At 59.0% G+C, this 56316-nt stretch carries 54 protein-coding genes and 2 pseudogenes (1 of these 56 only partly in view); 37 read left to right on the plus strand and 19 right to left on the minus strand.

The annotated features are described in order from the left end of the window. Positions 1-175: 175 nt before the first annotated feature. Positions 176-1222 (minus strand): pseudouridine synthase, encoded by a 1047-nt coding sequence (locus ABRP93_RS05790; RefSeq protein WP_349887292.1) that lies wholly within the window; start codon positions 1220-1222, stop codon positions 176-178. 120 nt (positions 1223-1342) lie between these two features. Between ABRP93_RS05790 and ABRP93_RS05795 the strand changes: the two genes are divergently transcribed. The 3 genes from ABRP93_RS05795 (at position 1343) to ABRP93_RS05805 (ending at position 3360) form a co-directional block, all read left to right on the plus strand. Further along, positions 1343-2242 (plus strand): universal stress protein, encoded by a 900-nt coding sequence (locus ABRP93_RS05795; protein ID WP_284772298.1) that lies wholly within the window; start codon positions 1343-1345, stop codon positions 2240-2242. 179 nt (positions 2243-2421) lie between these two features. Further along, positions 2422-2673, plus strand: a complete 252-nt coding sequence (locus ABRP93_RS05800; protein ID WP_005285357.1) for a GlsB/YeaQ/YmgE family stress response membrane protein — start codon at positions 2422-2424, stop codon at positions 2671-2673. Between the two features lie 78 nt (positions 2674-2751). Further along, a complete protein-coding gene (locus ABRP93_RS05805; protein ID WP_349887247.1) occupies positions 2752-3360 on the plus strand; it encodes a TetR/AcrR family transcriptional regulator in 609 nt (202 codons plus the stop codon). Here the strand turns inward: ABRP93_RS05805 and yidC are convergent. Beyond that, positions 3317-4261 (minus strand): membrane protein insertase YidC, encoded by a 945-nt coding sequence (yidC, locus tag ABRP93_RS05810; protein WP_349887249.1) that lies wholly within the window; start codon positions 4259-4261, stop codon positions 3317-3319. The genes ABRP93_RS05805 and yidC overlap by 44 nt on opposite strands. A 35-nt stretch (positions 4262-4296) precedes the next feature. Here yidC and ABRP93_RS05815 point away from each other — a divergent pair, with 35 nt between their 5' ends. Both ABRP93_RS05815 and ABRP93_RS05820 read left to right on the plus strand, forming a co-directional pair. Next, positions 4297-4959: a class E sortase gene (locus tag ABRP93_RS05815; RefSeq protein ID WP_349887250.1), complete on the plus strand. Its 663-nt coding sequence runs from the start codon at positions 4297-4299 to the stop codon at positions 4957-4959. Continuing rightward, positions 4959-5111, plus strand: coding sequence for a hypothetical protein (locus ABRP93_RS05820; RefSeq protein ID WP_005285347.1), 153 nt, complete (start codon positions 4959-4961; stop codon positions 5109-5111). The genes ABRP93_RS05815 and ABRP93_RS05820 overlap by 1 nt, the downstream gene beginning before the upstream one ends. Here ABRP93_RS05820 and ABRP93_RS05825 read toward each other — a convergent pair. Next, positions 5108-5638: a DUF2020 domain-containing protein gene (locus tag ABRP93_RS05825; protein WP_349887252.1), complete on the minus strand. Its 531-nt coding sequence runs from the start codon at positions 5636-5638 to the stop codon at positions 5108-5110. The genes ABRP93_RS05820 and ABRP93_RS05825 overlap by 4 nt on opposite strands. Here ABRP93_RS05825 and ABRP93_RS05830 point away from each other — a divergent pair. Both ABRP93_RS05830 and ABRP93_RS05835 read left to right on the plus strand, forming a co-directional pair. Then, positions 5637-6800: a sensor histidine kinase gene (locus ABRP93_RS05830; protein WP_023024386.1), complete on the plus strand. Its 1164-nt coding sequence runs from the start codon at positions 5637-5639 to the stop codon at positions 6798-6800. The genes ABRP93_RS05825 and ABRP93_RS05830 overlap by 2 nt on opposite strands. Positions 6801-6837: 37 nt before the next feature. Continuing rightward, on the plus strand, positions 6838-7476 hold the full coding sequence (locus ABRP93_RS05835) for a response regulator (protein WP_023018163.1): 639 nt from the start codon (positions 6838-6840) through the stop codon (positions 7474-7476). 4 nt (positions 7477-7480) lie between these two features. Here ABRP93_RS05835 and ABRP93_RS05840 read toward each other — a convergent pair whose 3' ends face one another. Further along, complete coding sequence (locus tag ABRP93_RS05840) at positions 7481-7792, minus strand: histone-like nucleoid-structuring protein Lsr2 (protein WP_023024383.1); 312 nt, start codon at positions 7790-7792, stop codon at positions 7481-7483. Positions 7793-7985: 193 nt separating this feature from the next. Beyond that, on the minus strand, positions 7986-8618 hold the full coding sequence (locus tag ABRP93_RS05845) for a DUF6474 family protein (RefSeq protein WP_023024381.1): 633 nt from the start codon (positions 8616-8618) through the stop codon (positions 7986-7988). 68 nt (positions 8619-8686) lie between these two features. Between ABRP93_RS05845 and ABRP93_RS05850 the strand changes: the two genes are divergently transcribed. Then, positions 8687-10120 carry a TM0106 family RecB-like putative nuclease gene (locus tag ABRP93_RS05850; protein WP_349887254.1) on the plus strand — a complete coding sequence of 478 codons (1434 nt, stop codon included), beginning with the start codon at positions 8687-8689 and terminating at the stop codon, positions 10118-10120. Here the strand turns inward: ABRP93_RS05850 and ABRP93_RS05855 are convergent. The 3 genes from ABRP93_RS05855 to ABRP93_RS05865 all read right to left on the minus strand — a co-directional run bounded on the left by ABRP93_RS05855 (position 10117) and on the right by ABRP93_RS05865 (position 13305). Next, positions 10117-11415, minus strand: coding sequence for a copper oxidase (locus tag ABRP93_RS05855; protein WP_349887255.1), 1299 nt, complete (start codon positions 11413-11415; stop codon positions 10117-10119). The two genes, ABRP93_RS05850 and ABRP93_RS05855, sit on opposite strands and share 4 nt — an antisense overlap. A 10-nt stretch (positions 11416-11425) precedes the next feature. Then, positions 11426-12577, minus strand: a complete 1152-nt coding sequence (locus ABRP93_RS05860; protein ID WP_349887257.1) for an MFS transporter — start codon at positions 12575-12577, stop codon at positions 11426-11428. 125 nt (positions 12578-12702) lie between these two features. Then, entirely contained in the window at positions 12703-13305 is a 603-nt protein-coding gene (locus ABRP93_RS05865; RefSeq protein WP_023024372.1) for a superoxide dismutase, read from the minus strand. A gap of 163 nt (positions 13306-13468) precedes the next feature. Between ABRP93_RS05865 and msrA the strand changes: the two genes are divergently transcribed. Then, the gene (msrA, locus tag ABRP93_RS05870) at positions 13469-14116 is read left to right on the plus strand and encodes a peptide-methionine (S)-S-oxide reductase MsrA (protein WP_349864009.1); all 648 of its coding nucleotides are present in this window, start codon (positions 13469-13471) and stop codon (positions 14114-14116) included. Here the strand turns inward: msrA and ABRP93_RS05875 are convergent. Next, positions 14113-15855: an alpha/beta-hydrolase family protein gene (locus ABRP93_RS05875; protein WP_023024368.1), complete on the minus strand. Its 1743-nt coding sequence runs from the start codon at positions 15853-15855 to the stop codon at positions 14113-14115. The genes msrA and ABRP93_RS05875 overlap by 4 nt on opposite strands. Positions 15856-15942: 87 nt before the next feature. Here ABRP93_RS05875 and ABRP93_RS05880 point away from each other — a divergent pair, with 87 nt between their 5' ends. The 4 genes and pseudogenes from ABRP93_RS05880 to ABRP93_RS11700 form a co-directional block, all read left to right on the plus strand. Then, complete coding sequence (locus ABRP93_RS05880) at positions 15943-16890, plus strand: L-lactate dehydrogenase (RefSeq protein ID WP_349853572.1); 948 nt, start codon at positions 15943-15945, stop codon at positions 16888-16890. Then, complete coding sequence (locus tag ABRP93_RS05885; RefSeq protein WP_349864004.1) at positions 16890-17594, plus strand: glycerophosphodiester phosphodiesterase family protein; 705 nt, start codon at positions 16890-16892, stop codon at positions 17592-17594. The genes ABRP93_RS05880 and ABRP93_RS05885 overlap by 1 nt, the downstream gene beginning before the upstream one ends. A 20-nt stretch (positions 17595-17614) precedes the next feature. Next, positions 17615-18544: a DUF5926 family protein gene (locus tag ABRP93_RS05890; protein WP_349887259.1), complete on the plus strand. Its 930-nt coding sequence runs from the start codon at positions 17615-17617 to the stop codon at positions 18542-18544. 314 nt (positions 18545-18858) lie between these two features. Continuing rightward, a pseudogene (locus tag ABRP93_RS11700) lies at positions 18859-18990 on the plus strand (IS1249 family transposase); the annotation flags it as partial. A 364-nt stretch (positions 18991-19354) separates the two neighbouring features. On the opposite strand, the gene ABRP93_RS05895 reads toward ABRP93_RS11700, so the two are convergent. Genes ABRP93_RS05895 through ABRP93_RS05905 form a run of 3 tightly spaced genes read right to left on the minus strand, consistent with a single transcriptional unit; the run spans position 19355 to position 22529 of the window. Further along, complete coding sequence (locus ABRP93_RS05895) at positions 19355-20626, minus strand: LCP family protein (RefSeq protein WP_349887261.1); 1272 nt, start codon at positions 20624-20626, stop codon at positions 19355-19357. 59 nt (positions 20627-20685) lie between these two features. Continuing rightward, positions 20686-21396 (minus strand): CPBP family intramembrane glutamic endopeptidase, encoded by a 711-nt coding sequence (locus tag ABRP93_RS05900; protein WP_349887262.1) that lies wholly within the window; start codon positions 21394-21396, stop codon positions 20686-20688. Beyond that, the gene (locus ABRP93_RS05905) at positions 21393-22529 is read right to left on the minus strand and encodes an amidase (protein WP_349887263.1); all 1137 of its coding nucleotides are present in this window, start codon (positions 22527-22529) and stop codon (positions 21393-21395) included. Before ABRP93_RS05905 ends, ABRP93_RS05900 begins: the two co-directional genes overlap by 4 nt. 33 nt (positions 22530-22562) lie before the next feature. Between ABRP93_RS05905 and pheA the strand changes: the two genes are divergently transcribed. Together pheA and ABRP93_RS05915 are read left to right on the plus strand one after the other, a co-directional pair. Continuing rightward, positions 22563-23471: a prephenate dehydratase gene (gene pheA, locus ABRP93_RS05910; protein WP_349887264.1), complete on the plus strand. Its 909-nt coding sequence runs from the start codon at positions 22563-22565 to the stop codon at positions 23469-23471. 9 nt (positions 23472-23480) lie between these two features. Then, the gene (locus ABRP93_RS05915) at positions 23481-24134 is read left to right on the plus strand and encodes a histidine phosphatase family protein (RefSeq protein WP_349887265.1); all 654 of its coding nucleotides are present in this window, start codon (positions 23481-23483) and stop codon (positions 24132-24134) included. On the opposite strand, the gene ABRP93_RS05920 is transcribed toward ABRP93_RS05915, so the two are convergent. The 3 genes from ABRP93_RS05920 to ABRP93_RS05930 are packed head-to-tail and all read right to left on the minus strand — an operon-like array spanning position 24131 to position 26305. Next, positions 24131-24478, minus strand: coding sequence for a metallopeptidase family protein (locus ABRP93_RS05920; protein ID WP_349868028.1), 348 nt, complete (start codon positions 24476-24478; stop codon positions 24131-24133). The two genes, ABRP93_RS05915 and ABRP93_RS05920, sit on opposite strands and share 4 nt — an antisense overlap. Then, entirely contained in the window at positions 24479-25528 is a 1050-nt protein-coding gene (locus tag ABRP93_RS05925) for a septum formation family protein (RefSeq protein ID WP_349868027.1), read from the minus strand. 27 nt (positions 25529-25555) lie between these two features. Next, on the minus strand, positions 25556-26305 hold the full coding sequence (locus ABRP93_RS05930) for a GntR family transcriptional regulator (protein WP_349887266.1): 750 nt from the start codon (positions 26303-26305) through the stop codon (positions 25556-25558). Positions 26306-26370: 65 nt separating this feature from the next. Between ABRP93_RS05930 and serS the strand changes: the two genes are divergently transcribed. The 6 genes from serS to ABRP93_RS05960 all read left to right on the plus strand — a co-directional run bounded on the left by serS (position 26371) and on the right by ABRP93_RS05960 (position 34491). Then, positions 26371-27627 (plus strand): serine--tRNA ligase, encoded by a 1257-nt coding sequence (gene serS, locus ABRP93_RS05935; protein WP_349887267.1) that lies wholly within the window; start codon positions 26371-26373, stop codon positions 27625-27627. 27 nt (positions 27628-27654) lie between these two features. After that, entirely contained in the window at positions 27655-29286 is a 1632-nt protein-coding gene (locus ABRP93_RS05940) for a lysophospholipid acyltransferase family protein (RefSeq protein ID WP_349887268.1), read from the plus strand. 300 nt (positions 29287-29586) lie between these two features. Beyond that, the gene (locus tag ABRP93_RS05945) at positions 29587-31311 is read left to right on the plus strand and encodes a glycerol-3-phosphate dehydrogenase/oxidase (protein WP_349853557.1); all 1725 of its coding nucleotides are present in this window, start codon (positions 29587-29589) and stop codon (positions 31309-31311) included. A 12-nt stretch (positions 31312-31323) separates the two neighbouring features. After that, positions 31324-32061 carry an MIP/aquaporin family protein gene (locus tag ABRP93_RS05950; RefSeq protein WP_349853555.1) on the plus strand — a complete coding sequence of 246 codons (738 nt, stop codon included), beginning with the start codon at positions 31324-31326 and terminating at the stop codon, positions 32059-32061. Between the two features lie 29 nt (positions 32062-32090). Then, the gene (gene glpK / locus ABRP93_RS05955; RefSeq protein WP_023024332.1) at positions 32091-33638 is read left to right on the plus strand and encodes a glycerol kinase GlpK; all 1548 of its coding nucleotides are present in this window, start codon (positions 32091-32093) and stop codon (positions 33636-33638) included. A gap of 22 nt (positions 33639-33660) precedes the next feature. Then, positions 33661-34491 carry a Cof-type HAD-IIB family hydrolase gene (locus ABRP93_RS05960; RefSeq protein ID WP_023024330.1) on the plus strand — a complete coding sequence of 277 codons (831 nt, stop codon included), beginning with the start codon at positions 33661-33663 and terminating at the stop codon, positions 34489-34491. Between the two features lie 19 nt (positions 34492-34510). Here the strand turns inward: ABRP93_RS05960 and ABRP93_RS05965 are convergent, their stop codons facing one another. Then, entirely contained in the window at positions 34511-36412 is a 1902-nt protein-coding gene (locus ABRP93_RS05965; RefSeq protein ID WP_023024327.1) for an N-acetylmuramoyl-L-alanine amidase, read from the minus strand. Between the two features lie 157 nt (positions 36413-36569). Here ABRP93_RS05965 and glf point away from each other — a divergent pair, with 157 nt between their 5' ends. The 3 genes from glf (at position 36570) to ABRP93_RS05980 (ending at position 38997) form a co-directional block, all read left to right on the plus strand. Continuing rightward, positions 36570-37766 carry a UDP-galactopyranose mutase gene (glf, locus tag ABRP93_RS05970; protein ID WP_349887270.1) on the plus strand — a complete coding sequence of 399 codons (1197 nt, stop codon included), beginning with the start codon at positions 36570-36572 and terminating at the stop codon, positions 37764-37766. Between the two features lie 62 nt (positions 37767-37828). Next, the gene (locus ABRP93_RS05975; protein ID WP_349887271.1) at positions 37829-38044 is read left to right on the plus strand and encodes a hypothetical protein; all 216 of its coding nucleotides are present in this window, start codon (positions 37829-37831) and stop codon (positions 38042-38044) included. 23 nt (positions 38045-38067) lie between these two features. Beyond that, a complete protein-coding gene (locus tag ABRP93_RS05980) occupies positions 38068-38997 on the plus strand; it encodes an alpha/beta hydrolase (RefSeq protein WP_349887273.1) in 930 nt (309 codons plus the stop codon). A 121-nt stretch (positions 38998-39118) separates the two neighbouring features. Here ABRP93_RS05980 and ABRP93_RS05985 read toward each other — a convergent pair whose 3' ends face one another. Both ABRP93_RS05985 and ABRP93_RS05990 read right to left on the minus strand, forming a co-directional pair. Then, on the minus strand, positions 39119-39871 hold the full coding sequence (locus ABRP93_RS05985; RefSeq protein ID WP_349887274.1) for an aminotransferase class IV: 753 nt from the start codon (positions 39869-39871) through the stop codon (positions 39119-39121). Beyond that, positions 39868-41715, minus strand: coding sequence for a chorismate-binding protein (locus ABRP93_RS05990; RefSeq protein WP_349887275.1), 1848 nt, complete (start codon positions 41713-41715; stop codon positions 39868-39870). Before ABRP93_RS05990 ends, ABRP93_RS05985 begins: the two co-directional genes overlap by 4 nt. A 166-nt stretch (positions 41716-41881) precedes the next feature. Here ABRP93_RS05990 and ABRP93_RS05995 point away from each other — a divergent pair, with 166 nt between their 5' ends. The 8 genes and pseudogenes from ABRP93_RS05995 to ABRP93_RS06025 form a co-directional block, all read left to right on the plus strand. Next, the gene (locus ABRP93_RS05995) at positions 41882-42469 is read left to right on the plus strand and encodes a three-helix bundle dimerization domain-containing protein (RefSeq protein ID WP_349887276.1); all 588 of its coding nucleotides are present in this window, start codon (positions 41882-41884) and stop codon (positions 42467-42469) included. A 140-nt stretch (positions 42470-42609) separates the two neighbouring features. After that, positions 42610-44562: a glycosyltransferase gene (locus ABRP93_RS06000; RefSeq protein ID WP_349887277.1), complete on the plus strand. Its 1953-nt coding sequence runs from the start codon at positions 42610-42612 to the stop codon at positions 44560-44562. Further along, positions 44552-45067: a phosphatase PAP2 family protein gene (locus ABRP93_RS06005; protein ID WP_284772111.1), complete on the plus strand. Its 516-nt coding sequence runs from the start codon at positions 44552-44554 to the stop codon at positions 45065-45067. The genes ABRP93_RS06000 and ABRP93_RS06005 overlap by 11 nt, the downstream gene beginning before the upstream one ends. Next, on the plus strand, positions 45060-46040 hold the full coding sequence (locus tag ABRP93_RS06010) for a decaprenyl-phosphate phosphoribosyltransferase (protein ID WP_349887278.1): 981 nt from the start codon (positions 45060-45062) through the stop codon (positions 46038-46040). The genes ABRP93_RS06005 and ABRP93_RS06010 overlap by 8 nt, the downstream gene beginning before the upstream one ends. 62 nt (positions 46041-46102) lie before the next feature. Beyond that, a complete protein-coding gene (locus ABRP93_RS11705) occupies positions 46103-46567 on the plus strand; it encodes a hypothetical protein (RefSeq protein WP_502879649.1) in 465 nt (154 codons plus the stop codon). Positions 46568-46593: 26 nt separating this feature from the next. Then, on the plus strand, positions 46594-47796 hold the full coding sequence (locus tag ABRP93_RS06015) for an arabinofuranosyltransferase AftB family protein (protein ID WP_502879650.1): 1203 nt from the start codon (positions 46594-46596) through the stop codon (positions 47794-47796). Between the two features lie 139 nt (positions 47797-47935). Next, on the plus strand, positions 47936-48970 hold the full coding sequence (locus tag ABRP93_RS06020) for an alpha/beta hydrolase (RefSeq protein ID WP_349887279.1): 1035 nt from the start codon (positions 47936-47938) through the stop codon (positions 48968-48970). Between the two features lie 248 nt (positions 48971-49218). Next, a pseudogene (locus ABRP93_RS06025) lies at positions 49219-49455 on the plus strand (IS3 family transposase); the annotation flags it as partial. A 133-nt stretch (positions 49456-49588) separates the two neighbouring features. Here the strand turns inward: ABRP93_RS06025 and ABRP93_RS06030 are convergent. Continuing rightward, on the minus strand, positions 49589-50413 hold the full coding sequence (locus ABRP93_RS06030; RefSeq protein ID WP_349887280.1) for a GDSL-type esterase/lipase family protein: 825 nt from the start codon (positions 50411-50413) through the stop codon (positions 49589-49591). A gap of 344 nt (positions 50414-50757) precedes the next feature. Here ABRP93_RS06030 and ABRP93_RS06035 point away from each other — a divergent pair, with 344 nt between their 5' ends. The 5 genes from ABRP93_RS06035 to ABRP93_RS06055 all read left to right on the plus strand — a co-directional run. Then, complete coding sequence (locus ABRP93_RS06035) at positions 50758-52713, plus strand: alpha/beta hydrolase-fold protein (RefSeq protein WP_349887282.1); 1956 nt, start codon at positions 50758-50760, stop codon at positions 52711-52713. 2 nt (positions 52714-52715) lie between these two features. Further along, positions 52716-53243, plus strand: a complete 528-nt coding sequence (locus ABRP93_RS06040; protein ID WP_349887283.1) for a hypothetical protein — start codon at positions 52716-52718, stop codon at positions 53241-53243. A gap of 33 nt (positions 53244-53276) precedes the next feature. Then, complete coding sequence (locus ABRP93_RS06045) at positions 53277-54197, plus strand: cutinase family protein (protein WP_349887284.1); 921 nt, start codon at positions 53277-53279, stop codon at positions 54195-54197. A gap of 60 nt (positions 54198-54257) precedes the next feature. Beyond that, positions 54258-56003: a FadD32-like long-chain-fatty-acid--AMP ligase gene (locus ABRP93_RS06050; RefSeq protein WP_349887286.1), complete on the plus strand. Its 1746-nt coding sequence runs from the start codon at positions 54258-54260 to the stop codon at positions 56001-56003. A 90-nt stretch (positions 56004-56093) separates the two neighbouring features. Continuing rightward, positions 56094-56316: the 5' end (the start) of a beta-ketoacyl synthase N-terminal-like domain-containing protein gene (locus tag ABRP93_RS06055; protein ID WP_349887287.1), read on the plus strand. The gene runs 4541 nt beyond the window's last position; the window shows 223 of its 4764 coding nt (coding positions 1-223); its start codon is at positions 56094-56096; its stop codon lies beyond the right edge, outside the window.

Consider the following 56316-nt stretch of genomic DNA (forward strand, 5'->3'; position numbering starts at 1 on the left):
AACTCCCAACTTTGGAGCTACTGCCTGGCACGCAGGGTGCATCGACATATTTTCCGCCACGATGCGGTCTTCCACGAAACGGACCACACGTCCTTCGCATCCTGGTCAAATTTTCTTGGCATGTTCCGGATTTTCCCATCTACTCAAACGGAACAAGACCTGGGAGACTTCAGGCTTAAAGCAATTTGTGCGTGGCCAATGGAAGTCCTGAGATGAAATGGCGCGGCTTTCCGCTGAGTGGATCCGTGAATTCTAAGTCCGTTGCTGTTAAGTGCATGGGTACGGACATGTCTTCAGCTTCCTCAGGAAAAATAGTGGGGTAGACAGGATCGCCGAGGATCGGTAAGCCCGCCTGCCACATGTGTAACCGCAATTGATGGGTCTTCCCAGTCTGTGGTTTTAGGGTGTAGATGCCGAGGTCAGCTAGTGAACCGTGAATTTTTTCATAAGAGGCCTTATCAATGGGTTCTACCGATTCTAGGGTGGTGAAAGCATTTGGTTCACCATCTGCTATTCGTCCTTGGATTTCGCCGGGCGTCTTAGTTAGGTGGGAGGACCATTGGAGGGGCGTCGGCAAGCGGCGGAATTCCGCGACCGCCTGGTAGGTCTTGTGGACTTTCTTTTCTGCAAAGAGGGACTGGTAGGCGCCGCGGACGTCCTTGTGTTTGGTAAAAAGAAGCAGGCCCGAAGTGAGGCGGTCGAGGCGGTGTGCCGGCACTAACTCGTTGTTTCCGGTGGAACGGCGGAGGCGAACGGTGGCGGTTTCGACGATGTGCCGGGCGCGCGGCATGGTGGCCATAAATGGGGGCTTATCGGCTACCAGGATATTGTCATCTTCATAGATTATGGGGATGTCATAGGGCACGGGTGTTTCTGGTGCAGGGATGCGGTAGAAAAAGACATCGACATCTTTGCCGAGCACGGTACCTGGCTTTAGGGGAGTTTGATCGCGCAGGACTACCTCGCCCGCGGTGAATCGGTCATGCAGCGCCTGTGCATCATCATTGGGGTGGCGGTGGCGCTGGGAGGATATGACTTCGCTGAGAAAATCCCAGGTGCTCAGGCCTGCCTCCGGGGTGCGTACGCGCGTAGGATTGAGCCCATTTTTGATGGGCAAAGGGATGAATCCCTTTTTGCGATGTATTAGTGTGTTTGACATGGATATTAATTCTCTCGCGGACCAGGTGATGGCCTTTTTCAATGATGGAATTGGCGCGGTGATAAGGGACGTATTCCGAACGCTCCTCGAAATTTTCTCTCCGTCCAATTCTGATCCTGCAACTGTCAACCATTAAGCCTAATCCGTACTATAATTAAGGTATAACCACCGAAAGGAAAGATCATGGCCAAGGAAGACATTGTAGTCGTCGCCGTCGACGGCTCTGACGCCTCAAAGAACGCCGTCCGTTGGGCAGCAAATACCGCGATGAAGAGGGAAATCCCCCTGCGCATCGCATCGAGCTACACCATACCGCAGTTCCTGTATGCAGAAGGTATGGTTCCGCCGAAGGACCTCTACGATGACTTGCAGGAAGAGACCCTGGAAAAGATCGAGGAAGCCCGTGCAATCGCTCACGAGGTAGCCCCAGAGCTCAAGATCGGGCACACCATCGCAGAGGGCTCCCCCATCGACATGCTCTTGGAGATGTCTCATGACGTCACCATGGTCGTGATGGGTTCGCGCGGTATGGGCGGCCTGTCTGGCATGGTCATGGGCTCTGTCTCCGCCGCAGTTGTCTCCCACGCCGCTTGCCCGGTAGTTGTGGTTCGTGAAGATAATAATGTCACCGACTCCACCAAGTACGGCCCAGTCGTCGTTGGTGTGGACGGTTCCGAGGTTTCTCAGAAGGCCACCTCCTATGCCTTCCGCGAAGCCCAGGCTCGCGGCGCGGCCCTCGTTGCCGTGCACACCTGGATGGATATGCAAATCCAGGCATCCCTCGCCGGCCTTTCTGCAGCTCAATCTGAGTGGGCAGAAATTGAAAAGGAACAGACTGAGGTGCTGGAAGAAAACCTGAAGGAACCGCGCGAAGAGTTCCCCGATGTTGAGGTGAAGAAGCAGATCACCCGTGACCGCCCCGTCCGTGCGTTGACGGAGGCTGCCGAGGGTGCGCAGCTTCTCGTCGTTGGTTCCCACGGCCGTGGTGGATTCAAGGGCATGGTCCTGGGCTCTACTTCCCGCGCATTGCTGCAGTCTGCACCGTGCCCGATGATGGTGGTACGCCCAGACGACGAAGGCTAAATCTTTCGCTAGCCTGACTTCCCGGCGCTCTTCTCCCCGGCTTTTGCAGCTAGGGAGTGGAGCGCTTCTGGTGTTTTAGAGCCACTTTGCTATACAAATGTGTCGTATTTGTTATCCCTACTTGAGTCACAGGGGTTTACACTGGGAAATACTCGATACGTTTATATTAGGAGGAAATCATGGGACTAGGTTTAGGTCTATTCACCTCGATCATCGTTGGTATCATCGCCGGCTGGCTGGCGGAGAAGATTATGAAGCGTGACCACGGGTTGTTTACCAACCTAGTGGTGGGTGTTGTCGGCGGCCTCATCGGTGGCATCATCATCCAGCTGCTGAATATTGAGGCTAGCGGTGGGTGGATCTTCTCCATCGTCGCGGCCACCGCGGGTGCTTGTATTTTGCTGTGGATTGTGGACAAAGTGAAGCAATAATCCGCATTTAATTAGCGTACATACCGGTTTGTCTATAAAGTATAGATGAACCGGTTTTGTCGTTGTAGAGAGGAATCCATGGCAGAGAAGAAGTCGCGCCGCAATCGACCCAGCCCGCGGAGCCGATTGTTGGAATCTGCAACCAAGCTTTTTAAAACTGAGGGCATTCGCGTCATCGGTATTGACCGCATCTTGCGCGAAGCGGATGTGGCCAAGGCATCCCTATATTCGTTGTTTGGTTCCAAGGATGCCTTGGTTATTGCCTACGTAGAGTCCTTGGATGAGCAGTTCCGCCAGGACTGGGAGCAGCGGACGGCTGCCATGCAGGATCCGGACCAAAAGATCCTGGCCTTTTTTGACAAGGTCATTGAGGAAGAGCCGGAAGAAGGATTCCGCGGTTCGCACTTCTTGAATGCAGCGGGCGAGTACCCGCGGCCTGAAACGGATTCGGAGCGTGGCATCGTCGCGGCTTGCATGCAGCATCGCAATTGGGCGCATTCCACCCTGACGGCTCTGTTGACGGAGCGCAACGGCTATCCTTCGGCCTCCCAAGCAAGCCAGCTCTTAATTTTCCTCGATGGCGGTCTCGCCGGAGCCCGCTTGACCAAGGAAGCCGGGCCCCTATATACGGCCCGCGAGCTGGCTACTCAGATGCTTTCGGCTCCTCCTGCTGATTATTCGATTTAAGGTACTTGCGCGCCTCAATGCGCAGCCGGTTGACCCGCTTTTTCTCCTCCTTGGAAAGAGCGGGTTGTTTTTCTTTATTCCGCCAATTTTGCAGGCTCTCGCGACGCATCGCATTCACTTCATCTGTAAGCGGGTAGAACTCGCGCAGCATGATTTCGAAGATGATCGTCTGAATGAGGGTGATCCAATATGCACAGCCCCAATAAATAATGATTGCGACGGGGATGGGGCCATTATGAGCCAAATGCCAGAGGAAGAAGGGCACGATGATGAGCAAGATGCCCATGAAAATGAATATGCGGCGGTTCAGTTTGAGATCGAATTGCGTGGTGCGGAAGCTGCGGATGAGGGCGATGATGGAATTCGCCATGGTAAAGACGATGGCCGCAATAAGGACGGGATTGAGGAGATCGCCGTGTTCGCGGGCGAAATCAGTGATCGGGGCGCCGTAGAAAGTGGTTTCACGAAAGGCGGTGACGTCGTCAGCATTGAGCATGCCGACGGTCTTTGAGTCCTGATCGATCTTCGACATCCGAAGGATCACTTGGTACAAACCAATGAAAACCGGAATCATGATGAGCGGTGGGATGCAGCCAGCAGCAGGTTTGTAGTTATAGCTCTTCATGAGGTCCTGCTGATTTTTAATGAGCGCAGCCATTTCCTCTTTGGTGCTGGCCTGGTTCATTTCCTTGGAGATATCGTTATTCTCCGGCCGCATGAGAACGCCGATGCGTGCGGAGCGCAGCGACATCCAGTTGAGGGGGATGACGATGCCCCTCACGGTGAGCACCAAAAGGAAAATGGAGACAAGCCACGCAGCGGATTCATCAACGAAGCCGCTGATCAGCCAATGCCAGAATTTCATGATTCCGGAAACCGGGTACATGAAGAACTCGAACATGGTTTTCCTTTCGGTGAGGAAGTATGGTTTAGAACATGACAAAAGTTCTGGGCGAACTCATGCTAACCATTGGTTTGGTTTTAGTTCTATTTGCATTCTATGAAGCCTATTGGACGAATGTGGAATCAGGGCGCTTACAAGATGAAGCTAATGCAAAATTAGAAGAGCAGTGGCGCAACCCCCGGGAGAAAATGAACCCAGATTTGGGAGATGCCTTCGCACAGATGTACATCCCGGCCTTTGGCTCGGATTATCACTTTGCCATCATCCAAGGCACGGACGACGATGATCTTTTACGCGGCCCGGGCCACTATGAGGACACACAAATGCCAGGTGAGACGGGAAATTTTGCGGTGGCTGGGCACCGCGTGGGCAAGGGTGCCCCATTTAATGATTTGGGTTCTTTGCACACCTGCGATGACATCATCATCGAAACCCACACGGAAAAGATTACCTACAAGGTGCTGCCCATCGATGGCGAGCATGCGGATTGCTTCGATGAAGTACCAGAAGAATATACCCATGTTGCCGGCAGGCATATCACCACGCCTGGCGATGTCTCAGTGATCGACCCCGTGCCGGGGACTGAAGCAGACCCCACGCGGGGAATGCTGACTCTGACCACCTGTCACCCGCAATTTTCCAACGCCGAGCGCATGATTGTGCACGCGATGGAAGTTGGAAAGGAAGCTAAGTAATGTATCGCGCTTTGTGGAATCTATTGCCAGGGCCGAAGCCAGTGAAGGCGCTGCTTGCCATTGCCATTGCTGTGGGAGTCTTCTTCCTCCTTATGGAGGTCGTCTTCCCCTGGGTTTCGCCGATGATGCCCTATAACGACGTCGCGGTTTAAAGCCCTAAATTGGCAATCGCTTCCTGGGCAATCTGCTCGGACTTGAAGGTCTGTTGCTGATTGCTCCACACCAGCACCGCGTGGGTATCCTTTTGCACGGCGTAGACGGCCTGCTCATTGACGATGCCCCGTCCGCCTTCCCAGCCTGCAAAGGAGGCGGGCTCGGTGGCATCGATTGGCGCGGCCCAATCCACCGCGGCGCGGGCGTCTTCTACGGTGGGCATATCGCGCACGATGACGGTAGCTTGCGGGTGGTCCTGATAAGACCAAAACACGCACGCGGGAGTGGGAAAGCGCGTGTCGATGCCCTGCTTGGTCAGGCGCTCGCCGTTGGTATTTTCCAACCAACCGGGATCGATATAGGGACAATCGCTCCATTCATTGACCTCTGCGGTCTGTTCCACGTTGATGGCGGCGCTTTCCGATGCCACCTCGTCTCCCGGTTCGTCCTGGTCTGCTTGCTCGGTCTGGCATCCCGCGATCCCTATTCCGGTCAGGGTGAGAAGGACAAGTAGGCTTTTGCGCATGAGCTCCACACTAGATCGGGATACCGATGCGCTACGCACCGGCATTCATTTCTTGACGGCGGTCCTGCTGGTGGTGGGTATTTTTACCTCGGTGAAGATGCCGCTATCCCAGTCCCTTATCAACCTATTGCTATTGGTGGGGTTCGCGGCCGTCTACTTTGCGGGATCGATCTATGCGGAGCAGTGGCCGCGGCCCATGCGCTACTTGTGGATCAGCATCCTCACGGTGTTATGGGGTGCGGATTTATTTGTGGCTCCCGCCGCCATCTATCTGGTATTCGTCATGTACTTTTTGTACCTGACTGTGCTGGATATGACCGCAGGAATCCTGTGCGTCATCGGCGCTACCGTGCTCACCGTCGTGGTGCAAATACCGGGAGGCCTGACCTTTGGTGGAGTGATGGGCCCGGCGGTCTCGGCACTGGTAACCGTGGCGATTACGTATGCGTTTCGCACCCTATCGCGCATGAACCGGGAGCTAGTAGAAACTCGTACGCAGTTGGCGGCCACGGAACGAGACGCGGGCATGGTGGCCGAGCGCCAGCGCATCGCCCACGAGATTCATGACACCTTGGCCCAGGGGCTGTCATCGATTCAGATGCTCCTGCACTCCGCCGACCGGGATCTGGATAAAGAAGACATTGCTGCCGCACGCAGGCGCATTGAGCTTGCGCGGCGGGCCGCAGCGGATAACCTGCATGAGGCGCGTGCCATGATTGCGGCGCTGCAGCCGCCCACACTAACGGAGACCTCCCTCGAGGCGGCGCTGACGCGCATGGCGGAAAACTTCGCCGCTACGGCGGGGTTCCAGGTGGAGGTCGAAAGCGAAGGCGCGGAGCAACAGTTGCCGATGAAAATAGAGGCGGCGCTATTGCGGATTGCACAGGGAGCGGTGGGGAACATCGTCAAGCATGCCCATGCCAGCCGCGCCCGGATCACCGTCACCTATGAAACCGACGAGGTGCGCGTGGATGTAGTGGATAATGGGCAGGGTTTTGATCCCGCGACGGTGGAAAGCGCGCCGACGGGCCTGGGGCATATCGGCCTTTCTGCCATGCGGCGCCGCGCGCAGGAGCTGGGCGGCGAGGTGGTCATAGAATCCGCGCCGGGGGAGGGAACGGCTGTGTCAGTTAGTATGCCCTTTGATAAGGCGGTAGATTAAACTTTTGGTTGAGAAAAACATCGATAGGAGGGATGTCGTGATTCGGGTCCTTTTGGCAGATGACCACGAGATCGTGCGGCTGGGGCTGCGTTCGGTGCTCGAAGGCGCAGAAGATATCGACGTCGTGGGCGAGGTAGCGACGGCGGAGGCGGCGGTGTCCGCGGCACAAGCAGGCGGTATCGATGTCATCCTCATGGACCTTCGGTTCGGGGCGGGCCTGGAGGGAACGCGCGTTATGGGTGGCGTTGAAGCTACCGCGCAGATTCGGTCCTCCATGAGCACGCCGCCCAAGGTGCTGGTCATCACCAATTACGACACCGATGCGGATATCCTCGGCGCCATCGAGGCAGGCGCGGTAGGCTACCTTTTGAAAGATGCCCCACCGCAGGAGCTTTTGGATGCCGTCCATTCGACGGCGGAGGGGGATTCGGCGCTCTCGCCCATCGTGGCCGACCGCCTCATGACCCGGGTCCGCACGCCCCGCACGTCGTTGACCCCGCGCGAACTAGAAGTGTTGCAACTGGTGGCTGCGGGGGCCTCGAACCGACAAATTGGCCATGACCTCATGCTTTCTGAGGCAACGGTGAAATCCCACCTCGTGCACATTTATGACAAGTTGGGCGTGCGCTCCCGCACGTCCGCAGTGGCGGCCGCCAGGGAACAGGGCGTGCTGTAAAGGCCTAGTGGGCGGCGTTGTAGGCGTCGATAATGTCCTGGGGGATTTTGCCGCGGCGCGCTACGTCATGGCCCTGCTTTTTCGCCCATTCGCGGACCTTGCGGGGATCGACCTGTGGGGATTCCGCATCGGGGGCGGCATGTGCGGCCTCGACAAAGGGGGCGATTGCCTCGTGGAAACGGCGAGCATTGTCGCGGGATAGATCCATGATGTAGCTGCGCCCGTTGACGCTGAAGCGAACTACTTCTAATTCATCCTCACCAATGAGTTCATTATCAAGGTCATCATAAAATTGCGTGATTTCGCGACGTGCCATAGTACCTCCAAGGTTTATTGCGTCGATATGTTGGACTAATACCGGAATTTGGAATCTGAATTAACTTTAATTCAATTCTACCAGTGCGGAAATTAATAGACAATAAAAATTTACTTATTGGCACTTGCGTATAAAAATATCGCCGCCACCTTAAAGAAAGGTGAACGGCGATTGGTGGGAAGAAAAGGAGAAATTAAGCGCCCAGGCGCTGTTGAATCTCCGCAGTAACGGAATCGATCTCTCCGCTAATGGTCTTATGCGCGCGGCGGCGCTGCTGTTCCGTCATGAATTCGGCGTTATCGATCGCGGCATCAACCTCTTCGAGGCGCTCGCGCACGTCCCGCTTGAAGCCACTGGGCAGATCTACATCCTTGAGGGAATTACGGATGCCGGCGGTGCGTGCCTTGAGCGGGGCGCCGTAACCGGAAAAAGAGGCCATTTCCGCCGAACTTACGCCTGCTTTGTGGGCCTTGCGCTTTTCTTTTTCGGACTTCAGTCCCACAAATGCGCGATAAACGAGGGGAAGCAACAGCGGGGCGGCGGTGCGCAATGCGCCTGCATAGCGCTTGACCTTGCCGGCATTAAAGTGGCCCTCGCGCAACTTTTCCAGTTCTTTTTCTGCCATTTTCTGTTCGTGTTTCCGGCGCTTTTTGAGGCCCTTTTCTTCGGCCTTAACAAGATGCTTTTCTTGCTTGGCAAGGAGCTTTTGTTGGCGGCGACGATCCTTCGACTGGGCCTTTACCTCAGCCTTGGCGCGCGCCTTCGCTGCCTTGGCCTGCGCGCGTGCCTCCTGGCGAGCCTTTTTCAATTTCTTGAGGATACTCATTATTTTCCCTTACGTTCGATCGAGTCTGGATTCAACATTACCTTGCTGTTCTATTAAGCTCACCCGGTGTGGAGGATGTCGTTGTAGCTTCGGATCTCGTTGGGTGCCGCTATCGCTTGGTGCAGCGGCGCGCCCACCCCGAGATTCCGCGCACCCGATCCTCGATCGCTAGGGCCGAGCGCCACAGCGCCGCCGTGGACGCGGTCATGGAATTATTCCCGCGCAAATCCCCTGGCCGTTTCCGGCGCATCGATCTAGAAGGCGATGATTGGGAACGCGCCATGGCCACGCTCGAGGCCATCGCCTCCGGCTATACCCACATCACCAATGCGGTCTTTGCCACCGAAAAGTGGAAAGTACACGTGGAATTGCTTCTCCGAGAGGGCAGCTCCTATACCCCCATTATTGTGAGCAACCACCGTGTCGCGCGCAAGCACCCAAAGAAAACTACGCTGGCCGTACCGACTCATCGCCTTGGGCTGAGCGAACCCATGGAGGTTCCGTATAAGTCGCGCCACCATGCCGTCGATGGCTATCGTCTGGCGCTCGCCGCCCAGGCCCTGGAGGATATGGGCCTGAACTCCGGGCGCGGCGGTGCCATCGGTCAGGACCGCCAGCAGGCCTTTTTCACGGAGACGGCGAAATTTGACGTGCAGCGCGCCTGGGATAAGCCGCTTCCCACCGCACCAGTGCGGGTCAAGGAGTGCGCGAGCTGTAGGTTCTGGCCCTTGTGCGAGCAAGAGCTGGTGGCGGCGGATGATATTTCCCTTTTCTTACCGGGCGATCGCGCACGCCCCTTCCGCGAGCGCGGCATTACCACGGTGCAGGCGCTTATCGATGCCAATGTGGGCGAGCCCTCCCGCCTCGCGGCCGCGTGGCGCTCCGGTCAGACGCTGCTGTGCCGCGGAGATACGGCGGTGCCGCGCGCGGATATTGAGGTGGATGTGGACATGGAAGCCTACATGGACCAAGGCGCTTACCTGTGGGGCGCGTGGTTCGAGGACGAGTACCACCCCTTCGTGACTTGGGAGCCGCTGGGCGGACGCGCTGAGGCGGAGAACTTCGCCGAATTTTGGCGGTGGTTAATGCAGTTGCGCGATACAGCGCATGCGGAGGGTAAGACCTTTGCGGCCTATTGCTATTCCGCGCACGGCGAAAACCACTGGATGCGCCGTTCCGCGCAGCGCTTCCGAGAGGTGGATGAACGGGAAGTAGAAGACTTTATCTCTTCCCCGGAGTGGGTGGATATGTTTGCCTACGTGAAGAGATCCTTCGCGGGGCCCTTTGGGCTGGGGCTCAAGGTGGTGGCCCCAGTGGCGGGATTCCGGTGGCCGGACGAGGACTTTGATGGCGAAGAATCCGTGAACGCGCGCCGGGAGGCCCTAGCGGGCGACATGAGCGTCCGGCAGCGCCTCTTGGACTATAACGCCGGCGATGTGCACGCCACTCGGATAGTGCGCGAGTGGATGAGCGACGGCGCGCCGGGAATCCCGGAGCTCTAGAGCGCGGCAATGAAAACGTATATGAACAGCAGGATGCCAAGGCCGATATAGATTTGGTTCCAGTCCGCGATGGTTTTTGGCTCGGGACCTTCCGCCTTTTTCATCAACACCTGCTTTTGGGCCTTGACCGCGCGGGCAATGAGAATGGGGTAGATGGCCAAGGAGCCGATGCATAGCAGCGAGGCCACTACCTTGAGCACGGAGATATCCGTGCCGATCCAGATAAGCAGCCCGCCATTGACGAAGGTGGCGCGCAACAGACCCCACCGATCCAGCTCTTGCAGCCCCGCGCGGACCGCGCCGGGGCCGCCGCCCATGGTGGTGGGAAGAAGATAGCTCATGACTCCGATGAGCAGCTGCGCCGCAAAGCCCACCACGAGGCCGAGGGTGGGAAGCCCTGGTTCTGCCACGAGGAAGTGCTGCGTGGTGTAGTACGCCAAAGATAGCACCAGCCAGAGCGCGGCCATCAGCACCGAGACGGAGGCAAAGTTAACGCGGTCGCGCGGAGCGCGGGCGACGTCGATGACGTTGCCAAGCCACTGCTGCAGGCTCAGGATCCAGCCGATGCAATAGATAATCAGCCCGAGCTGCGGGAAGTCCAGAAACGCGCCGATGATCGTTGCCACCACGCCCAGGGTAAGCAGCAGGAACGAAGAGGACATGCGCTCGTTAGTGCCCTGCGTGCGCCAGATGGTGGGAAAGAGGATGGTCAACGAACCTGCCGCGGCAAGGCCAATGAAACCGCCGATATTGGCGGCGATATGGGCCAAGAGCAACTGCGGATCGCCGGGGTGGATAGCCAGGATTGCGCCGAAGACCGCGCCTACCGGTAGGCACAGCGCGGATAGCACATAGGCGCCGACAACTGGGCGGAAGCGCTTATCCTTGGCGGAGCGCCACTGGGTAAACAGGGACACCCCGTGCCATAAGACGGCAAGCGCGATAAGCGTGGCACCAATCTGGGTCAGTATCCAGTGGTGATCCCAGAACTGCACGAGGAGTTGGCCCGCCACGGCGATGATGATGCCGAGATTGAGGATATAGATGCGCGCGAGTTGCTTGGGGCGGGCGGAATCCGGCAGTTTTTGTTGGACGAATTTTTCCGTCAGGTGCTGCGACCACACCACGATGCTGTTGGTAACCAGGCCCAACGTGAAGAGGTGGATTAGTACCCAGCGATAATTGGGCACGAATATGTGCGCTGCGCCCACCACGATGAAGACCATCATCCAGATGGACACGGGGCGTGAGGCTTTGCGGTGCCAGGTGCGGCTCGACCACTTATCTTGAGGCATAAAACCGAGTTTAGTCGGATTTAATTTTGGTCCAAGTCAGCGCAGTAAGAGCAAGCGCGAAAGCGGTGAAGCAGGCGATGAATTGGTGCCAGGTGAGGGCATCGAAAAGCGTGCCTGCCAAAGCGCCGACGATGGAAGAGCCCAGGTAATAGCAGAAAACGTACATTGAGGACGCCTCGGCGCGGTCATGGGTGGCTAGTTGCCCCACCCAGCCAGACGCGGTGGAGTGGACCGCGAAGAATCCGACGGTCAGGCACACCATGCCAATGAGGGTCATGGCCAGGTTGCCGGCGCAGAGGATAATGCCCACGGTAAAGAGCACGGCGGAACCGACCATGGTTTTTCCGTGCCCAATGCGGGCGACCAGCGTGCCCGCCCGGGCCGAGGACCACGTGCCGGAGAGATAAAACAGGAAGGTAAAACCAGCCAGCGCCGGGGAAAGACCAAAATCCCCGGTTAGGCGGAAGGTAAGGAAGTTATACATGGACACGAACGTGCCCATGGATAAAAAGGCGACGATAAATAATGCGGCGAGATCCTTATTTGCCCAGTGCCCAAAGACCGCGCTGAGCTCGGAGCGGAAGTGAATTGGCTTGGGGTGAAAATTCCGCTGGGCGGGTAGGAGGAGCCAGCAGGTAATGGCAAAGGCGAGGGAGACCACGGCGGAGCCGAGCATCGCCCAGCGCCATGAGGAAAACTCCACCAAGCCAGCGGGAATGATGCGGCCGGTGAGCCCGCCAACGGAATTGCCGGCGATATAAAGTCCCATCGCCTTAGGCAAAGCATGATCCTCGAGCTCTTCTGAAAGCCAGGCCATCGCCGTCGCCGGAGCGCCGGATAACATCGCACCCTGCAGCCCGCGCAGGGCAATGAGCTGCCAGCCCTCTTGGGCTAGGGGCACCACGAGGCCCAGGATGGTGGCGGCGATGGCGGAGATGAGGAGGATGCGCCCGCGCCCATAGCGCTCAGAAAGGATGGACGCCGGAACCACGCAGATGGCCAATGCGCCGGTGGCGGCCGAAACAGTCATGGCCGCTTCCGTGTGCGAGATGCCCATATCCGTTACCAACGTGGGCAAAATTGCTTGGGTGGTATAGAGGCTAGAAAACACCGCCAAGCCCAAAAGGAGCATGGCGATGGTGGCGCGCCGGTTTCTGGTCATGCATACCAGCATTCTCCTCACAGGCGGCGGTGTAAATTTCGCCACACCCTTGATGGGGTTAGCGCAAGCATAAAAATGCCGCCCTTCCAGCAAGGAAAGGCGGCAGAAGGTAACTAATTAAAAAGTTACTTCTTAGCTGCAGCGTAACGCTCTGCAACGTCGTCCCAGTTGAAGACGTTCCATGCGGCCTTGACGTAGTCAGCCTTCACGTTCTTGTACTGCAGGTAGTAAGCGTGCTCCCACATATCGAGCATGAGCAGCGGGGTGAAGTCAACGGAAACGTTGCCCTGCTGGTCAGTGAGCTGCTCGATGATCAGGCGGTCAGCGATGTGGTCGTAACCCAGCACTGCCCAGCCGGAACCCTGCAGGGAGGTAGCGGCACCAGCGAAGTGTGCCTGGAACTTCTCGAAGGAACCGAAGTCGCGGTCGATAGCCTCTGCCAGCTCGCCGGTGGGCTGGCCGCCACCGTTCGGGGACAGGTTCTTCCAGAAGATGGAGTGGTTGGTGTGGCCACCCAGGTTGAATGCCAAGTTCTTGGACAGGGCGCGGATACGGTCTGGGTTAGCCTCGCCGTTGCGCTCTTCTTCCAGTGCCTCGAGGGCAGCGTTAGCACCCTTCACGTAGGTTGCGTGGTGCTTGTCGTGGTGGAGCTCCATAATCTCTGCGGAGATGTGTGGCTCCAGTGCGTCGTATGCGTATGGGAGATCAGGAAGTTCGTAAACAGCCATTTGTGTAATCCTTTCTTCGGGTACGTGTCCCGATGATAGGCACGATCGAAAGATTTCGCCATGATTAATTTGAAATCTGCAAATACAGCGAATATTTAGTGGCCCGGGAATCTATTTGCCCAGTACAACGTTATTAGGGAAATAGAGAAAGGAGCTTTAACTGATGTGGATGTTTAAACCGGAACCGAAGATGGTGGCTGCGGAAGACGCCTTGCCGGGCCGCAGCGAGCCGGTGTTAGACCCCGCCCCGCATGCGGTGCTGGATACCCCAATTACCGGCCCGTGGAAGGACGGCCAGAAATCGATTTTGATTGCCTTAGGCTGTTTCTGGGGCGCGGAAAAGATGTTCTGGGAGACCGACGGTGTTGAGTCCACGTCCGTGGGCTACGCCGGCGGTACCACTCCGAACCCCACGTATTATGAGGTCTGCCGCGGGCAAACCAACCATGCAGAAACCGTGGAAGTCACCTATGACCCAGAGAAGATTTCCTTGCGCGAGCTCGTGGTGAAGGCCTTGGAGGCCCACGATCCGACGCAGGGCTTCCGCCAGGGAAATGACGTGGGCACGCAGTACCGTTCCGCGTTTTATCCCCGTACCGAAGAAGAGCGGGAAGAGATCCAAGCAATCGTGGATAGCTACGCGGATAAGCTCATAGAATTTGGTTTTGGGGAAACCACGACGGAAGTAAAGCGCTTAGCTGATACGGACTCTGGCGAGTACTACTTGGCCGAAGACGAACACCAGCAGTACCTGCACAAGGTGCCGAACGGTTACTGCCCGCACCACAGCACTGGTGTGAAGTGCGATTAGGCGTCGAGCCGGATAAAACCGGCGATTTTCCCGGCTAACTTAGAGGTGAGCTTCTGGCGCGATTGGGAGCCCAGGACCTCGTTCCAGTACCAGAGCATCTCCTGAAAGTAGTTATGCCCGTGGCCGCCTGGGACGTTCAGGGAGTTGATCTGGTCCAGGCCAATTTGCCACCAGGTAATAAACGGCGCCCAGCGCAGGTGGCGGAGCGTATCCGCCCGGAGTGTCTCCGGTTGGGGTTCGTGCATCCAGGTGGGGCGGCGGAACATTAGGTTCAGGTCCCACCACACGATGGCATCGGAGGCATGCTGGGCGATGAGCACCCGGGGCCGGCGCCAGGTCGAGGAAAAATCGTTGCCAAAGGCATCGCGGCGCGAGTGCTCCGGTTGGGCAACAAAGCGGACGTGTTGCCCGCCATCGATGACGGGGAGCCGCTCGAGCGAGCCGATATCGCGGCGCAGGCGCTGGGTAAAGTGCGTCATCCGCGGCGGGCCAGAAAAGACCGCGCCGTTGCAGGCGGCGAGGAGTTCTTCCTTGTTCTGGAAGTTATCCATAATGGCGTAGGCACCCAGTGATTCTCCTGCAAGGTAGAGACGCGGGCGGTCTTCTTCCGGGAGCTTGTCAATTTCTTCTTGCATCACGGAAATGAGCTCGGCCGCGGCGCGCTTGGGCGCGTTCTTATCCACGAGGTAGGCGAAAACCGAGGGCAGGTAGGAATACTGCATGGTGACGGTGACGCAATCACCGGCGGTTAAAAACTCGTAGGCGCTTGCGCTCCAGTTATTAATCCACCCGGATCCTGCGGGCATCTGAATAACGATGGTTTCCCGGCGCAGTGCACCGGTGCGCTGTAATTCTGAGCGCACCTTCTTCGCTGCTTGGGCGAAGGAACGCCCTGGGATATAGCCGGCATAAATGCGGATGGGTTCTTTGGCGGGAGTGCCGGTGATGCTGCGAATATCGCGGGCGCGTGGGCCGTTAGAGACGAAGCGCCGCCCTTGTTGCCCTAGCGCGGACCAAGGTTCAAGTGACCATGGGCTGCCGGAGCGCTCCGGCTCCCAGGGCATCGAGGTGCCGGGAAAGATTTGCTTGTTTAAGCGCTGTGCCTTGTGGGAGAGCGAACGGATCCAGCGCCGGAATACCACGCGGTCCGATAGTCCTACCGCGGCCACGGTTAGCCCTGCGGTGACGACCGGCCAGGCCACGAGTGCTGGAACCCAGCGGCCCAATTGTCGCGATAATTTGGTCACGGTCAGTTGTGCGGCCTCGCCTACCAAGAGCAGCGCGCCGTATCCGGCGGTGCCGGCGGCTAGGCCGATGGCAGCGGTAGCCGGACCGCGAACCAGTTGCTTATTAACAAGACCTGCCTGCTTTTCCTGGTTGCGCAGCGAGAGCGCCGCATTGAAGGCGGTGCCGGCGCCAATAGCTAAGTGCAAGATTTGGCGGTGCTGCGGTCCCAAGCGGTCTTGCGGGCGCTTGCCCAGCCGGTTGAGAACGAAGCTTGTCGAGGCCGCCCCGAGGTGTCCGATGGCCTGCCCGATAGATACATTGGCAGCCGTTACCCACCACGGGCGGGGCAGCAGGGACGGGGATACCGCGGCCCACGTGGCCAGCTCTGCACCTAAGATTCCGGCCGACATATGGGGCGGCAACGTTTGCCGGCTGGTCATGCGGACGACGGGCGTGAGATCCGCGACTACGCCAAGAGAAATTAGTGCAGCGCGGCTGAAGGCGCGTTTCATGGTTGCCCATTATCCCAGAACATGTTCCGTTGCGCAGTGTGAAACATTCCGCATGCAAAACCCCGCTAGGCGTTGCACAATGGGGGCATGGCAAAGCATGTAGGAAATAAAGTCGTTCTCATTGGCGCGGGTGACGTGGGAGTCGCTTACGCCTACGCACTGGTCAATCAGAGCATCGTCGACCACCTAGCCATCATCGACATCGATGAGCGGAAGCTGGAAGGCAATGTCATGGACCTCAACCACGGTGTGGTGTGGTCGCCACAGCGCACCCGCGTCACCAAGGGCACCTACGCGGATTGCGCGGACGCTGACATGGTCGTCATCTGCGCCGGCGCCGCCCAAAAGCCCGGCGAAACCCGCCTTGACCTGGTGGATAAGAACGTCAAGATCATGAACAGCATCGTCGAAGATGTCATTGCTAATGACTTCGACGGTATCTTCTTGGTCGCCACCAACCCGGTCGATATCCTGACCTACGCGGTATGGAAGGCCTCTGGCTTTGACCACAAGCGGGTCATCGGCTCCGGTACGATTCTGGACTCCGCGCGCTTCCGCTACATGCTGGGTGAATTGGAGGACGTGGCTCCGAAGTCCGTGCATGCCTACATCATTGGTGAGCACGGCGATTCCGAGTTGCCTGCCGTCTCCACCGCGAATATCGCCGGTGTGCCGCTTTCGCAGAAGCTGGAAAAGGATCCGGAATACGCCGAGCGCATTGAAAAGATCTTTGAAGAAACCCGCGACGCCGCCTACTCCATTATCGATGCAAAGGGCTCGACCTCCTACGGCATCGGTATGGGGCTTGCACGCATTACCGCCGCGATCATCCAGAACCAGGACGTGGCGCTTCCCGTCTCTGCTTACCTGCAGGGCGAGTACGGCGTGGAGGACCTCTACATCGGTACCGCGGCCATCGTGAACCGCACCGGCATCGTTCGCCCGGTAGAACTGCAGCTCAACGAGCACGAAAAGGAGCGTTTCGACGCTTCTGCGAAGACGCTCAATGACATCAAAGAAAAGTTCTTCGGCTAGTGCACATCGTCGCGCATAGGGGATATTCCGGAAAATACCCGGAGCTATCCCCCTTAGCTTTTGAAAAGGCCATGGAGCTTCCCATCCATGGCGTGGAGTGCGATGTGCGGTTAAGCCGCGATGGCAAGGTGGTAGTCCAGCACGATCCCACCTTGGAGCGAACGACGGGGCGCGCCGGGCGAGTTTCGGCGATGGACTGGCGGGAGCTGAGCGAGGTCGACATCGGCAAGGGGCAGCGCATGATGCTTCTCGATGACCTCCTAGCCATGCTGGGGGACAAGCCCCACCACCTTTATATTGAAACCAAGCACCCCTCCGGGCAAGGTAGTGCCTTGGAAAAGCGGGTCATGGAACGGCTGCGCGCCGCCGGGCTCGATGAGGATCCGCGCATTCACGTTATTTCTTTTTCCCATAAGGCCATCCGGCGCATGAAGATTTTGGCACCGCATATTGACCGCATTTACCTGCGCCGAGATTGGGAACGCCATTTCAATCGCTCGGATTTCATGTGGTCGCGGCCGAGTGCCCTGGGGGTTTCCCTGCTGCGCGCCAAGATGCAAGCAGCCATTATCGGTGCGCAGGGTTTGCCCACGTATATGTGGACCGTTGATAAGCCAGAAGACATGAAGTGGGCTTGGTCCAATGGCGTAGACATGCTTGCCACCAATCAGCCGGAGGTGGCCCTGCGCGCTATTGAGCTGTAGAAAGCAGGTATCTTGGAGGCATGGCCAAGAAGAAAAAGAAACAAGAAGACCTGCCTGAGGGCATGTCCCGCCGCCAGGCAAAGCTTGCTGCCCGCGCTAAAGAGCGCGCCGCCCTGGAAAAGGACCCGCGCCCCTATAGCGGCCTCGCGGCGGAGGCTTCCCTCGTTGCCATGCAAGAGTTTGTGCCCTCCGCTTTTGCGAAGCTCGAGGTGAAGGGCTGCGATAGGAACGTCTACGTCTCCACCGTCCTTCCGGGTGCCACCGCAGCGCTGATCCGCGATGAGGAATTCGGCGGCGATGCTTTTGTGGCACTGCAGGTGCAGTCCCACACCCACAACCCCGGCCGGGATCTGGCCTTCGCCCTGAATTGGGTCAAGAACAACGAGCCAGGCTCTACCTTGGAATCGACCGCGGCCGATGGCTCGCAGCCGGAGCTTAGTGAGCTTATCGATGCCGCAACTACCCTCGACATCGAAGTCCACCAGGACTTCGGCTGGTGGATTCCGGAAGGCGCACAGGTCACCCCTGAGGTATCGCAGTCCATGCGCGCCGCCAATGACTCGGTCATCGAATCCCACCAGGTGGGCAAGGACATTGCCGGCACCGCCTTTTGGGCCAATGCCGGCGGCGGCAAAGCGCACGTGCGCTGGGTGCGCCCGAATGACGATGAGGCCGCGTTCCTCAACGCCTTGGCGCGAGTCGCCGCGCGCGGCGAGCTGAACGTGGGCGAGGACACCAAGTTTGCCGGAGTATTCCGCACCCACGGCCTCATCGCTCCCGTCTTTGACGTGCAGCCTGAGGTTGATTACTCCTCTTATGAAGACAAGCTCGCGGGCGTAGATAAAGCCTTGGAAGAAGAAATCTCCAATGACGCGCAATTGAACGCAGAAGAGCGCAAGCAGTTAGAAAACATCAAGTCCCGCCAGGTGACGTTGCGCAAACAGGCCTAAACGACAGGATGTGTTGGTGAAGTTATATGTTTAGCCAGTCTGGCCTGCTGGTATTAGGATTATTTCACTTATCCGGAGGGATAACGCAGTCTCGGGCCTGAAATACCACCGGGGGCGTGCTGATGTGCTAGGCGCCGAGGTTCACGATGAATGGATGAGTAAGAATCATCCTCGATGCCCCGTCTGTAGCAGGGCGTGCACCAAAATACGGGACTACAAGCATCAATCCGCCAGCGATGGCGATGGAACGCCTGTAAAGCCACTGTCACTCGCGCTAGAGGCTGAGCCAGGAAAGTGGACGCATCAGAGGCCAGGCCTTAGCCAAAGCACACACCCTAGCCAGCCAAGAAACGCAAGCCACCAGCGGCCGTGAATACGGCCGACCAGCAACTTTCGACAGTGCCTATAACCACTCTATGGGAATACGCAAAGGCCACATGCCCTAAACCACGCAGTCCACCAACACAAAATGTCGTTTAACCCGACACGCCGGAAAACAACACATTTTGTCGTTTAACCCGCTAAACACACCACAACAAAGCGGCCCTTTACCTCGAAAAGACGAGGAGGAAAGGGCCGCTTTCTTCGCAATCTAGCTAGGAAGGGTTAAGGCATGAACAAGAAAAACTCAGGGCCGCGGCGCATAGCCTGGGCTTTCGCAGCCGCCAGCGCAATAGCCTTCATGCTTGGCATAATTAGGATGCTTTCTATGGATCCTGTGGAATGGAGAATTTACCCTGAATTCATCATAGCAACCACACTTGCTACTTTCTCAATAACGTTTTTCCGATACGAAGATTGAGTTCAGTCTTATTTCATGGAGTCCCAGAGCTGTTGGGCGCCTTCATCGTCCCAGAGCACGACATTGCCCACGACGGTGTCCTGGAAGCCGCCAATGGGAACGGTTTCCGTGTCCACGCCGGAGCCCATCGCAAGTGCCACGCGGGCTAGGTGCCATACGTGGTCGCCATCGCCGACGATGAAGGAAGAGGCGGTGTGGTTAATCAGGGAAATCGACCGGAAGGGGTTAATCAGCGTGGCCGGGGAGGTGATCTTATCTAGGAGCGCCGCGAAGAACTCGCGCTGGCGCTGCACGCGGTCGAGATCTCCCATCGCGGTGGCGCGGGTGCGCACATAGCCCAGCGCATCGCTTCCCTCTAGCTTCTGGCAGCCTTCCTGCAGATCGATGCCCGCCAGCGGGTCATTGATGGGCTCTGCCACGCAGATATCAACGCCGCCGACGGAATCGACCACATTGGCCAAACCACCCATGCCGATTTCGGCATAGTGGTCAATGTGCAGGCCGGTATTGCCCTCCACGGTTTGCGTGAGGAGCTTTGGCCCGCCGTAGGCAAAGGCGGCGTTGATCTTATCCATGCCGAAGCCTGGTACTTCCACGTAGCTATCACGCGGAATGGAGACCAGCTGGGCTTGGCCGGAGCGCGGGATATGCAAGAGCATGATGGTATCGGTGCGTCCCTCGCCCACATCGCCACCGGTTCCGAGGGCTTGTTGGTCTTCTTCGGATAGGCCCTGGCGGGAATCGGATCCCACCAACAGCCAATTGGTGCCGGAGGTATTGGCCACCTGCTCATCCGGGAGGGCATCCACGCGGGTCAGGCGAGTATCGGCCCACAGCGCGAAGATGAGGCTAAAGACCACGACGACGAGGACAAAGATACCGGCGCAGCCAAAGAACCGCTTGACCGGATTGGTCTTTTTCCGGCGGCTATGCGGCTTAGAGTGGCGGCGGGGCGGTTGCTGCGCTTGTTGTGGTTGGTAGCGCTGTTGCAGCTGCTGCGGCGATTGCGGCTGCGATCGCTGCTGTGGCGGCCGTTGCTGTGGTGGTTGCTGCGCGGAACGCTGCTGCTGGGCCCGGTACTGGCTGGGGTAGCGGGTAGGGGTTTCCTGGCGCGGGATGTGCTGCTGCGGCTCGGCACGATTCGTGCGCGGCCGGCGGCGGATGGGCCGACCATAGCGGTCCTTGAGGGGACGGCCATCGGCCCCAAGGACGAACTCACTGGATGAGCTATCGCCAGCGCGGCGCGCCTCCCGATGCGGATCTCGTCCTGATTCAGTCATGCGCTATACCTTACAAGGCGCCGGCCAATTCCCCCGCTTTCCTCGCGAGCACGCCACACTTAAAGTACGGAAAGGCCGAAGGAATAGCCGAGGAAAGCGATGGCATCGATAAGAAAGTGCGCGATGACAAGCGGCCACACGCGGCCGGTGCGGTGATAGTAGTAGCCGTAGATTACGCCCATGATGATATTGCCAAAGCCGGCCGATACCCCCTGGTACAGGTGATATGAACCGCGCAGAATGGAGCTTGCCGCAAGGGTGGCCGGCAGGGACCAGCGCGCTTGGCGCAGCCTGGTCATTAGCCACATGACCACCACGGTCTCTTCCGCAAAGGCATTGGCGGCGGCCTTGATGAGAGAGACCGGAATCTCTAACCACGCATTATCGAAGTCACCGGGGATGACCTCTTTGCTCCAGCCAAACTGCACTGCGACGAAATACAAAACTAGGCCCGGGATGCCGATGAGCGCGGCAAGTCCCGCGCCGTGCAACCAATCAGAGGCGCGGTAGGCGGCCGGTTTAATGTGGTCTTGTGCCAGCAGGAAAATCACCAGCGCACCATAGGCAAAAAGGACCGCCGCCGAGCACAATTGCAGGCCCAAATCCACCCACGCCAGGCTGGATTGGCTGGAGTTGAGCGTGACGGATTGCTCATTGAGCGCCTGCGGAGCAGCCAGCGAATTGATCAGCCGCAACACCGCCCTGACCCCGGAAATACCAAAGGTCAGGGTGAGGACGATGAGCAGCTCGGCGCGTAGTTTCTTGGTCATGGGTGTAGGATGTGGGCGAGGCCTAAAAGTTGGGCATCGGAAAGCGTAATGCCTCCCACATGCACGCCGACGGGCGGGTGCGCGGGGATGGCCCAAGGAACGGAGATGGCGGGCAATTGGGCCATATTAAACAGCGAAGCCCACGGGGACCAGCGCGTTTGGGCGTCGAAATTCTCCGCGTGCGGAAGGGACAGGAAATGCCCCCGCGGCGGGGGATCCGCGGTGAGCATGGGCGTGATAATGGCATCGACCCGCCACTGCTGCGCAAGAAGCTCCGGGAGGTGGCGGACATGGCGCTGCGCCGCGCTTAGCTCGGCGGCGGATACGGTAGCGCCTTGCTGGGCCACCCAAGCCGCGTAGCCCTCTGCCTGCGGCAGCCCCACAAACCGGGAGGTAAAGATCTCGCGGAAATGCGCAAACGTGGCCCCTGCCTGCGGATAAGGCGCAATGGGGACGACCTCGAACCCCGCAGCGCGCAGACGATCCGCGGCCTCGCGTGCCGCCCGCAGGTGGTGGGACTCTACCCGAGTCGCGGCAAATAGGGGCTCAAGCAACAGCCCAATGCGGGCGCGCGGGGTGATCATGCGGTGGCCGCGCAGAAAGGCATTATCGGCCACGGTGCGGGTGATGAAACCCTCCGCGCCCAGGTTGCTGCCCGCAGGCTTAAAGCCCACGACCCCGCAGGCCGCCGCGGGAACGCGAATGGAACCGCCGCCATCGCTGGCCTGCGCCGCGCGCACGAGGCCGCGGGCTACCTGGACGGCCGCGCCGCCAGAAGAACCGCCCGGGGTGCGTCCTGGATAAAGGGGATTATCGGGGTGGGGAAGATCCACCGGCTCGGTATCGACGCGCAAGCCCAACTCCGGGGTGGAGGACTTGCCAATGAATATCGCGCCCTGCTTTTCCAATGTCGCGATGAACGGCTCGCTGACCGCGGGATAGTACGTGCGGTTGGCATTGCCCAAAGTGGTGGGCATGCCCGCGACATCGTTGAGATCCTTTGCAGATAGGACCCACCCGCGCAGCCGGCCGGTGCGGGCGGGGGTGCGCTGCAGATCCAGGTAGGTAAAACCGTGCTCTGCGGGGCCCATGCCCTGCACATCCGCGCGCAGTCGTTCTATGGAAAAGTCCATGGCGCACCAGTCTAGTGGGCTAAGGTGACGGGCATGACTACAACCATCGCTTTCTTAGGTCCTGCCGGTACGTTCACGGAGGCCGCCGTGCACAAATTCGCCGCCGAGTGGGAAGCGCGCGGGGAGACTGTGGAGACCCTACCAGTGGACTCGCCATCGGCGGCGGTGGCGGCCGTGCGCGCCGGGCAGGCCGATTATGCCTGCGTCGCCATCGAAAACTCCGTGGACGGGGCGGTGACGACGACCTTTGACGCGCTGGTAGAAGGCGATCCCGTACAGATTTACCGGGAGGTAGATATCCCCGTGACCTTCAGCATCATGGCCCGGCCGGGAACGAAAGACATCACGCGCCTGAGCACGCACCCGGTGGCCTTTCAACAAATTCGCGGCTGGGTGGCGGAGAACGCGCCGGGCGTGGAATTCGTGCCGGCGAGCTCGAACGCGGCGGCGGCTCAGGCCGTAGTGCGCGGGGAGGTCGACGCTGCGGCGGCGCCAGCGCGGGCGGCAGAAATCTTCGGCCTAGAAACCAAAGCGAGCGGCGTGGCCGACGTACAGGGCGCGGCCACCCGCTTCGTCCTGGTGGGCCTGCCGGGTCGCCCGACCGCGCGCACCGGCCAGGATCGCACCAGCGTCATTTTCACCCTGCCCAACCAGCCAGGAACCCTGGTGGGGGCCTTACAAGACTTTGCCCACCGTGGGGTGGATCTTTCCCGGATCGAGTCGCGGCCGACCCGCCAGACCTTTGGTACCTACCGCTTCTATGTGGACCTGATTGGGCATATCGATGACCAGCCGGTTGCTGAGGCCCTGCGCGCGGTGTGGTTGCGGGCGGAGGAACTGCGCTTTTTGGGCTCTTGGCCCACCGCGTCGCCCGCCGGCCACCCACCGCGGGATCTGGCTGAGGCGGATGCCTGGGTGGCGAGGGCGCGCAGGGGTCAATAATCTGGACGCATGACTGGAAGAATCATCCTGCTGCGCCATGGCCAAACCCATTCCAACGTCTCCCGGCTGCTGGATACCCGGCCGCCGGGCGCGGAGCTTACGGATCTGGGGCGCAACCAGGCCACGGAGGTGGGCCGGGAACTAGCAGGCTTCGTGGGCGATCGCGAGGTCGACTTCAAGTGCTCTATTGCGCTGCGGGCGCAGCAGACCGCCACCTTGGCGGCGCGCGCCTTTGAGCAGGAGCGGAACCTGCCGCGCTTTTCCATTCCCATCGATGTCATCCCGAATGTGCAGGAGATTTTCGCCGGCGATTGGGAGCTCGATGCCAGCGAGGCCGCCCACCGCAGCCACGATACGGCCATGCGCGGCTGGTGCTACGGCGATAGCCAGGCCGCCATGGAAGGCGGCGAGCGGCTCCACGACGTGCTTTCGCGTTTCCAGCCCGCGCTGGAAGAGATTGCGGCGCAGCTTGCCGATGACCGCGATGTCATCCTCGTCAGCCACGGCGCCGCCATCCGGGTGGTGACCAAGCACGCCACCGGCGCGGATGCGGACTTTGCCTATACCGGTTATATGCCCAATTGCCGCTTTACCGTCATGGAACCGCGCGGCAAGAAATTTGGCGAGTGGACGCTTACCCGCTGGGCCGATATTGAGCTCTAACCCCAGCCCAGCTGGTGCAGTTCGTGTTCTTCCATGCCAAAGTAATGGCCTAGCTCGTGGAAGACCGTGACCTTGACCTGTTCGGCCAGGTCTTCTTCTGACGTGGCCCAGCGCTGCAGCGTGCTGCGATAGATGAAGATCGCATCGGGCAAATACCCGGTGTGGTCAAATGTGCGCCGAGGCAAAGCGACGCCCTCATAGAGTCCCAGCAAGGTGGGATTATCGGGGTTTTCCTCTTCCACCAGGATCACCAGGTTGCGCATCTTGCGCACGAATTCATCGGGCACCTGATCGAGGGCGTCATTGACCATCTCCTCGAAGCGCTCTTGCGAGACGGAATACATTTACGGCGCCGGCTTATTATCGCGAATCGGGTTGCGCTCAGGGCGCTCTTCCGGCGGGTTGCCATCGATGGAGAGCGCCTGGCGGCCACCGGTGGCGGTACCAGTGATGGAGGAGAAGCCGCCATCATCGCGGGCGTGGACGAGCGAGCAGTTCACGGACTTGGTGCCACCATTCCAGGACTCTTCCGATACGGTGCCCCAGAACGGTTGCAGCGTGGATTGGTAGAGCTGCTCTTCCCCGCCCAAGTAATCCTCAGCGGCGGCCGTGCAGGTATCCGAGAGGAATTTATCCATCTCCTTGCCGTCCGGGTACGCGTCGGGGAATTTCTTGCCCAAGTCGATGACGGATACCGTCTCCAGCTGGTGTGGCTGGCCGCAGTCCACGACGTGCGGTACCTGCTGATCATCGATGGCCAAGCACTCGCCCGGCTTAGCCAGATTGGCCTGCTCGGAGGCCTCGACGTTGCCGGTGGTCAATTGCGGCACGCCGTGATCATCGGTGGTCTGTAGGCCGCACAGCAGGGTGCGGTCACCGTTATCCCACGCGGATTCCGGCGGCAAAATGGAGGCAATATCGTATTTGCCGTGCGGATCCCACTTGCTGTGCAGGTAGCTCACTGTGGCGGATTCGCAGAGCTCATCGCGCAGCTGGTGCTGGCGGGTAAGCGCGGGCCGCGAGGCATCTGGGCCGAATTCGCTGGTGGGGTAGACGCTGAGATCCTCCACGGTAGAGACCTCAAAGCGGTGCTGCTCCGAGCATTCCACCTCTTTGAAGGAAGCGGCAGAGCCATCCTCGTTGATATCCCACGTCACGCAGGACCCAGCGGAAGCGGAGGTAAAAGGCTCCGTCTTCGGATCGGAGGATCCCGAGCCACCCGCACCGCCCTCAGCGGACTGCTCGGAAGAGGCCGTATTATCGGCCCCGTTGGAGCCGTGGTTGCTGACAATGCCGTAGATACCCATGAAAACGGCCGCCGCGATTGCTGAGATCAAGGCAATCTGGACGGCCACAGCGGAACGCCACGCAGGTGATTTCTTCATAAGGCCCATTATCTTACCTCTTAAGCAGGGTCTTTTCTAGATTGAGGTATCCCGGGAAACGCGGGTATTCAGGTGGTACCTATCGGTGCGGTAGACCGAGGAACACCATTCCACGGGCTTATCCCCCGAACGCGAGCAGCGCACGATGTGCAGCAATGGGGAACCCACGGGGACATCGAGAAGCGGCGCAATCTCCTCATTGGCGGCAATGGCGGATACGGTCTGGTCCGCGTCCGTGATGGGGACACCAAACGTCTTATCCAAAATCGAGTACACCGAGTTATAGGTGTCATTTTCCAGCAGGCTCGGCGCAAAGGTGGAGTTGTACCAGCCGTCATCGATGGAATAAGGCTCGCCATCGCCCAAGCGCAGCCGGCGCAAATGAATCTGTTCCTCTGTGGCAGGGGTGCCAAAGAAGTTGGTGGCCGCCTCCGGTGCGCTGGCGCGGCCGCTGTTGAGGATCTTGGAGGAAGCCACCACGTTCTGGGCGCTCATTTCATCAGAAAAAGAAGCCAGATGCAGGCGCGATACCAAGGGGTTGGGGGCAACGAAGGTTCCCTTACCGCGCACGCGGCGCAATTTTCCGGCGGCAACGAGATCCCCAATGGCCCGGCGCACCGTAATGCGGGAGACACCGTAGGTCTCCTCCAGGAGTCTCTCACCGGGGAGGATATCACCGGGTTTGAGGGTGGTATTACATAATTCCTCCAGAATATCGTGCAACTGGGCGTGCTTGGGGGCGGGGCCATCGCTGATTTCGCGGGCCGGCAATTCTAGGGAGGACATGATTCCATAATAATTCGCTGGTTATTACCACGGCAAGGCAATGGCAGTGCGCTAGAATCAGTCCCGTGATTGATCTCAAGCTACTCCGTGAAAACCCAGACGTTGTCCGCGCCTCTCAGGTCACCCGTGGGGAAGACCCCTCGCTCGTGGATCAGCTCCTTGCCGCCGATGAGAAGCGTCGCTCTGCCATCCAGAAGGCAGACGAGGTGCGTTCCCAGCAGAAATCCCTGGGCAAGAAGATTAGTCAGGCCTCCCCGGAAGAGCGCTCGGCGTTGCTGGAAGGCGCAGATGAGCTGAAAGCCAAGGTAAAAGAGGCAGAAGAGGCTCGATCCGCTGCTGAGGCCACGGTGGAAGAGCTGCAGTACAAGATCGATAACGTCGTCGAAGGCGCGCCCGCCGGCGGCGAAGATGACTTTGTTCTCGTTGAAGAAGTAGGCGAGATCCCGCACTTCGATTTCGAGCCTAAGGACCACCTTGAGCTTGGCGAGTCCCTGGGGCTCATTGACGTCAAGCGCGGTGCGAAGGTCGGCGGTGCCCGCTTCTACTACCTCACCGGCGATGGCGCCTTCCTGCAGCTGGGAATGCTGATGCTGGCGGCGCAAAAGGCACGGGAAGCCGGCTTCCAGTTGATGATCCCGCCGGTCCTCGTGCGCCCAGAGATCATGGCCGGCACGGGCTTTTTGGGCCAGCACTCCGATGAGATCTACTACCTTCCGGCCGATGATCGCTACCTCGTGGGCACCTCCGAGGTAGCCCTGGCTGGCTACCACAAGGATGAGATCATCGATTTGTCCAATGGCCCTCTGCAGTACGCCGGCTGGTCCTCCTGCTTCCGCCGGGAGGCCGGTTCCCACGGCAAGGACACGCGCGGCATCCTGCGCGTGCACCAATTCGACAAGCTAGAAATGTTTGTCTATTGCAAGCCGGAAGACGCCGAGGACATGCACCAAAAGCTCCTCAACATGGAAAAGGAAATGCTGGCTGCGATGGAATTGCCGTACCGCACCATCGATATCGCCGGCGGTGATTTGGGCTCTTCGGCTGCCCGTAAATTCGATAACGAGGCGTGGGTGCCAACCCAGGGCACCTACCGCGAGCTGACCTCTACTTCCAATTGCACCACCTTCCAGGCCCGCCGTCTATCCACCCGCTACCGTGATGAGAACGGGAAAACACAGGTAGCCGCCACCTTGAACGGCACCCTGGCCACCACCCGTTGGATCGTGGCGATTTTGGAAAACCACCAACAAGCCGATGGCTCCGTCGTTGTTCCAGAGGCCTTGCGCCCATTTGTGGGCAAGGATGTTCTCACGCCGCAGTAGCCTGCGAAGCAAAGCTAAAGGAGCACCATGAACGCTGCGACGAATTTCTTGTACCGCCAAATCACCCACATTGGGCGCGGCCTCACCTTGGCCCAAGGCCTACAGATGCGCCTGTCGGGGGAAGAAAATATTCCTGATGACGGCGGTGCCGTCCTCGTGTGCAATCACACCGGGTATATGGATTTTCTCTTCGGTGCGTTCATTGCCTATCGCAAAAAGCGTTTGGTGCGCTTTCTGGCCAAGGCCAGCATCTTTAGTGCCCCGGGCGTGGGTGCCCTGCTGCGCGCCATGGGGCACGTGCCGGTAGATCGCATCGATGGCAAAGAGTCCTTGCGCAAGGCGGTGGAGCTTGCCGAAGCCGGCGAGCTCGTCGGCGTCTTTTCTGAAGGCACGATTTCCCGCAGCTTTGAAATCCGCAGCATGAAAACCGGCGCATCCCGCATCGCTTTTGAAGCCGGCGTGCCGGTTGTCCCGCAGGTGATGTTCGGTTCGCAGCGCCTGTGGACGAAGGGCCACAAGAAGAACTTGGGACACACCAAGACTCCGGTCTTTATTACCGCGCTCGAGCCGTATTACCCCACCGGGGATCCAGAAGCCGATACCGCAGAAATCCGCCGCCGCATGCAGGAGGGCTTAGAAGGGCTTTGGGAGGATTATGAGGCGGAGTTCGGCCCGATGCCCGCCGGCGAATATTGGGTTCCCGCGCGCAAGGGCGGTTCCGCCCCGACGCTGGAAGAAGCCGAAGCGCGCGACGCGGAGGTGGAAACGGAGCGGCACCGGGTGCGTCGTTTGCGAGATGACCTGGTAGGGCTCAAAGAGCGCGTTTCCGTTTCCACCGTTGAACTCGTGCGCAACCACATGGCCTCTGCCAAAGGTAAGGAAGGCCAGGAAGCGCACGAAGGCGATGAGGTGCAAGAAAAGAAGCACATCGCGGCCGATACCTTGGAGTGGGTCAAGACCAACCTCAATGCCGTGGTGGAAGAGGCGACCCGAGGCTTGGATGAAGGCCGGGATAAGGTCGCCGATGTCATGGCGCAATTGAAGTCCGATGTGGCGCAAGCCCAGGCCTCTATTGCCGCAAGCAGCAAAGAGATCTGGGAAGGATCCGTGGTAGAGCAGGGACTGCTCGCCGCGGCGACCCAATCGCGCCTGATCGTTTCCCGCCTGCCGCACCGGCTCAAGGCCCAGTTTTCTGATATTCCGCGCGTAGTGGTGGCGCACCAAAGCACGATGAACTGGGAAGACGACGCCCTGACCCCGCGGTTGAAAGCGGCGCTAGAAAACATCTATCCCGCAGCTGAAGTGCTCATCGTGGTTTCGTGCGATGCGGATATCGATGTCCCGCAGGCGGTGTGGCGTATCCAGCTTGATGAGCAGGCCGAAAAGCCGCTCGTGGACAAGGAAGCGATGAAGGTCACCTCCGCCACGGCGGCCGCCGGTGTGGACTGTATCCTGGATGATTTGGAAGCCAAGCCGAGCGAGGCATTGGTCTTTGGTAATGAGCCGGGGGATGAAGACTTTTTGAATCACATCCCGGTCGTTGCCCTAGAGACCGCGCCCATCGAGGTGGTCAAGGACGCGCAGGCTGTCACGTATTCTGCCGAGCGCGCAGGTATGTCCGAGGTTTTGGAAGCGATGGCCCGGCTACAAAAAGATTAGCCGGGCGCAAACGTTGGCGTTACCACCCCCGCGAGGGGGTGGTTTTCCTTTTGGGTGTCTAAGCAAAGGGTGGAAATTGACTGCTTACGGGGCCGGAAGTTACGTGTGAGAAACCTCTAGTGAATGTTTAACCGGTGACCTCTAGCATAGGAGATAGGAGATATTGGCTCTATTTTTCAGAGTGCAATAGTCGCCATCATGAATCATCCAAAACCTGCTTTTAGCTGTGCTTACGCCATCTCATTCATTGTTTGTCGGAGCAAGCACACATGAGCACCAAGGAAGGAGATGCGGTCTCTAATGACCCAGCAAAGCAACCAATCCTTTAACCCCGAATATTTTGAAAATGTGTGGAATGGCTACGCGGATGAAGACTATGACGTCGTCATCATCGGTGGTGGCTCCGTAGGTGCCGGCGCGGCACTAGATGCAGCAACCCGCGGTTTGAAGACTGCAGTGCTGGAGTCCCGCGACTTCGCCGCAGGTACCTCTTCCCGCTCTTCCAAGATGTTCCATGGTGGCCTGCGCTACCTTGCAATGTTTGACTTCCGCCTCGTGGCAGAGTCCCTGAAGGAGCGCGAGCTCAACATGTCCACGTTGGCTCCCCACCTAGTCAAGCCGCTGAAGTTCATCTTCCCGCTCACCCACCACGTATGGGAGCGCGTCATGATGTTCGGCGGCTTTACCCTGTATGACCTCATGGGTGGTGCAAAGAGCGTGCCGATGCAAAAGCACCTCACCCGCAAGGGCGCCCTCAAGGTCACCCCGGGCCTGAAGGAAGACGCCATCGTCGGCGGCGTGCGTTACTATGACACCTTGGTGGACGATGCCCGCCACACCATGACCGTGCTGCGCAGCGCCGCTGAGTACGGCGCCGATGTGCGCACCAATACCGAGGTCATCGGCTTTGACAAGGATCGCGGCGGCCGCGTAGTTGGCGCCAAGGTCCGCGATACCGCCACCGGCCGCGAGGCCACCGTACGCGGTAAGGTCTTCATCAACGCCACCGGTGTCTGGAACGACAAGATCCAGGAGCTGGCCGGCGTGGAAGGCAAGTTCACCGTTCACGCTTCCAAGGGTGTGCACATCGTTGTGCCTAAGGATGCCCTGGATGCAGAAGCAGCACTGTGCTTCGTGACCGAAAAGTCCGTCCTCTTCGTCATTCCATGGGGCGATTACTGGATCATCGGTACCACCGATACCGATTGGGAAAAGGGACTGTCCCTTCCGGATCCCGCCCCCACCAAGGCGGATATTGACTACATCCTGGATCAGGTCAACCAGCGCGTGCGCCGCCAGATTACCCGCGATGACATCGTCGGTGTCTACTCCGGTCTGCGCCCGCTGCTGTCCGGTAAGTCTGACTCCACCACCAACCTGTCCCGCAACCACGCCGTGGCTCGCGTAGCCCCAGGCATGGTGTCCGTTGCCGGCGGTAAGTACACCACCTACCGCGTCATCGGTAAGGATGCAGTTGACCTGGCCGTGGAAGAACTCGGCGGCAAGGTGCCGGAGTCCATTACCGAGCACACCCCGATCCTGGGTGCTGCCGGCTACCACGCACTGGCCAACCAGATTCCTACCTTGGCCCGCCGCTACAACCTGAGCGAGGACTTCATCGAGCACCTGCTTGGCCGCTACGGATCGCTTTTGGGCGAGGTTCTGGCTCCTGCGCAGGATGATGAGTCCTTGCTCGAGCCCGTTCCTGGCGCAGAGTCCTACCTCTGGGCTGAAGTGCGCTACGCCGTCACCCATGAGGGCGCGCTGCACTTGGACGATATCTTGACCCGTCGCCTCCGCGTTGCCATCGAGTTCGGTGACCGTGGCGTCAACGCAGCTCCTGCTGTTGCGGACTTCGTTGCTCCGCTGCTGGATTGGAGCGAAGAAGACAAGCAGCTCGAGGTGGATACCTTCACCAAGCACACCGAGGCCGAGCTGGCTGCCGAGGCAGCAGTAACCGACCGCGAAGCTAACGACATTCTGGTCCGCGCTGGCTCCGCTCGTCCGACCGAGACTCAAGGATAAGGGGAGGCGCTAATGGCTGGATCTGACGCATTTTTGTGGGAGTTTATCGGCACCACGTTGCTGATGCTTCTTGGTAACGGCGTGTGTGCGCTGGTAAACCTCCGCACTTCGGGTGCCCGTGGCTCCGACTGGATTGTCATCGCCTTGGGTTGGGGCATGGGCGTCTTCGTCGGCGCCAGCGTCGCTGACCCAACCGGCGGTCACTTGAACCCTGCGGTAACGCTTATGCTCGCGCTCAATGGTTCGCTCGAATGGAACTTGGTTCCGTTCTACGTACTGGGCCAAATCCTGGGTGCTATGCTCGGTGCTTTCCTGGCATGGGCCGCATTCAAGCAGCTCTTCGATGCGAATAACTACGACGAAGAGGGCAATGTCACCGGTGCCAATTCTGAAACAGCGGGGATCTTCTTCACTGCCCCCGCTCACCCACACAATGGCTGGAATACGGTAACCGAGTTCATTGCCACCTCCGTATTGTTGATGTTCATCGCCTTCGGCCCTGCCGGCGGCGAGCTGGGACCACTGAGCTACTTCGGTGTGGCGTTCGTTGTTGTCGCCGTCGGTCTGTCCCTGGGTACGCCTACGGGATACGCCATCAACCCGGTCCGTGACTTGGGTCCACGCTTGATGTACGCCTTCGTCCTGCCCATTAAGGACAAGGGCAGCGCTAATTGGGGCTATGCTTGGGTGCCGATTGTTGGCCCGCTGCTTTCAGCCGTCGCCGTTGGTCTACTGTCCATTGCGCTTTAATCCAACCCTAAACAGGAGAAATTAGACACATGAGTGATAAGAAATACGTCGCAGCTATTGACCAGGGAACCACCTCAACCCGCTGCATCATCTTCGACCACGATGGCGATCAGGTATCCGTGGGCCAGCTCGAGCACGAGCAGATCTTCCCAGAAAAGGGTTGGGTAGAACACGACCCGCAGGAGATCTGGAGCAACACCCGCCGTGCTGTGGGGGAGGCTTTGGCCAATGGCGATATAACAGTAGAAGATATCGACTCCGTCGGTATCACCAACCAGCGCGAAACCACCGTTGTGTGGGATAAGGACACTGGCGAGCCCGTTTACAACGCCATCGTCTGGCAGGACACCCGCACCTCCGCTATCTGTAAGGAACTGGCTGGTGAAGAGGGCCCGGATAAGTGGCGCCGCCGCACCGGCCTGCTGATCAATTCCTACCCCGCCGGCCCGAAGGTTAAGTGGATCCTCGACAATGTCGATGGCGTCCGCGAGCGCGCTGAAAAGGGCGAATTGCTCTTCGGCACCATTGACTCCTGGCTGCTGTGGAACCTGACCGGCGGTGCCGAGGGAGACGGCGATATGGAAGCGCTGCACGCAACGGACGTGACGAACGCTTCGCGTACGCTCCTCATGGACATCGAAAAGCTGGAGTGGGACGAAGAACTGTGCAAGGAAATGGGCATCCCGATGTCCATGCTGCCGGAGATTCGCCCGTCCCTGGGTGATTTCCGTACCGTTCGGGAGCGCGGTTCCCTCGCCGGCGTACCTATTCGCGCCATCCTGGGGGACCAACAGTCCGCTATGTTCGGTCAAGGCTGCTTCCGTGCTGGTTCCGCGAAGAACACCTACGGCACTGGCCTCTTCCTGCTGCTGAACACCGGTACCACCCCGAAGTTCTCCGATAACGGTCTGCTGACCACCGTCTGCTTCCAGCGCGAGGGCGAGCGCCCCGTATACGCACTGGAAGGCTCCGTATCCATGGGTGGCTCCTTGGTGCAGTGGCTGCGCGATAACCTGCAGCTCATTCCTAATTCCTCTGCCATTGAGAACCTGGCTCGGGAGACCAAGGACAATGGTGGCGTTTACATTGTTCCGGCGTTCTCCGGCCTCTTCGCCCCGCACTGGCGTCCCGATGCCCGCGGCGTCATCGTGGGCCTGACCCGCTTTGCCAACCGTGGACACCTGGCCCGCGCCGTCCTCGAGGCAACCGCTTACCAGACCCGCGATGTGGCAGATGCCATGGTGGCGGACTCCGGTGTGGAAATCACCGAGCTGCGCGTGGATGGTGGCATGACCACCAACGAGCTGCTCATGCAATTCCAGGCTGACATCTTGGGCGTTGAGGTACACCGCCCGAAGAACATTGAGACCACCGCAACCGGCGCCGCTGTTGCTGCCGGTTTGGACAATGGCTTCTGGGAAGACCTCAGCATCCTGGATACCCAGCGCGGTGACCTCACCGTATTCAAGCCCAAGATGGAGCAAGAAGAGGTAGATTACCTCTACGGTGAATGGAAGCGCGCTATCAAGCGTTCCTTGAACTGGGAAGACTCCGATGAGGATGAGTTGGACTTCTAAGTCCTGAAGTAAACTCGCGGGTATGGATACTTTCCCTACCCGGGCCCCTCGGCTCATCGCGAGTGATATTGACGGCACCCTGCTGGACCGCAATCATCGCGTCCCGCGTCGCAACCGCGACGCAGTGGCGCGGGCGGTGCAGCAGGGTGCTTATTTTGCTTTGTCCACCGGCAGGCCCTTTCGCTGGATAGAGCCGGTGCTGGAGCAGCTCACGGTGCGCCCGGTATGCGTGACCTCAAATGGGGCGGTGCTCTATGATTCCGCGGAAGACCGCGTGCTATCCGCGCGGGAGCTTTATCCAGACGCGCTAGAAGAGGTGGTGACGGTAGCGCAGCGCGTCCTCGGCGCGGTTGGCTTTGGCGCAGAGCGGGCGGGCGGTTCGCTTGCCGATGCCCCCGATCAGCTCTTCGTGGTCGACCCTCACTACTCCGAAAATGCCCTCTTTGAGGGCTTTGGCGTGGTGAGCGTGGGCGAACTGGTGGCGCAGCCAGTGGTCAAGCTGCTTATCCGCAATACGGATTATTCTGCGCCGGAACTCTACGACTTGATTGCTCCACATATTGATCCGGAGCTGGCGCATATTACCTATTCCATGCAGGAGGGTGTATTAGAGGTCGCGGCCCCCAATGTCACCAAGCGCCGCGGCGTGGAGTGGTTGGCTAAGCAGCATGGGATAGCGCAGGAAGAGACCATTGCTTTTGGGGATATGCCCAACGATATTGAGATGCTCACCTGGGCCGGTTGCGGGGTGGCAATGGAAAACGCCCTCCCGGCGGTGAAGGCGGCCGCTGATGCGGTCACCGTGGCCAACCACCAGGCGGGCGTGGCGAAGGTTTTGGAGCGCTGGTTCTAACTCCCGCTCCACGGGGAGGCTAGTCGGTGTAAATGTCTACCTTTTCGGTATCCATGTTGTAGACAATCTCGCCGCCCTGGAACTGGACGCGGATCTCCTTGCCGTCTTTCATCTCGTTTGTGGTGGGCAGCCCTAGCTTGGAAGCGTTATCGCCTTCCGCCCACTTCTTGGCAATCTCTCCGGTCAAGGCCTTTGCACCAGAGTCCTCAGAGGAGAGGACCACACCGTTTTTGAAGAGCTGGTACATAATCTTGCCGGAATCGGTGGTGTCCGGTCCGCCAACGGCGAGACCCAAGACTGGGCCAAAGGCGTTCAGGACGGAGGTCCAGGATTCCTTGAGGCCTTCGTTATTAGAAAGCTGCACAACCTTGTTGACGATCTTCGGAATCTCGCCGACGGTAAGCTCACCCGCAACCTTCTTATCGGCATCCGGCTGCGCTACGCGGTCATTGGCAACCAAGACGCCGAACACGGTGGCGGCGATGCCAGCCAAGGCCTGGATGGTCGATACTGGGACATCGACACCAGCGATGGAAGAGGTGGTATCTCCCGAGGTGGAATGATCGCCGCCACTCGATGGCGACTTCTTATCCCAGTTCATTGCTGCGGAGTTACCGCCAGCCTTAACAGCGTCGTACTTCTTTTTGGTGTTCTTGCGGATCTCGTCCCAGTGCTGCACGGTGTAGCGACCCGGGCACTGGGTGTAGTGGAAATCATTGTGACCGCTGAAGGCAGGCACGGTTGCCTGCGCACCGGCTGGAAAGCGGGAGCCGCCAAAGCCGCCAGAGGTCAGGGTAGCGGTGCCCGTGGGATCGATGCCGGAAATTGCTGCCTTCCACCCGGCAATTTCTGCCACCGAGTTCAGCATCTTCTGTGATGGCTCCTCAATTTCGTAGTTGCCAATCATGGAAATACCCCAGTTATGGGAGTTGAAGCCACCAACGTGTGCGCCCTGGACGGCCTTGTCCAGCCCGCCGTAGCGGCCCTCGTAGATGGTACCGAACTTATCCACGAGCACGTTGTATCCAATATCGCACCAGCCCAGATTCTGGGCGTGGTACTCGTAGGCAGCGCGAACCTGTGCGGCAGCCTGTGCCGGGGTGTAGTTATTGGAGCCCGCGGTGTGGTGCAGCGTCATCGCCTTGATGCCGTCATCGTAGGTGGGCTGTTGGCAGCGCTTGGATTCATCGGCGCCCCACCCAGAGCGGGACACTACCTTGGGCATGCCATCGGTGGCAGCAGTAGGTTCGATGGCTTGGCCTTCTTGGGCATTGCCGTCCATAAAGACGGCATCCAGGTCCGACACGGTGGTGCGGTCGGTGTTGTTTTTATCAGCTACAGGGGCGATATCGCCGACGTTAGAAGGCTGTGAGGCGGCGCGGTTGGCATCCGCAGCGCCGGCTGCTTTATCGGGCAACTCAGCATCGTCATCCAGGTTGGAACCGGTTACTAGGTCTACATTGGCCATGGATACCTGCACATCGTTGGTATCGCCCACGTAAATAAGCTCGGTACCGTTCTTGCCATCACCGTAGTTCATGGCATCCATATCGAACCACTCGCTCCAGGAGCCGTCCTCCTGCTTGGAGCGGACGAAGGAGTGCACGTCGCGCTTGCCCTCCCAGGTCACGGCGAACATGTTGAACGCCTCGTCGCGGTGGAAGTGCTTGACGGCACGTGGGCCCTCGCCATCGCCTTGCGCTGCTACGGCGGGATCATCAACGACGACGGAGTCGGCGTTACTAAAGCTTTCTGAGGCGTTTTTCACCTCGATGGGTCCGCCAGAACCGGAGTCCTGGGTTTTAAGGACCTGCTGGCCGCCGAATGCGGCCGCCATGACGAGGGCAATGGAGGAAACCGTCGCGATGACGGGTGTGGTCCACGTTGACCTCGTGGGGACTAGTCGACGTCGTTGCTTCACTCTATTCTCCCTGGGTTGAGTAAGTGCCGATGTAGCTGTAAAAACGGTAGCCAAAAGTTAACAGTTGATAGTGATGCTACGAGTGTGACAACTGTGAATCTTGTTGCGACACGCCGATGACCCGTGTTCCCCTCTGGAGTGCAATAAAGTGGAAGCCATGACTTCTTATGACCTCATCGTTGTTGGTTCCGGATTCTTTGGCCTGACCGTTGCGGAAAGGGCCGCTAGCCAGCTGGGAAAGAAGGTGCTCATTGTTGAGCGCCGCGAGCACCTGGGCGGCAATGCCTACTCCGAGGCGGAACCCACCACCGGAATTGAAGTACACAAATACGGCGCGCACCTCTTCCACACCTCTAATAAGCGCGTGTGGGAGTACTGCAACCAGTTCACCGATTTCACCGACTACCAGCACCGCGTCTTTGCCATGCACGATGGCACCGCCTACCAATTCCCCATGGGGCTGGGGCTAATCAACCAATTCTTCGGCCGTTACTACTCGCCCGATGAGGCCCGCGAATTGATCAAGGACCAAGCCGGCGAATTCTCTGCGGATGAGGCCAAGAACTTGGAGGAAAAGGCCATCGCGCTTATCGGCCGCCCGCTCTATGAGGCATTCATCCGCGACTACACCGCCAAGCAGTGGCAGACCGACCCCAAGGAACTGCCGGCCAGCAATATCACCCGCCTGCCGGTGCGCTACACCTTCAATAACCGCTACTTCAACGACACCTATGAAGGCCTGCCCGTCGATGGTTATGCGGCATGGCTAGAAAATATGGCGGATCATGAAAACATCGAGGTCCGCCTGGATACCGATTGGTTCGATGTCCGCGAGGACCTGCGCGCCGAGTCCCCAGATGCCCCCGTTATCTACACCGGCCCGCTGGACCGATACTTTGACTTTGCCGAAGGCGAGCTCGGCTGGCGCACCTTGGACTTCGACCTCGAGGTCCTCGACACCGGTGACTTCCAGGGCACCCCGGTGATGAACTACAACGATGCCGACGTGGACTTCACCCGCATCCACGAGTTCCGCCACTTCCACCCGGAGCGTAAGGACCGCTACCCCTCCGATAAGACGGTCATCATGAAGGAGTACTCGCGCTTTGCCGATAAGGGCGATGAGCCGTATTACCCCATCAACACTCCGGAGGATCGCTCCAAGCTGGTGGCATACCGCAAACTAGCCGCCCAAGAAGCCAAGGAGAACAAGGTGTTATTCGGTGGCCGCCTGGGTACTTACCAGTACTTGGATATGCACATGGCCATCGGCGCCGCGCTGTCCCTATTCGATAACAAGCTCGTCCCCTTCTGGAACGAGGGCAAGGCCATCGAGCAAGAGCGCGGGCACTAAGAGCTGCTAATCCGCCCTGGGCACGCTATGCTTAGTCACCTCACAGGTTAGGAGGTGACGGCATGGCTCAACGCAAGAAATACACCAAGCCCGGGCATGCGGACCGCAGCATGTGGAAGATGTCCCCGGATCGGCTCCAGGAGCATTTGAAACTGCGCAGCCGCGCAACGCGCATTCCCGATAAGAAAAAGCAGCAAGCAAAGAAGGCCTGCCGGAACACCCGGCGGGCCTTTCCGCTACTTAAGCCCGCGATCATGAGTGCTCGCATTGCCCAATAGGTGCAGCACTGGAAAGTATTTTCATGGTGTTCATTCAGCCCGAAGCCCAAAAGTTCCTCGACTTAAACAAGGATGCCCCACAGCTAGATACGCGTACCCCAGAAGAAAACCGTGCTGCCCAGCTGAAGACAGCAGCGGCGTGGGGCAAGAAATCCCGGATGGCTTCCGTGCATGAGACCTCGGTGCGCGGTGTCACGGTGCGGGTTTATATCCCGGAGGGGCTGGAGCTTTCCGATGCCCAGCCAGCCGAACCTGCCTTCATCTTCTTCCACGGAGGCGGCTGGGTACTTGGGGATTTAGAGACGACGGATACAACGGTGCGTGATATTGCCGCAGAATCGGGAATTATGTGTATCAGCGTGCACTATCACCGTGCACCGGAGCACCCCTTCCCAGCACCGTTGGATGATTGCCGTGCGGTAGTAGACGGGGTCCTGCAAGGAGAATTGGGGATCGGTATCGATCCAATGCGTGTTGCCGTGGGCGGAGACAGCGCAGGCGGCAATATCGCAGCGGTAATCGCACAAGAACTGCGCGATCAGCTGGCGCATCAGGTGCTGATTTATCCCGTCATGGATTTATCCACCTTTGACACGCGATCCCATTCGGAGTTTAGCGACGGCTACTACCTCACCCGGTGGCGCCTTAATTACTTTTATGATTCTTATGCGGGCACTGCAGACCGCACGGATATTCGCATGTCACCCGGCAGGAATGGCGATCTGGCGGGGCTACCCCCAGCGACAGTAATCACCGGTGAACTTGATCCGTTGGTCTCTGAGGTAAGTGACTACGTTGAACGAATGCTCAATGCGGGGAATGTAGTAAGCTCTATCGAATTTAAGGGCCAGGTCCATCCGTTCGTCCAGATGGGCGGGATTATTTCGGATGCATTGATCGCGCGCACCATTATTGGCCGCGAATTGAAACGTGCGTTGCGAGGCCAAAGCTAAAAGGCCGCGATCTGCCGGAGCTAAAGGAAAGCGCGGCGTGAACACCCAACACTCAACACAACACCAACACAACACTCAACACTCAACACAACACTGCACATGTTGAGTGTTGTGTTGAGTGTTATGTGTAGTGTTCACCCATGGTTTCGGGGTTAAAACCCTGCCACCACCAGTTTTGCCAGATTGCGGCCTCCGGGTGCGGCGGTGGAGTGATGGTGTCGTGTGGTGTGTGTATGGAGCTGACGGGGCTAATGCCGTGCAGCGAGTTGATAAACCACAGGGGACATTCCGCAGCGAGTGCTGGGGTCAACGGGCGCTGCGCGGTGGAAATCCCCAATTCTTTGCAGCGGTGCAGGACCTGGCGCAGGGTCACGCTGGGCAGGCGCACGTCGGTGGGAAGCAGGAGCGTGTCGCCGTCCCAGGCGATGAGCGCGCCGGTGGTGGTTTCTGCGATGGCGCCGTGGGCATCGACAATCGCGGTGTCATCGGTGCCGCTTTCCTGATACCGGCTGCGGTAGGCGGCCAGGGCGGGCAAGTCCGGGCCTTTAATGAGAGGCTGCACGCGGGGATCGCGGGCCTTAACGTAGGTAAGGCGCGTGTGGGCGCGCGGAGCCGGTGCGGGCCGGATATCGAGGTATAGCTCGTCGGCTATGAGGGCAATGCGGGGAAAGAGCTCGCCGCCTGAAAGCAGCTCCAGCATGGCGGGAACGAAGCCTGCGGGCAAGGTCCCGGCGGCGGATTCGAAGCGCTCCAAGTGCAGGTGGAGACCGTGCGTGCGGCCTTGCGAATGCCGCCAAGAATCGGCCACGGCGCAGGGGATAGCCGGTGGGGTGCAGGGGATGAAGGCGCCGTCGCGCCAGATATAGGAGCTCATGACCACGCCCCGAGGACCGATTGGGCCTTGAGGTTTCTTTCGGCCAGCTCGGCTGCGGGATCGGAATCGAGGACGATGGCCCCGCCGGCGCCGACGGTGACCTCGGAACCCGCGCGCACCGCGGTGCGGATGACCACGCTGAAATCAGCCTCGCCGGAATACCCGAGGTAGCCCACGATGCCGGAATAGACGCCGCGGGGTCCTGCCTCGAGGGCATCGATAATCTCGCAGGTGCGCAGCTTCGGCGCGCCGGTCATAGAACCGGGCGGGAAGGCGGCGCGGATGGCGTCGAGCGCGGTGGCGCCGGGGCGCAATTGGCCGGTGATCGTGGAGACGAGCTGGTGCACGGTGGCATAGCTTTCCACGTTCATCAACCCCGGAACGCGCACGGTGCCGGGCTCGCACACGCGGGATAAATCGTTGCGCAAAAGGTCCACGATCATGAGGTTCTCGGCGCGGGTTTTGGGGTCATCGCGAAGCAGCGCGGGGTCCTGGTGGGCTGGAATGGTGCCCTTGATGGGCTTGGCCTCGACGCGGTTATCGCGCACGCTAAGGAAACGCTCGGGCGAGGCGCTGCAGATTTCCACGCCGTCGAAGACCAGATGCGCCGCGTACGGTGCCGGGTTGTGCCGGCGCAGCGCAGCATAAATATCGCCGGTGGCCTGCGCGGTATAGGTATCGGTCAGGCATACCTCGTAGCTTTCCCCAGCGTGCAAGAGCTCTTGGGCGCGCTGGATTCGGTCAAGGTAGTCGGTGGCGCGCCAGGCGCCCGCGCTTGCCGATGCCCCCTCGTTTCCCACCTGCCCGCCCTCCAAGGCTGCCTCCAACCGGTCGAGAAGGCCCTGCGCGCCGTCGCCATCCAGGCAGCATAGGTGCGCCATTTGCCGGTGGTGGTCGTAGATAAGGAAGGACTGCGGCCGGATGAAGTAGGCATCGGGATACGGCGAGCGGTGGCGCAGCTGGATGGGCAGGGTAAGCTGCGCGCATTCGTAGCCGAGGAAACCTACCACCCCGCCGGTAAACGGCAAATCCGGCGCGTCAAAGACCTGCGTGGATAGCTCGCGCTCGAGGGCGGTGAGGATATCGGGGGCTTCGCCAAGCCGGTAGCGAAAGGATTGGCTAAGCGGACCGGTGGCATCGCCAAGAATGCTATAGCGCCCGCGCGCATCGGCGGAGTCCAGGAAGAAGGCGTCATTGCCGTCTGCCTGCAGCGCCGCGAAGACTCGTGGGCAGTCAATCGCGCCGGGGACATCGCGGTGGAGCAGGCGAAAACCGCCGAGGAAATTGCGCAGCAGAGTCGCGCCGTGCTGGGTGAGCACCGATTCGGGGTGGAATTGCACGCCCCAATGCGGCAGGCCATCGACCTTGAGGGCCTGGACGGTGCCGTCCTCGCTGCGGGCGTGCACGGTGATGCCGGGGGCCGGCTCAATATGCAGCGAGTGATAGCGCACCACCTGAAAGTCCTGCGGAATGGTGGAAAAAATTCCCTCGCCGGAGTGGCTAATGGTGGAGACAAAACCGTGGCGCGGTTCGGGTGCGCGGCTTATGCGGGCGCCGGCGAGCATCGCCAAGCCTTGGTGGCCAAGGCAGACGCCGAGCAGGGGAATCCGCGCTGCGGCGGCCGCATCGATAACTCGGCGGGACATGCCAAAGTCGTTGTCTTCCTCCGGGGTTCCGGGGCCAGGGGAGATAACCACGTGGCTGAACTCGCCGGCGCGCAAGCGCTCTGGGATGCCGGTGGCCTCGCCCGCGGGAACGACGAGCGGCTCGGTTCCGGAGACCTCGGCGATGAGGTGCGCGAGGTTAAAGGTATACGAGTCGTAATTATCAATGAGCAGGATCATCAAAGGCAGAGTCTATAGCCCAGTGCGCCCCACGCGTAACTTGCTCCACGGGAGAGCTAACTATTGGGTTATGACCAACTAATTGACGGATGTCACACTGTGTTGTAAGGTTAACTTTAAGTTAACAACAAGCAAACGGGGAAAGAATCCAGGAAAGGGGATAACAATGAACCAGTTTGAAACCCTCCGTCACGACCTGCACACCAAGTACGGTCACGGATATACCCGTGCTGAAATCGATGCGAAGTTGGACGAGGTCATCGCCAAGCACACCGCCAACGCCGAGCTCGTGGAATTCATCCCCGTGCTGGTAGAGCGCGAGGTACGCGAGTTCTTCGGTGCCCACCGCATCCACGTTCGCTTCGCCGCGGGCGATAACCATGCCCTAGCAAAGGCCGCCGCGGACCTCACCAAAAAGCACGCGGGGGAGGCGCTTTACGTCGATACCGCCGTAGCTCACCCGGAAAATGACGGCAATGGCCACCTGGCCCACGTCATGAGCGAGCGCGGCATGGGCCAAGCGCCTAAGAAGTACCTCGAAGAGGTGCGGACCGTGGCCATGCCGGACTACATCGTTTACTTGGGCCGCGAGGTCGAGCGCGATGAGGCCGGCAAGGACATCAAGATCTGGGACATCGCCCCGGCTGAGACCGTTGAGCAGGCCCGCGAGCTTGCCGATGACCTAGAGGCCCGCGTCTACTACATGCTGAACAAGCTGGGTATCGACCCGGTAACCGAGCGCGTGAATGCATAAGGTGCCCCATTAACCCTGGGCCGAGGAGTAATTCCTCGGCCCTTCTTATATTGTCCGCGTGTAAACCCGAGCAGTCGCGCGAAAGCAACTACGCTAGGTCGCTGACTACTGTTTAAATCGTTTGGAGAATCGAAGCAATCGTGACTGCCAACAACACCTCGGCCTATGAGCCCCTGCAGCGAATCTTGCTGCCCAAGCGCGGCGAACCCTTTGACGTACGCATGCTCTACCTCATCGAGGCGGAGCAAAACCGCGAGCGCTTGAGCTGGACAAACCGCACCGCCGTGACCATCCCGGCCGGCGAAGAAGCCTCCTTTGAAACCTACTTCAACGCCTTCCCGGCCTCTTACTGGCGCCGCTGGTCCCAATTGCGCTCGGTGGTCCTAAGCCTGGAGATCGAGGGCCAGGCCAACGTTTCTTTGTACCGTTCCAAGCAGGATGGTCAGCGTATCTCCGTGGCCAACCACCTCGTGGGCACGGGCCACCACGAATTTGAGCTGCCGCTCAAAAACTTCGAGGACGGCGGCTGGCTGTGGTTTGATATCACCGCGGAAAAGGAAACCACGGTGTCGGATGCGGCGTGGTGCTCCCCGCAGGCCCCGGCGGCGCAGACGCTTCCCGATGGCACCGAGATTGCGCCCTCCGAAAAGCGCGTCGCCGTCGGCATTCCCACCTTCAACCGCCCCACGGATGCCGTTGCCGCACTGCAGGCGCTGGCAGAAGATCCCGTGGTGGATGAGATCATTGACTTTGTCCTCATGCCGGACCAAGGCAACCAGCACCCGGCCGATGAGCCCGGCTACGACGAGGCGGTAGCCCACTTTGGCGAGCGCTTCCGCGAATTCCGCCAGGGCAACCTCGGCGGTTCCGGTGGCTATTCCCGCATCATGTATGAGGCGCTGGAGAATACGGATTCGCCCTTCATCTTGTACATGGACGATGACATCGCCATCGAACCGGACTCCGTGCTGCGCGCGGTGCAGGCAGCACGCTATGCGGAAAAGCCGATCATCGTCGGCGGGCAGATGCTCAACCTGCAGGAGCGCTCTCAGCTGCGCACCACCGGTGAGCAGGTCAACCGCTCCGATTTCATGTGGGGCGCCGCGCCGCACGCCGTGTACGACCACGACTTTGCCAAGTACCCACTGCGCGCCATCGGCACGCCAGAAACCCATGTGGATCCAAAGAAGTACGATTCCCGCGCGCTGCACCGCCGCGTAGACGTGGAATATAACGGCTGGTGGATGTGCCTGTTCCCGCGCGTGGTTGCAGAGACTAACGGTCAACCACTGCCGCTGTTTATCAAGTGGGACGATACCGAGTACTCCCTGCGCGCAGCCCGCAATGGCTTCCCCACGGTGACCTGGCCGGGCGCGGCCATCTGGCACATGGCCTGGGCGGATAAGGACGATGCCATTGACTGGCAGGCCTATTTCCACCTGCGCAACCGCTTGATTGTGGCTTCGCTGTACCACGATGGCGCGGTATCCGGCATTACCAAGTCCATCTTTAAGTCCACGCTCAAGCACACCATGTGCATGGAATACTCCACCATGGCCATCCAAATCGAGGCCATGAAGGACTTCCTGGCGGGGCCGGATCACCTCTTCGATATCTTGGATACCTCGCTGCCGCGCATTGCGGAGATCCGCAAGAACTACTCGGATGCGGTCATCATCGAATCTGCAGATCAGTTGCCGGCGCCGACCGGCGCGCCGGGCGTTCCCACCCGCAATGTGGGCGGGCGCTTGGCCAAGGTCAAGAAGCTGCCATGGGCGGCAAAGGGTCTTAAGCACCTGCTAAGCAAGGAGGACCCAGCGCACCACGCGGCACCGCAGTTGAACCTCACCCCAGAAGAAGCGCGTTGGTTCACCCTCTCCCGTCTTGATTCTGCCACCGTATCCACGGCGGGTGGCACGGGCGTGGCCTTCCGCAAGCGTGACCGGGATCTGGCCAAGGAGCTCATCGTCGAAACCCGCAGCCTGCTGAAGGAAATTGAAGAAAACTTCGATGACTTGCGCGCGCAATACCGCTCCGCGTTGCCGGAATTGACCGCGCGGTCCTCCTGGAAGAAGGTTTTTGATGCCCAATAAACTTTCTATCGCAGAATCCCGCGTCCTAGAGTCCATCCAGAACGCCGCCTTTGACGTGCCGGGAGTGCTGCCCGCCGCCCGCGGTTTAAGCCACTTGGGCGAGCACGCCCTAGGCTGGATGGGCAGCGCGGCCCTAGGGGCCGGCTTGGACAAGCAGCGCCGTGAGGAGTGGATTCGGATTGGTGCCGCGGCGTTTACCGCGCATGCGGCAAGCGTGGTTCTCAAGCGAATCGTGCGGCGCAAGCGGCCCGATTATTCCTACGTGCGCGTTGGGGTCAAGACCCCCTCGCGCCTATCCTTCCCGTCCTCGCATGCCACCTCCACCACCGCCTTCTTGGTGGGCCTATCCCGCTTGACGGGTTCCAAGGCGCCGCTTGTGGGAGTGCCGGTAATGATGGCATCGCGTATGGTGCTCGGGGTGCACTATCCAACCGATACCGTCGCGGGCGCAGCCATTGGCGCTGCCACCGCGCGGGCAATGACGAAGGGAAAGACGCATGAGTGAGGACGGCAACCAGCACTTTCTCCATTCGGAGCCGCATACGTCCGGCGTCGATACCGGCCGTAAGCGCAAGCCACCGAAAAATTTGGCCGATGGCATGGTCAAGGCCCTGCGCCCGAAGCAGTGGGTAAAAAACATCCTCGTACTGGCCGCGCCCGCCGCGGCCGGTGCGGACTCGCTCTTTCACGGGCGCGTGCTTGTCGATGTCCTCTTGGCCTTCATCGTCTTCTGCCTCGGCGCTTCTTCCATCTATCTGATCAATGACGCCAAGGATTGGCGCGAGGACCAAGAGCACCCGACCAAGCGCTTCCGCCCAATCGCCTCGGGCGTGCTGCCCATCAAGGTGGCCTATGTCATGGCCGTGGTGCTCGTTGCCCTGTCCATCGGGCTGTCCTTCTTGGCCACCGCGGGACTAGAGCTAGCCATCGTCATGGCGGTTTATATTGCCCTGCAGCTGGGCTACTGCTTTGGTTGGAAGCATATTCCGGTCATCGATATTGCGCTGGTGTCTTCCGGATTCATGCTGCGCACCATGGCCGGCGGCGTGGCCGCCGATATTGAGCTTTCGCAGTGGTTCTTGCTGGTCGCTGCCTTTGGCTCGCTCTTTATGGCCTCCGGTAAGCGCTATGCCGAAATCCTGCTGGTGGAAAAGACCGGCGCGAAGATCCGTAAATCCTTGCAGGGCTATACGCCGACCTACCTGCGCTTTGTCTGGACGCTAGCGGCCACCGCCGTGGTGGTCTTCTATTCCCTGTGGGGCTTTGAGCTGGCTAATGCCGCAACCTCTGGTGGCGTTTGGTACCAGATTTCCATGGTGCCGTTTACCATCGCCATCCTGCGCTATGCCGCCGATGTGGACCGCGGCCAGGGCGGGGCACCGGAAGAAATCGCGTTGGGGGACCGCACCTTACAGATCCTCGCCATCGCCTGGCTGGCCTGCATCGCAATGGCCGTCTACATCATGCCATTGGTCTAAGCAGCGGTGGCATAGTTGCGTTCAACTAGAAGATCTTTGGGGAACTGATATACTCACCCCACGTGGTTAACACCGGTAACAAGAAAATTGCGCTGTGGAGCGCATCCGCCTCGGTTCTTGTTATCGGTGTTTTTTCTTTGTGGGGTGGCTTTGCCCGCCGCTGGATCTCCGATGACGGCCTCATCGTCCTGCGCACCGTCCGCAACCTCGAGGCCGGCAACGGGCCTGTATTCAATATGGGTGAGCGCGTCGAGGCCAATACCTCCACGCTGTGGCAATACCTCATCTTAATGGCGCGGTGGGTAAGCGGTGCTGAACTCGAAACGATTGCCATCTACCTCGGGCTTATCCTGGCGGTCGCGGCCATGGTGGTGGGCACGTGGGCATCGGCAAGCATGCACAAGGGAATCGTCCTTCCGGCAGGGGCCTTAGTGTATCTGGCCCTGCCACCAGCGCGGGACTTTTTACCTCCGGCTTGGAATGGAGCCTGTGCCTTTTTTACTTGGCCGTCTTGTGGTGGATGCTGATCGCATGGGCACGACCGCGGCAGGAGTTGCCACCCAAACCTATTGTGTATGGGCTGGCATTCTGGGCGGGGCTCTCATGGCTCATTCGCCCTGAGCTCGCCCTGTATGGCGGCCTGGTAGGCGTTCTGCTCATAGTAAGCACGCGTTCGTGGAAGGTTATCGCCGCCGCCTTGCCCCTGCCGCTGGCGTATGAAATCTTTCGCATGGGCTACTACGGCCTGCTTACGCCGCATACCGCCGTTGCGAAATCCGCGGCTGGTTCCGAGTGGGGCAAAGGGTTTGTGTACCTGGGCGACTTTATGGGGCCCTACGCGCTGTACCTCCCGCTCATCGTGCTGGCGGTAGCGGCGCTATGGAAAACCGATTTTCGCCCGCCTGCGCTGCGCTCGATGCAGACTGTGGTCTATATCTTCCTGGGCGCCGCGCTGCTGCACGCTTTGTATGTTGTGCGCGTGGGTGGCGATTTTATGCATGGGCGCATGTTGCTGCTTCCGCTTTTTGCCGCGCTACTGCCCATTTTCGTAGTTAATCTACGAACCTGGTGGGCGGCCGTATTCTGTGCGGTGTGGGCCCTCGCGATTGTCGTGCATGGCCACCCAGTAGACCGCGCTGCATACGCTGGGCAGCTTACTATTGTGGATGAGCGGGACTATTGGACCGCTATCACCAACCGGCAGGAACCACCTCGCCGTGCCGAGGATTTCCTGGGTATGGACTTGATGAATGACTACGAAAAAGCGGTGCAGGACTTGGTGGCCGGTGATGCCATGACCTTCCGCTATATCAAGGAAGGGGGCCAGCCATCGTGGACGACGGTGCCTGCGGATCCGGATCGCTCCGATCCTCCCACAGTGTATTTTCTTAGCCTCGGTCTTACCTCTATGAATGCACCGCTTGAGGTACGCGTGCTCGATGAAATTGGTCTCAGTAATCCCCTAGCAGCGCGCCAGCCCCGCATCGAAGGCGGGCGCATTGGCCATGATAAAAGCCTTAGCGCGGCGTGGCAGATTGCCGATTCTGCAGTGGATATTGACTCCCTATTGCTGGGCCAGGATAAAGATTCTGTGCGGCAAGCACGCACTGCGCTTAACGATGCCGATTTTCAGAAACTCTTTGCCTCCTACAGAGAACCGCTAACTTGGAGCCGATTCTTGGAAAATATTAAATTTTCCCTGACAGAGGGCAGGACCCTAACCTTCTCCTCCAATCCGGGGGATTACCTGCATTAATGGTTGATAATGAGGCAAAAAGCCTGTGAGTGCACTACACTGCCTTTTGGTGTGGCTTTTGCTGAGGGGTGTTAACGATTCACAGGTTCCCAGCGATAAAGCCAAAGAACGATTATTGAGTACTTTGTGGAGGAGAAAGATGACTGCCTCTTTGAGGGGACGCGTCCTATCGGTCATCATGGCAGTGGCCGTGGCGCTTGGCCTCGCCGTAGTGGCCGGTGGCACGCAGCAGGCACACGCGGGAAACCGCGATTGGCTGCGTCCGGATAATACCGGCACCTGTGAATGGGACCCAGTTGCATTTTGGGTTCAGCGCTGTGATGTCTGGTCCGAGTCCATGCAGCGTAATATCCCGGTACAAATTCAGCCCGCGAAGAATGGCGGCAACGCTGGTTTCTACCTATTGGATGGCATGCGCGCTACCTACGCAACTAGCGGCTGGGTTAGCCCGCATAGCGAGGTAAACGCTGCGAAGACCTACTCGGACAGCAACCTCACCCTCGTGATGCCGGCAGGTGGCGAGTCTTCTTTCTATGCTGACTGGCAGGCGCCTGGCAAGTACGATCCGAATGATCCGGTCAACTACAAGTGGGAGACCTTCCTTACCAAGGAGCTTCCCGGCTACCTCGAGCAGAACTTTGGTGTCGCCCGCAATAACAATGCGATCGCTGGCCTCTCCATGGGTGCCGGTTCCGCCATGACTTTGGCCGCTAAGCACACTGACCAGTTCAAGCAGGTACTGTCCTTCTCTGGTTACCTGACTATGACGGTTCCAGGTGCTCAGACTGTTCTTCGCTTGGCCATGCTGGACGTCGGCGGATTCAATGTCAACGCCATGTACGGTTCGCTGTTTAACCCAAAGCGTTTCCAGAATGACCCGCTCATGCTGATTCCGCAGCTGCGTGATGGTGGTACCGATGTTTATATTTCAGCTGCATCCGGTATACCAGGCCAATTGGATAAGGAGACTCTCCCGCCGAAGTTCCAAGCACCGGGTGTCGCACTAGAGGTTGGTTCTCAGCTGACCACCCGCGCTTGGGAAGGTGCCGCTCGACTGCAGGGTCTGAACCCAACGGTGAGCTACCCGGCCGAAGGTTTGCATAACTGGTACCAATGGGACTACCAGCTCAATGCTTCCAAGCCGCGCGTTCTCAATGTTATGAACGCCTGGTAAGGCTCACTAACGAACTGTCCCCGCGCTGTTCGAACTGCTCCCCAGTAGTTGGACTGAGAAATCAGCTACCAACTAATGAGGAGCAGTTTTTATTGGGGCTACTTAGTTCGCTAAGCGAAACTCAGCGCGTACATGTAGTCGAGCGTTTCGATCAGGGCCTGGGTACCAAGCCGAAGGCGCTTGCCAAAGAAGACAAACTGCGTTACGAAAGCGAACGGTTGCGGGCCGAAAATGCCAACCTAAAAATTACTGATGAAGGCTTCCAATACCAGCATTCAACCTGGCGGACATTGATCCACGACAACGGCGGTATTCAGTCGACGCCGCGTAAAGCCAACTGCTACGACAACGCAGTAATAGAGAACTTCTTCGGCCACTTGAGAACCGAGATGTACCACGGAGAGAACTTCAACACCGTCGAGGAGTTCATCCAGGCAATCGACGATTGCATCCAGTAATACAACACCGAACGCACCCAACAATGACTTAAGGGCCTGACCCCGATGCAATATCGGAATCAGGCCCTTGAACCCCTAACCTTCTTGAATTAAACCAGTCCAACTCTTGGGGACTAGTTCATGGTGCTCTCCGGTGTCGGGTTCGTCCTTTGGTTGGTGGTTAGTGGTTTTGAAGTTCTCGGGTGATGATTTGGGTCATCCCGTCGTGTCCTACGTCAGTTGGGTGTAGTGGCATGACGGATGGGGCGGTTGGGGTTTGGACGAGTGTGGCCCATCGGTGGTTGGTGTCTGGTTGGCAAGGATCGTGGGTCTTGGCTTGGTCGTGGAGATTGATGAAGTTGACGCCGAGGTCATGTGCTGCGCGACCGATTTCGCGGTTGAATTCGTCTTCTGCGATGGTTGCACCCGGGATAGTTACCGGAAGCTGCAGCTGGTCGTGGTTTACAACGCACAGGGTGTCATTAGCGGTCATTGGGACGTAGTTGACCATGGTGATGCGGGCGTTGGGTGCGGCTTCACGAATTTTGTTGAATTGGAAGTCTATTAGTCCGCGGTAGGTGGAGGCTTTGGGAACGTCGGGGAGGGTGGCGTTGGCTAGGGCATCGAAGTAGGTGCCTTGCTGGAGGCCGCCGTACATGAACTCTACTTCTTTGGTGTCGTGGCCGATGTTGCCTTGCTCGATGGCGTCGTCGACGTATTGGTTGATCCAGACGCTGGTTCCGTTGCAGGAGTAATCGGCAAGGTTGTGGTCAAGGTTATTGGCGGTTTGGTGCGCCCAGTTGTGTTTGTCGTTGAAGCAGGGGTGGAAGGGGCGCTTATATGGAGAGGCTGATCCTCGGTCTCCTGGTGCGCCGCCGTTGGCGGTGAAGGAATCGCCGAAGGTGACCATTTCTTTGCCTTGGTCCGCATTGGCGGTCTGGGCCATGGTGAGGCTTGTGGTGAGGGCTATGAGTCCGGCGGTGATTTTGGTCTTTATGTTTTTCATATCTTTCACCTTGAGTAGGGGATGTTTACAGGGTGCACTTCCGTGCGTACTGCGGCAATCTTAGTGATTTTTCAGTGAGAGTCCAGTCTGTGGTTGAACTGGGGGATTGCTGAGAGGGCGTCGATGTAAGTTTTGATTGTTTATATGCTTATTGGGTGATTCCGGGGGACAGGCTCTGCATCAAGATAAATGGTGATATAACTTTGCTCGGCGTGTCAGCCTTTCCAAAGCCTCAAGTTCAACTTAAACTTAAGCGCAAATAGACAGCTCACGCCGCAGGTAGCAGTCCGGGGGAGGGGAACCTTCGGAATGCGACCGCGGTAAATCTTCAAGGACGTTTACCTATGCGCAAAAACACTTCCCCGGGCAAGGCCCGCAAGGGGCTCGCGGTAGCAGCTATGCCAACCGCCATTGCCGTTGGACTTGCCCTGCTGCCCAATGCCACCGCCCAAAGCTCTCTTGGTGACAATAGCTCTGCTCAGTCAAGCAACGGCGGCAGCCTGTCTGATCACTTTGCGCCCAAGGATCCGCCGGCCCGTACCCCAGTGGAGACTGAGTACCCACAGGTGGAGGGCCTGCCGGATGGCGTAAAGATTAACCGTGTGGAGTACCTGTCCAACCGCCACCTGATGGTTTATATCCAGTCCGCAGCCATGCCGGATCACGAACAGAAGGTGCAGATCCAACTCGCCCGCGACTGGTATTCGCAGCCAGAGAAGAAGTTCCCAGAAGTATGGGCACTTGATGGCTTGCGCGCCCGCGATGACGAGTCCGGCTGGACCATTGAGACCAATATCCTCAACCAATACGCGGACCGTAACGTCAACCTCATTATGCCGGTGGGCGGCGAATCTTCCTTCTACTCCGACTGGCAGCAGCCAGACGCGGGTAAACACTACAAATGGGAGACGTTCCTTACCAAGGAATTGGTCCCAATTTTGGATAACGAGTACCGCTCCAACCAGAAGCGCGCGGTGACTGGGCTGTCCATGGGCGGTACCGCAGCGATCAACTTGGCGGAGCGTAATCCGCACCTGTTTGATTTCGTCGGTTCCTTCTCCGGCTACCTCGATATGACTACCCGTGGCATGCCGCAGGCCATCATGGCTGCGCAGCGCGATGCCGGTGGTTATGATTCCCGCAAGATGTGGGGCGAGCCGGGCTCGCAGGACTGGATTGACCATGATCCCAAGCTAGGCATCGAAAACCTCAAGGACATGCAGGTTTACGTTTCTGCTGGTTCCGGCAAGGACGACTTTGGCCAGGAAGGCTCCGTGGCCAAGGGGCAGGCAAGTCTGGCCGGAATGGGACTGGAAGTTATCTCTCGGATGTCCACTCAGACTTTCGTGGATTACGCGAAGCGCGCCAATGTGGAACCAGAAGTGCAATTCCGGCCCTCCGGCGTGCACTCTTGGGAATACTGGCAATTCGAGATGCAAAATGCATGGCCGCACATTGCTGATGCCCTCAACCTTGACAAGGCTGACCGTGGTGCGGACTGTAAGACCGAAGGCGATATCGCCAAGGCCACAAAAGAAGGCATAATCGGTTCCTGCCTGAATAACGAATATGACGTTGCCGATAAGGGCAAAGCACAAGACTTCCAAACCGGTACGGCGTACTGGTCCCCAGAGAATGGTGCGCACGCCCTGTACGGCCGCATCGGCGCCCGCTATGCGGAAATCGGTGGCCCCACCTCTTGGTTGGGCTTCCCTAAATCCGATGAAACCAAGACTCCCGATGGCAAGGGACGCTACGTGCACTTCGAACACGGTTCCATTTACTGGAGCCCAGAGACCGGCGCCTGGGAAATTACCAGCGACATGTTTAACAAGTGGGGCGAGGAAGAGCACGAAAAGGGTGCTCTGAAGTTCCCAACCGGCCCGGTAAAGAAGGTGGGCGATGGCCTTGTCCAGGAATTCCAAGGTGGCATTCTGACCCGCAACCCAGACGGCAAGAACCAGGTCTCCTTTGGCGAGATTGGCAAAAAGTACAAGGATATGGGCGGCGCCGACTCCCCACTGGGCTTCCCCACGGACGGTGAGAAGAAGGTCAAGGACGGAAATGGCTTCTTCCAAGAGTTTGAGAATGGCTCCATCTACTGGTCTCCAGAATCCGGGGCGCACTATATCTTGAAGGGCGCCATCATGGATGAATGGGGTAAAAAGGGCTGGGAGCACGGCGAGTTTGGTTGGCCCACCTCTGATTATTCCGAAATCGCAGCTGGTGGATTGAAGCAGGAGTTCCAGCATGGGACGATCAGTGAAGTCATGGGCCGCATACAGACTGAAAAGAAGTAAGCATGCGTAAATTAGCGCTCATAGGAGCGGTCTTATGCCTCGGATTGGCAGGGTGTGATTCTGCCACCGTGGATAGTGACTCCGGCAATGACACCTCGGTGGCGCCGCTGTCGCGCGAAAAGACTTCTGAAAAATCGACCACCAGCAGTAGCGAGTCCGCCTCCAGCAGCGCTTCCTCCTCGCAGGAGCCATCCGAATCCAAGGATGGCTCCAAGGGCTCCGCGGAGCCGACGAACGAGTCTGGCTCCGCGAGTTCCCCGGAGGACCGCGGCGCCCGCGAAATCTCTGAAATCCCCTCCGCGCCGCTGCCCAAGGAAGAGACTGCGTACTTGGATTCGTTAAAGGATTCCGGCGTGAATGTCGAAGGGGTAGAAGATCAGCTCCTCGGCGCCGGCCAGGGCGCTTGCGGCGAGGATGACATCACCATTCCTGCGGTGGCCGGACAACTGATTGAGCAGCAACGCACTGACATGGACTTTGACGAGCTCACAAAGCTACTCCAGGACAATGCACGTTCAGCTCTTTGCTAGCTTTCTTTGAGGTTTTCCGGGTACAACTAGTTCATGCGAAAAATCATAACCGTCGTTGCCGTCCTCGTCCTTCTCGTCGTTATCGGCGCGGGGGCGGCGCATTACCTCACGAACTCGGACTCGGCGGGACTTAGCGCCCCCGAGGAGCCAGACTCCGCGGCACCACCGGAGGAATCCCAGCCGGAGTGGTGCCCGAGTGTGGAGTTCATTTCTGCGCCAGGTACCTGGGAATCCGCCGCCGACGATGATCCCCTCAACCCTTCTGCCAATCCGCGCTCGTTCATGCTGTCTATTACGCAGCCGTTGCAGGAGGCCTACGGGGATGATGTAAAGGTGTGGACCCTTCCTTATACTGCGCAATTTAAAAATATCAATGCGCAGGAGGAAATGAGCTACGACGATTCCCGCAATGAGGGCACCGCGAAGATGAATGAGGAGCTGCGCGGCATGCATGATAGCTGCCCGCAGACCAAGTTTATTTTGAGCGGTTTTTCTCAAGGCGCGGTCATCGCCGGCGATGTGGCCGATGACATTGGTGGTGGCGAAGGCGCAATCCCCGCAGAGAATATCGCGGGCGTGGCGTTGATCGCAGACGGCCGGCGTGAAAACGGCGTGGGCCAAAATCCGGGACACGAGCTCGGCGGAATCGGTGCCGAGATTGCCTTGGAACCTGTCTCCGGACTCGTTCAGCCCATCGTGCCCGGAGCGACTATGCGCGGCGCGCGCCCGCACGGCTTCGGCGAGCTCGCGGATAGGACCTTCCAGATTTGTGCCCCCGATGACTCCGTGTGTGATGCACCCACCGGCGTGGGCAATGGTCTGGAACGCGCCAAGGATTTGATCGGGGCCAATGGAGTGCACGCGCAATATGCCAGCAACGACGGCGTGATTGATGGGACTACCGCGAATCAGTGGGTTGTGGATTGGGTACACCAGGTCATTGACGCCGTGTAACATGAGGCGCTACAACATCGATAATTTTTTAAGACAAAAGCATTTACTAAAGGAGAATCGATGGATTTACAGCAACTCATGGGGAAGTTTTTTGACGCCGAGGGCAATATCGCCCTCCCCGCGGAGCTCACTTTGGCGGGCCTGACTGAGACCCTCTACCAGGCGGGCACAGATACCTCGCAGGTAGTAATGCGCCAGTGGCTATACGGTGAGGAAGACACCGCCCGTGAACTCAGCCGCCAGGAGGTCAATACCCGGATCAAAGTGGTGGCAGCGCGCCTACAACAGGTTGCAGAACCGGGAACCCGCGTGGCCATTCTGGCAGGCAACTCTCCCGAATACCTCTTTGGTTTCTTAGGTGCGATGTATGCGGGAATGACCCCGATTCCGCTCTATGATCCGAATGAGCCGGGGCACGCGGATCACCTCAAGGCGGTTTTTGCTGACTGCGAGCCCCCTATCGTGTTGACCAATCGCGTATCGGCCGCGGCGGTGCGCAGCTATTTCTCCACCGATCGGGAGCGCCCGCGCGTCATCTCCATCAATGCGCTGCCTGATTCCTTGGCGGCGTCGTGGAAGCCGGTCGCTGGCGCGGGCGTGGAGTCCACCGCCTTCCTGCAGTACACCTCTGGTTCAACGCGCACCCCTGCTGGTGTAGAACTGAGCAATCGCGCGATTTTGGTGAATGTGCTGCAGATCTTCCGGGCGGTGAACCTGCAGTTCCCACCGCGCGTGGTCTCGTGGCTGCCGATGCACCACGATATGGGCATCATCCTGGCGCTATTCACCACTATTTTGGGCATCGAATTGGACATGATGACCCCGCGCGACTTCATCCAGCATCCCAACCGGTGGGTTGAGCGCATCAGCTGCCAGCCGGGTGAAGAGAAAAAAACCTATACCGCCGTGCCCAATTTCGCCTTGGAATTGGCCGCGCGCTACGGCAAGGACGCGGATTTCTCCAACGTTGATGGCATCCTCATCGGTTCTGAGCCGGTGACGGAACCAGCGGTACAGAAGTTCTTAGACACTTTTAGCGTTGACCGCTCGGTGCTGCGTCCGTCCTACGGTTTGGCGGAGGCAACCCTCATCGTCGCTACCGCACAGGATGAAAAGCGCCCCGTCATTTCCCATTTCAACCGCGAAAAATTGGCGGACGGGCAAGCGGTTATTGAGGAAAAATCTGCGGCAACGGTTGCCTTTGCCTCGAATGGCCAGGGCGTCTCGTTCCAGCACCTGGCCATTGTGGATCCTGAAACTAAGGCCGAGGTCCCAGAGGGCACCATCGGTGAAATCTGGGCGCATGGGCAAAATATGGCAACGGGCTACCTCAACCGCCCGGAAGAAACCGCGGCTACCTTCCGCAATACCCTGGGCGAGCGCATCCAGGACGGCTTGCCAGAGGATGACTGGTGGATGGCCACCGGCGATCTCGCCACCATCATCGAGGGCGAACTGTATATCACCGGGCGGCTTAAGGATCTCATCGTCATCGCCGGGCGCAACCACTACCCGCAAGATATTGAAGGCACCGTGCAGGACGCATCCGCGCACGTGCGCCCAGATTCCGTCGCCGCCTTTGCCGTAGAGGGCGAAAACTCAGAGTCCTTGGTGCTCTTGGTGGAGCGCGCCGATGATGCGGATCCATCCGGCGACGCCGCCGCCAGCGAGGAAATTCGCACGGCTGTGACAAAGAATCACGGCATTACCCCGAGCGATATAGTGTGGAAGGCACCGGGAGAAATTAAGCGCACCTCCTCGCATAAGATTGCCCGCCGCGTGGCAAAGAAGGACTACCAAGCCTAAAGCCGGATTCGGACGTTGAGTTAACAAGGTGACAAAATAGAGCGATATAGGTATTTGTCGTTCTATTAACCCCACTAGGAAAGACGGTTTATGACCATCGAGCAACTTCGTGCATGGCTGCGTGACTGGGTATCCCAGGCCACGGGCGTAGCGGCCACAGAGATTTTAGATTCCACCCCACTGGAAAATTATGGTCTTTCCTCTCGAGATGCCGTAGTACTGTCGGGTGAATTAGAAAATCTTTTAGGCACGCGGCTCGATGCCACGGTGGCGTATGAGTACCCCACGATTGAGCTTCTAGCCAATCGCTTGC

This window comes from Corynebacterium sp. KPL2850 (assembly GCF_040225855.1).
GTDB lineage: Bacteria > Actinomycetota > Actinomycetes > Mycobacteriales > Mycobacteriaceae > Corynebacterium.

Excerpts from the sequence above, each read along its gene's own strand:
- ABRP93_RS06040 (WP_349887283.1), top strand. The coding sequence starts at position 52,716 with ATGCGTAAATTAGCGCTCATAGGAGCGGTCTTATGCCTCGGATTGGCA.
- ABRP93_RS05975 (WP_349887271.1), top strand. The coding sequence starts at position 37,829 with ATGGCTCAACGCAAGAAATACACCAAGCCCGGGCATGCGGACCGCAGC.
- ABRP93_RS05950 (WP_349853555.1), top strand. The coding sequence starts at position 31,324 with ATGGCTGGATCTGACGCATTTTTGTGGGAGTTTATCGGCACCACGTTG.
- ABRP93_RS05985 (WP_349887274.1), bottom strand. The coding sequence starts at position 39,871 with ATGAGCTCCTATATCTGGCGCGACGGCGCCTTCATCCCCTGCACCCCA.
- msrA (WP_349864009.1), top strand. The coding sequence starts at position 13,469 with ATGTGGATGTTTAAACCGGAACCGAAGATGGTGGCTGCGGAAGACGCC.
- ABRP93_RS05905 (WP_349887263.1), bottom strand. The coding sequence starts at position 22,529 with ATGGACTTTTCCATAGAACGACTGCGCGCGGATGTGCAGGGCATGGGC.
- ABRP93_RS06030 (WP_349887280.1), bottom strand. The coding sequence starts at position 50,413 with ATGAAAAACATAAAGACCAAAATCACCGCCGGACTCATAGCCCTCACC.
- ABRP93_RS05940 (WP_349887268.1), top strand. The coding sequence starts at position 27,655 with ATGAACGCTGCGACGAATTTCTTGTACCGCCAAATCACCCACATTGGG.
- ABRP93_RS05900 (WP_349887262.1), bottom strand. The coding sequence starts at position 21,396 with ATGACCAAGAAACTACGCGCCGAGCTGCTCATCGTCCTCACCCTGACC.
- ABRP93_RS05855 (WP_349887255.1), bottom strand. The coding sequence starts at position 11,415 with ATGCCTCAAGATAAGTGGTCGAGCCGCACCTGGCACCGCAAAGCCTCA.
- ABRP93_RS05930 (WP_349887266.1), bottom strand. The coding sequence starts at position 26,305 with ATGTCCTCCCTAGAATTGCCGGCCCGCGAAATCAGCGATGGCCCCGCC.
- ABRP93_RS06045 (WP_349887284.1), top strand. The coding sequence starts at position 53,277 with ATGCGAAAAATCATAACCGTCGTTGCCGTCCTCGTCCTTCTCGTCGTT.
- ABRP93_RS05945 (WP_349853557.1), top strand. The coding sequence starts at position 29,587 with ATGACCCAGCAAAGCAACCAATCCTTTAACCCCGAATATTTTGAAAAT.
- ABRP93_RS05865 (WP_023024372.1), bottom strand. The coding sequence starts at position 13,305 with ATGGCTGTTTACGAACTTCCTGATCTCCCATACGCATACGACGCACTG.
- ABRP93_RS05875 (WP_023024368.1), bottom strand. The coding sequence starts at position 15,855 with ATGAAACGCGCCTTCAGCCGCGCTGCACTAATTTCTCTTGGCGTAGTC.
- pheA (WP_349887264.1), top strand. The coding sequence starts at position 22,563 with ATGACTACAACCATCGCTTTCTTAGGTCCTGCCGGTACGTTCACGGAG.
- yidC (WP_349887249.1), bottom strand. The coding sequence starts at position 4,261 with ATGTTCGAGTTCTTCATGTACCCGGTTTCCGGAATCATGAAATTCTGG.
- ABRP93_RS06005 (WP_284772111.1), top strand. The coding sequence starts at position 44,552 with ATGCCCAATAAACTTTCTATCGCAGAATCCCGCGTCCTAGAGTCCATC.
- ABRP93_RS05980 (WP_349887273.1), top strand. The coding sequence starts at position 38,068 with ATGGTGTTCATTCAGCCCGAAGCCCAAAAGTTCCTCGACTTAAACAAG.
- ABRP93_RS05825 (WP_349887252.1), bottom strand. The coding sequence starts at position 5,638 with ATGCGCAAAAGCCTACTTGTCCTTCTCACCCTGACCGGAATAGGGATC.
- ABRP93_RS05880 (WP_349853572.1), top strand. The coding sequence starts at position 15,943 with ATGGCAAAGCATGTAGGAAATAAAGTCGTTCTCATTGGCGCGGGTGAC.
- ABRP93_RS06050 (WP_349887286.1), top strand. The coding sequence starts at position 54,258 with ATGGATTTACAGCAACTCATGGGGAAGTTTTTTGACGCCGAGGGCAAT.
- ABRP93_RS05800 (WP_005285357.1), top strand. The coding sequence starts at position 2,422 with ATGGGACTAGGTTTAGGTCTATTCACCTCGATCATCGTTGGTATCATC.
- ABRP93_RS05860 (WP_349887257.1), bottom strand. The coding sequence starts at position 12,577 with ATGACCAGAAACCGGCGCGCCACCATCGCCATGCTCCTTTTGGGCTTG.
- glf (WP_349887270.1), top strand. The coding sequence starts at position 36,570 with ATGACTTCTTATGACCTCATCGTTGTTGGTTCCGGATTCTTTGGCCTG.
- glpK (WP_023024332.1), top strand. The coding sequence starts at position 32,091 with ATGAGTGATAAGAAATACGTCGCAGCTATTGACCAGGGAACCACCTCA.
- ABRP93_RS05815 (WP_349887250.1), top strand. The coding sequence starts at position 4,297 with ATGACAAAAGTTCTGGGCGAACTCATGCTAACCATTGGTTTGGTTTTA.
- ABRP93_RS05845 (WP_023024381.1), bottom strand. The coding sequence starts at position 8,618 with ATGAGTATCCTCAAGAAATTGAAAAAGGCTCGCCAGGAGGCACGCGCG.
- ABRP93_RS05795 (WP_284772298.1), top strand. The coding sequence starts at position 1,343 with ATGGCCAAGGAAGACATTGTAGTCGTCGCCGTCGACGGCTCTGACGCC.
- ABRP93_RS05960 (WP_023024330.1), top strand. The coding sequence starts at position 33,661 with ATGGATACTTTCCCTACCCGGGCCCCTCGGCTCATCGCGAGTGATATT.
- ABRP93_RS06035 (WP_349887282.1), top strand. The coding sequence starts at position 50,758 with ATGCGCAAAAACACTTCCCCGGGCAAGGCCCGCAAGGGGCTCGCGGTA.
- ABRP93_RS05990 (WP_349887275.1), bottom strand. The coding sequence starts at position 41,715 with ATGATCCTGCTCATTGATAATTACGACTCGTATACCTTTAACCTCGCG.
- ABRP93_RS05925 (WP_349868027.1), bottom strand. The coding sequence starts at position 25,528 with ATGGGCCTTATGAAGAAATCACCTGCGTGGCGTTCCGCTGTGGCCGTC.
- ABRP93_RS06010 (WP_349887278.1), top strand. The coding sequence starts at position 45,060 with ATGAGTGAGGACGGCAACCAGCACTTTCTCCATTCGGAGCCGCATACG.
- ABRP93_RS05895 (WP_349887261.1), bottom strand. The coding sequence starts at position 20,626 with ATGACTGAATCAGGACGAGATCCGCATCGGGAGGCGCGCCGCGCTGGC.
- ABRP93_RS05840 (WP_023024383.1), bottom strand. The coding sequence starts at position 7,792 with ATGGCACGTCGCGAAATCACGCAATTTTATGATGACCTTGATAATGAA.
- ABRP93_RS05830 (WP_023024386.1), top strand. The coding sequence starts at position 5,637 with ATGAGCTCCACACTAGATCGGGATACCGATGCGCTACGCACCGGCATT.
- ABRP93_RS05805 (WP_349887247.1), top strand. The coding sequence starts at position 2,752 with ATGGCAGAGAAGAAGTCGCGCCGCAATCGACCCAGCCCGCGGAGCCGA.
- ABRP93_RS05890 (WP_349887259.1), top strand. The coding sequence starts at position 17,615 with ATGGCCAAGAAGAAAAAGAAACAAGAAGACCTGCCTGAGGGCATGTCC.
- ABRP93_RS05915 (WP_349887265.1), top strand. The coding sequence starts at position 23,481 with ATGACTGGAAGAATCATCCTGCTGCGCCATGGCCAAACCCATTCCAAC.
- ABRP93_RS05995 (WP_349887276.1), top strand. The coding sequence starts at position 41,882 with ATGAACCAGTTTGAAACCCTCCGTCACGACCTGCACACCAAGTACGGT.
- ABRP93_RS05820 (WP_005285347.1), top strand. The coding sequence starts at position 4,959 with ATGTATCGCGCTTTGTGGAATCTATTGCCAGGGCCGAAGCCAGTGAAG.
- ABRP93_RS05920 (WP_349868028.1), bottom strand. The coding sequence starts at position 24,478 with ATGTATTCCGTCTCGCAAGAGCGCTTCGAGGAGATGGTCAATGACGCC.
- ABRP93_RS06020 (WP_349887279.1), top strand. The coding sequence starts at position 47,936 with ATGACTGCCTCTTTGAGGGGACGCGTCCTATCGGTCATCATGGCAGTG.